A 57671-nucleotide genomic window follows, 5' to 3' on the forward strand; every position below is an offset into this window, starting at 1 on the left:
CTACGGCATCCGCAACAGCAAGCTGGCCAAGTCCTCCTGATCCGCCTACGGGCCGGCCCTGCGCCGGCCCGTCCGTTTTCCCCGCGCGCCCGTTGCGGCGCGCTTCGACAAGACCACCACACATGTTCAAGCAACTGTGGGCCACCAAGCACCCGCATGCCGCCCATGAAGACGCCAACGGCCTGAGCCTGCGCCGCCACCTCGGCCCGTGGGGCCTGACCGCCCTCGGCATCGGCGCGGTGATCGGCGGCGGCATTTTCGTCATCACCGGCCAGGCCGCCGCCAACCACGCCGGCCCGGCCATCATGCTGTCCTTCGTACTGGCGGCGATCTGCTGCGCCTTCTGCGCGCTGGCCTATGCCGAATTCGCCTCGATGGTGCCCGTCTCCGGCAGCGCCTACACCTATACCTACGCCACCTTCGGCGAACTCTCTGCCTGGTTCATCGGCTGGATGCTGGTGCTCGAATACGGCGTCTCCGCCTCGGCGGTCGCGGTCAGCTGGACCGGCTACTTCCTCAGCCTGCTCAGCCAGTTCGACATCCATCTACCGGCGGCGCTGGTCAGCGCGCCACTCGACGCGCAGCTGCGCCCGACCGGCGCGATCGCCAACCTGCCCGCCGCCGCACTGGTGCTGCTGCTGACCTGGCTGTGCTACGTCGGCATCAGCAAGTCCTCGGCGATGAACATGGCGATGGTCGTGCTCAAGACCGGCCTGATCGTGCTGGTCATCGTGGTGGGCTGGAAGTACGTGGACACCAGCAACTGGACCCCGTTCATTCCGGCCAATGAAGGCCCGGGCAAGTACGGCATGGAAGGCGTGCTGCGTGGCGCGGCGATGGTGTTCTTCGCCTACATCGGTTTCGAGGCGGTGTCGGTGGCGGCGCAGGAGTCGAAGAACCCTCAGCGCGACATGCCGTTCGGCATGATGCTGTCGCTGGTGATCTGCACCGTGCTGTACATCGCGATGGCCGCAGTGATGACCGGCCTGGTGCCGTTCCAGCTGCTGGGCACCGACGAGCCGGTGGTGACCGCGGTGGCCGCGCATCCGCAGCTGGGCTGGTTGCGCTGGGTGGTCGAGGTAGGCGCCCTGGTGGGCCTGTCCTCGGTGGTGCTGGTGATGATCATCGGCCAGCCGCGCATCTTCATGATCATGGGCCGCGACGGCCTGCTGCCGCCGGTGTTCACCAAGATCCACCCGAAGTACCGCACCCCGCACATCAACACCGTGATCACCGGCATCGGCATCGCCCTGCTGGCGGCGCTGTTCCCGCTGGACATCCTCGGTGAACTGACCTCGATGGGCACGCTGATCGCGTTCGCGGCAGTCTGCGCGGGCGTGCTGATCCTGCGCCGCACCCAACCGGACCTGCCACGTCCGTTCCGCATGCCGATGGCGTGGCTGATCTGCAGCCTGGGCGTGCTGAGTTGTCTTGCCCTGCTGTCGGCGATGACGATGCACAACTGGATGCTGATGGGCGTGTGGACGTTTGTCGGCTTCGTGATCTACTTCTGCTACGGCTTCAGGCACAGCCGCCTGCGCGGGAAGTAAGGTTTTCTGCATTGCAGGGCCTGCGGCCCTGCACCCGCTGGGGCAACAGCAACAGCAACAGCGGGTCTGAAGGTTTGGCGGGGAGGGGTGAGATTGCGGGGGACGCTGCAAGTACGTCCCTGTATGCTCGATCGCCGCATCCATGCGGCTCACGCCCCCGCAATCTCACCCCTCCCCGCCCCCGACAGCGTCCTGGCGCGTCCAGTAGATCCACGCCATGCGTGGATGAAGCGTTCCGGGAAATGAATGTTCGGGGACGAATCTGCTGTAGAGCGGAGCCATGCTCCGCTCCGAGCAAGCGGAGCGAAGCGACCCGCTTCTGCCTTTCCTTCTTCAATCCGTGGCTGGCCGCACGGAATCTGTCCGTGGCCGGTCGGGTGGGCTGTGCAGGGGTGTCCGCGGCATGGATGCCGCGGCCAAGCCCCCAGGGATGGGTTCACGGCGTCCCCTGCACAGCCCACCCGACCGGCCAATCCATGGAATCTGCTTCTGACGCCAGCCACGAGGGGCTCAGCCGTTGGCCGAATCCAGTAAAATCGCCCCCATGAACGCCCCCACCTTCCCCTACGACACCGCGCGCCTGAGCGAACTGGCCCAGCTGCTGATCGACAACGTCCGCGAACTGGCCCACGCCGGCTGGACCCCGGCCACCAGCAGCAACTTCTCCCACCGCCTGGACGACCGCCACGCCGCGATCACCGTCTCCGGCAAGGACAAGGGTCGCCTGATCGAGGACGACATCATGGTGGTGGACTTCGACGGCCAGGCCGTCGGCCGTCCGCTGCGCCCGTCTGCCGAGACGCTGCTGCACACCCAGTTGTATCGTCGCTTTCCCGAGATCGGCTGCGTACTGCACACCCACTCGCCGGTGCAGACCATCGCCTCGCGCCTGTACGCGCCGCAGGGCCACATCCGGGTCGAAGGCTACGAGCTGCTGAAGGCCTTCGCCGGCAACAGCACCCATGAGATGGCCATCGATATTCCGGTGTTCGCCAACACCCAGGACATGAACGTGCTTTCGAAGCAGGTCGATGACCTGCTCGACCGGCAGAACCTGTGGGGGTACCTGATCGACGGCCACGGCCTGTATGCCTGGGGCCGCGACATGGCCGAAGCGCGCCGGCACATGGAAGCCTTCGAGTTCCTGCTGCATTGCGAGCTGGAGCTGCGCAAGCTGCGCGGCTGAACCCGCGCGCAGGTGCAGATGCCGATCCGGAATCTGCACCTCGTGCCCACCCTGCTACCCTGTCTTCCCCCCGAGACGTTCAAGCTGCCGCCATGAGCCGACTGCGCATCTACGACGACACCCGCCCCGAATCGCCGCTGCTGGACACCCAGGACGGCGCGGTCATCGCTGCCGAACTGCAGAAGATCGGCGTCACCTTCGAACGCTGGCAGGCCACCGCGCCGGTCGCGCCGGGCGCCAGCCAGGATGAGGTGTTCGCCGCTTACCGCGCCGACATCGATCGACTGGTCGCCGAGCGTGGCTTCAAGAGCGTGGACGTGGCCTCGATCGCCCCGGACAACCCGAACCGCGCCGAGCTGCGCAAGAAGTTCCTCGACGAACACTTCCACAAGGAAGACGAGGTGCGCTTCTTCGTCGCAGGCTCCGGCCTGTTCACCCTGCACGTGGGCGACAAGGTCTACGAGATCGAGTGCGTGAAGGACGACCTGATCGCCGTACCCGATGGCACCACCCACTGGTTCGACATGGGCGATGAGCCCAGCTTCGTGGCGATCCGCTTCTTCACCGAGCCGGATGGCTGGGTCGGTCACTTCACCGGCACCGACATCGCGCAGAAATTCCCCCGTTACATTCCGACCCAGGCGTCCTGATCCATGCAGCCCCGCGTCATCCTGACCGATATCGAAGGCACCACCAGCAGCATCTCGTTCGTCAAGAACGTGCTGTTCCCCTATGCCCGCAAGGCCTTGCCCGCGTTCGTCGCCGAACACGGCCAGCAGCCGGAGGTGCGCCGCTGGCTGGATGCGGTGGCTACCGAGATCGGCGGCGCCTGCCAGGACAGCCTGGTGGCCGAGACGCTGCAGGGCTGGATCGACCAGGACCGCAAGCACACCGCACTGAAGGCGCTGCAGGGCCTGATCTGGGACGAAGGCTACCGTCGCGGCGACTACACCGCGCACTTCTACCCGGAAGTGGCGCCGGTGCTGAAGGGCTGGCACGCCTCCGGCCTGCCGCTGTACGTGTATTCCTCCGGCTCGGTGCCGGCGCAGAAGCTGTTCTTCGGCTTCAGCGATGCCGGTGACCTCAGTCCGCTGGTGTCGGGCTGGTTCGACACCGAAATCGGCGGCAAGCGTGAGGCCGACAGCTACCGCCGCATCGTGCAGGCCATTGGCGTGCCGGCCGGCGAGATCCTGTTCCTGTCAGATGTGGTCGAGGAACTGGACGCCGCCCGAGACGCCGGCCTGCAGACCCGCCTGATCGATCGCCTGGATGACTACCCGCTGCCGCGCACCGGCCAGGCCGCCAACGGCCACGAGCGCGTCGAGAATTTCCAGCAGATACTGCTATAAGCAGGAAGGTGTCCGGACCAACGGTCCGCACCTACCCGACTCCGCTTCTGGTAGATGCCAACCTTCGTTGGCATGCTCCTGGTGTGCCAACCAAGGTTGGCACCTACCAAAGCGGAATACCCCTCAACGGTCGTTGAGGGTCTTCACCTTCAGCGCTTCGCGCAGGGCAGCCAGGTCCACCGGGCCGCGAACCGCAATGTCGCGGGTTTCGCCGGGCAGCAGGTCGAGCAGGTTGTCTTCCACCTGCACGTCCAATGCACCAAAGTCGATCCACGCCGAACGCACGTAGGCCGCGCTTTCCAATCGCAGACGATAGTGGTCGCCTTCAATGGACAGGCTGGCCTTGAGCTTCTGCCGCGGCAGGATCTGATCCTTGGCTTCGACGAATCCGACCACCTGGCGGGCACTCACCGCCCCGTTCTGCAGCAGCTCGAACACCGCCACGGTGCGCTTGGGGTCGGTACCGGCCAACAATTCGGCATCGCGGAAATCACCGATCGAGGTGACACCGGCAGCGGCCAGCGTCACCGCTTCCTCGCGACGGCGCAGCACCTTGCCGTCCACGTCCATCACCCGCAGCCGCCAGCGCGCATCCAGCGCGGCCCCGTCATTGAGCAGGCGCACCCGCGTACTGCCCTCATCACGCAATGCCGCCAGCGTGACCGGCGCGAAGAAGCGCCGCGCGGCGAAGTGCAGCGCCTTCCAGCGACCGAAGTAGTCCACGCTGGACCATGAAGCACCTGGCCAGACGTCGTTGAGCTGCCAGTACAGCGAGCCCATCGTGTACGGCCGCGAGGCGCGATGGTGCAGCGCCGCCAGTGCGATGCCATCGGCCTGCATCACCTGGCTCAGGTAGACGAAGTCCTCGAAGTCTTTCGGCGTGCCATAGCCCAATTCAATATAGTGCAGCAAGCGGCTGTTGCCCTCGCCCGCCATGAACTTCTGGTGCGCGCGGATCACCGGGCTGTCGATGCGCTGCTCGGCGCGGGTGGCGATCTGGTCCACCGTCGCCACCGACGGCCATGCCTGCAGTCCATATTCGGACATGAAGCGCGGGGTCTCACGCAGGTAGGCCTGCACCGGCAGTGCCGGATTGCCCCAGACCTGCCAGTAGTGCTTGTCGCCGCGGGTGGAATCGTTCGCCTTTTCATCCAGATCGTTGCTGGGCGAGCTGGACCAATACGGCACGCCCAGCCCTTCCTCACCCACTACCTGGCGCAGATCATTGCCGAACAGGTCGACATAGCCCTGCCAGACCTTCGCCGCAAATGCCGGGTCGGCCGCCTTCAGGTCGCGGCCGTGGCCCCAGTCCTTCCAGGCGGTTTCTTCCTCGTTGTTGCCACACCACAGCACGATGCTGGGGTGATGGCGCAGCCGGCGCACGTTGTCGCGCGCCTCGGCCACCACGCTGGCACGGAAGGCCGGATCGTAGCCCGGCTGCATGCCGCCGCCGAACATGAAGTCCTGCCAGACCAGCAGGCCCAGCTCATCGGCGATGTCGAAGAATGCATCTTCCTCGTAGTAGCCGCCGCCCCAGTTGCGCAGCATGTTCATGTTGGCGTCGCGCGCGGCGGTCAGCACCTGGCGCAGTCGTGCGGCATCGACACGTGCGGGGAAGGCATCGAACGGAATCACGTTGGCGCCCTTGGCGAAGATGGGCGCGCCATTGATGACGAAAGCGAAGCCCTGCCCGCCCTTGCCGTCTTCCTCGCGGCGCAGTTCAACCGTGCGCAGGCCGATGCGCTGCTCGCGCGCCAGTGTTGCATCGGCGCCACCGTCCAGGCGAGCCTGCACCGTATAGCGGTCCTGCGCACCATGGCCCACCGGCCACCAGCGTCGCGGCGTGGCCAGCTCAACCGGCAGCTCAACCGTGTTCTGGCCGGGCTTCAGCAGCACCGTGCGTTGCACCTGGGCCACGCTGCGTCCCTGCGGATCGCGCACATCGACATTGACCACCGCAGAACCGGCAGCGCTGCCCTGCTCCACCTGCAGCAGCACCGCCAGCTTCGCCTGCTCCGCGCTCAATGCATCGGTACGCACCGCCAGATCGGTCAGGCGGTGCGCGTCCCAGGCCTGCAGTTCGACCCCGCGCCAGACGCCGGCGGTGACATAGCGCGGGCCCCAGTCCCAGCCGAAGTGATAGGCCGGCTTGCGCGCGAAGTTGCCGACCATCGCGTCTTTGGGCTCATCACCATAGGGTGAAGGATAGTTACCAGCAATCTTGTGCGGCATCGCCCGCACACCCGGCAGCAGGGTGCGGATCGGTGAACGGAATACGATCTGCAGTTCATTGTCCTTGGCGCGCAGGCGTCCCTCCACGCGCGCTCGCCAGGTACGGTGCGCATTGTCCGCGCGCAGCAGCGGCTTGCCGTTGAGCCTGACTTCGGCATAGGTGTCCAGCCCATCGAAGCGCAGCTCGGCATTGGGCTTGGCCAGCGTCGCCGCGTCCACGTCGAAGCGGGCGCGGTATTCCCAATCGGCCAGGCCGATCCATTGCAGCTCGGCCTCGGGTGCACCGACGTACGGATCGCGGATCAGCCCATGCGCCAGCAGGTCGGTGTGCACGCTGCCCGGCACCTTCGCGGCCCGCCATTGCTGCAGGCCCGGGTGGGCTGCACCCTGGGCGTCGCCGGGCAGCATGCGGAATTCCCACTGCGCCTGCAGCGGGGCTGCAGCCAACGGGAAGGAAATGGCTGCAATCAGCAGCAGGAGCAGACGGACAACGAGGGAAATGCGATGCACGTGATGCTCCTGTTTTCCGCCGGGCGCGGCCCGGCGCTACCGATTCCGATTCATCATGCGTACGGCGCTACGCGCCTCAACGCACGACGTTCAACACTTCGTAGCACGCACCCATGGTGTGGTAATCCACCTTGCCGGCCGGACTCTTCTCGTCGCTGTACTTGCGGTTGTCGGCATCGAGGATGCGGAACCAGGCGCCGTACTGGTGATCGACGAAGTGCTCCCAGGAGTACGCCCAGATGCGCTCGTACCACTGCCAGTAGCGATCATCACCGGTACGCTTGGCCATCAGCGCGGCGGTCGCCAGCGTCTCGGCCTGCACCCAGAAGTACTTGTCGTCGTCGCAGACGAAGCTGTCGCCGCCGATCGGCGCGCCATCCATGCCGGGCTGGCGGCGCGATTCGGGAGCGAAGCCGTAGTACAGGCCGCCCCGGGCGTCGTCCCAGCTGCGTGCGACGGCGACGTCGAACAGGTGCTGCGCGGTCGGCACCAGCCAGTCGGCCTGCACGTGACGATCGAGGATCAGCAGCAGCTTGGCCCACTCGGTCTGATGGCCGGGCTGGAAGCCCCACGGGCGGAACAGGTGCTTGGGGTCGTCCAGGTTGTAGTCCCAGTCGATTTCCCAGTTCACATCGTAATGTTCCCAGACCAGGCCACCGGCCTTGGCGGCCTGGCGGCGGGTCATGTTGTCGGCCAGCTGCAGCGCGCGCTCGACATAGCGCTGCTCGCCACTGGCCTCGAACGCCGCCAGCATCGCCTCGCACATGTGCATGTTGGCATTCTGGCCGCGGTAGCCGGTGAAGTTCCACTGGCCGTCAGCCTCGTCCTTGTACAGGCCGTGCTGCGGCTCCCAGAAGCGCGCTTCCAGCAGCTGCCAGGTCTCGTCCATCCACTCGCGGGCCTGCTCGACACCGGCCTTCAGTGCGCAGCTGTAGGCCAGCAGCACGAAGGCCACGCCGTAGCAGTGGTTCATGTCGTCCTCGACCTTGCCGTCGCGCAGGGTCCAGGCATAGCCGCCGGTGGCCGGGTTGCGGTGCACCTCGCGCAGGTAGCGCACGCCATGCTCGACGGCCTCCCTGTACTCGGCATTGCCGAACTCACGGTAGGCCATCGCGTAGTTGAAGACGAAACGGGTGCTGCTCACCAGGTGGCGGTGGCTGGCATCGTAGATGCTGCCGTCATCGCGGAAGTAGTGGAAGAAGCCACCGTTCGGATCGATGCAGCGCGGATGGTAGAACGCCATCGTGTCGGCGATATGCGCGCGCAGGAACGCGGGTGAACGGAAATCGGGCGGGATGCTCATGCAGTAATGTCCTGTGCCTGCAGCAGCTGCTGCACTTCATCGAGCGAGGGCATCGCGGCGAACGCGCCCTTGCGGGTAACCGCCAGCGCACCCACGGCGGCGCCGAAGCGCAGCGTGGCGGCGATCGCGTCCGGGTCCTGGCAGAACGCGGCGAAACCCGCGCCCGCCCCACCGCGCTGCAGCAGGCCGACCAGCACGCCGCCGACGAAGGCATCACCGGCCGCCGTGGTGTCGACCGTAGCTACGCGGAAGCTGGTGACCATGCCGTGGTTGTCACGGGTGTACCAGTGCAGAGTGGCCGCACCATCGGTGACGATCACCCAGCGCGCCTGCGCGGCCAGCAGGCGACGCAGCACCAGCGCCTCGCCGTCATCGCCGAGCGGTGCTGCCAGGTAGTCCAGTTCCTCGCGCGACAGCTTGACCAGGTCGGCACGTTCCAGCGCCTGCCACAGGCGTGGCGTCGGATCCTCGTTCGCCGGCCACAGGGCCGGACGCAGGTTGAGGTCCAGGCTGACCACCGCACCGGCGGCGCGGGCGCGGTCCATCCCGGCGAAGGTCGCTTCGGCGATGGCCGGCTCGGTCAGGCTGTTGGAGCACACGTGGAAGCACTGTGTGCCGTCGAAGCACGCGGCCTGGAAGTCGCTGTCACGGAACAGCAGGTCGGCCGCCGGCGGGCGGTAGAAGCTGAAGCTGCGCTCGCCGCTGGCATCCAGCGCGACGAAGGCCAGCGCGGTCTTGGCCGCGTCGGTGCGCACGATGTAATCCGTGCCCACGCCGTGCTCGACCAGGCTGTCGGCGAGGAAGTCGCCGAACATGTCACGGCCCAGCATGCCGACGAACTGGGTCTTCGCGCCCAGCCGCGCAGCCGCTACCGCGACGTTGGCCGGCGCACCGCCGGCGTACTGCAGGAACGCGCGCGGCGTGTCGGCCGAGGCCGGCGGCTGCGCTAGTAGATCGATCAAAATTTCGCCGAAGCAGACAATGGCACCCATTCCGGACTCAGCCTCCCTGCGTTGCGGAAGCCGGCGTACGCGCGCCGACCAGTCCGTAGAAAATGATGTAGCCGTAGCACAGCAGCGGCAGGATGAAGCTGGCCTGCACGCCGATGTGGTCGGCCAGCACGCCCTGCAGGTACGGCACCACGGCGCCGCCGACGATGGCCATGATCAGCAGGCTGGAACCCTTGTTGGTCAGCGGGCCCAGGCGCTCGATGCTCAGCGCGAAGATGGTCGGGAACATGATCGAGTTGAACAGGCCGATCGCCACCACCGAGTACAGCGCAACGCTGCCGGAGGTCAGCATGGTCGTGGCCAGCAGCGCCACGTTGACCAGCGCGAAGATCGCCAGCAGGCGGCTCGGCGAGAAGCGCGCCAGCAGCGCCGAGCCCGCAAAGCGGCCGATCATCGCCATCGTCCAGTAGGCCGACACGTAGTGGGTGGCTTCCTGCTCGCTGAAGCCGCCGATGCTCGGCATCGACAAGTAGTTGACCAGGAAGCTGCCGATCGACACTTCGGCGCCGACGTAGAAGAAGATGCCCAGCACACCCAGCAACAGGTGGCGCTTGCGCAGCGCATCCAGATAGCTGTGGTGGTGGCCCTGGTCGGCCTGCTCGGTGGCGTCGCTCAGCGCCGGCAGGCGGAACAGGAACACGAACAACGCCAGCAGCACCAGCGCCACTGCCAGACCCACGTACGGGCCCTGCACAGCCTGCGCCTCGGCGGCGCGGTAGGCCAGCTGCTCGGCGGCCGGCAGCGCGCTCAGTTCATCGGCGCTCTTGACTGTGTTGGACAGGATCAGCATGCCGCCGAAGATCGGCGCAATGGCCGTGCCCAGCGAGTTCAGCGCCTGCGCCAGGGTCAGGCGGCTGGAGCTGGTCTGCTCCGGGCCCAACAGTGCGACGTAGGGATTGGCAGCGACCTGCAGCACGGTAATGCCGGTGGCCAGCACGAACAGCGCGCCCAGGAAGGCGCCGTACACGCGCAGCTCGGCCGCTGGCCAGAAGCCCAGCGCGCCGATACCAGCAATCACCAGGCCGGCCACGATGCCCTTCTTGTAGCCCAGCGCCGCCACCAGGCGACCTGCCGGCAGCGACATCAGGAAATAGGTGCCGAAGAAGGTGAACTGCACCAGCATCGCCTTGGCATAGTTCAGCTCGAACACCGCCTTCAGGTGCGGGATCAGGATGTCATTGAGGCAGGTCAGGAAGCCCCACATGAAGAAGATCGTGGTGACCACGGCCAGCGCCTTGCCGTTGGTGACGGCGGGTGCGTTGCCCGAAGAACCCGATGGACGGGGCGTTGCGGAGATCGGCATGCGGTACGCGCCTCGATGCGCGGAAGGTCGTTGTTGCGTGGAAGGGGTGTATGGAAGGAATCAGTTCGGTCGTGCGGCACTGCTTTCGCGGATGCGCAGCTGCACCGGCGCGACCGTGCGCCGTGGCGGCGCGTCCGGTTCGTCCAGTCGTTGCAGCAGCAGCGCGGCAGCCTGCCGGCCCCGCTCGCGCGGGTCAGCGGTGAGCGTGGTCAACGGCGGCACCGCCACCGACGCTTCGGAAATATCATCGAAACCGGTAACGGCAAAGTCACCGCCCGGACGGATGCCACGCGAATTCAAGCCCAGCATCAAGCCCAGCGCGACGGTGTCGTTGTAGCAGACCGCTGCACTCGGCCGATGGCCGTCGGCAAACAGCTCATCGGTGCGCGCCGCAGCTTCCAGGCGGTTCGGCGCCGACTCGATCATCCAACCCGGCGGCAACGACAGCCCAGCCTCGGCCAGCGCCTGCTGGAAACCGGCGCGGCGCTGATGGCACGAACTGGATGCCGCGTGGCCACCGAAGAAGGCGATCTGGCGATGGCCGCGCTCGATCAAGTGGCGCGTGGCCAGGTAGGCGCCGTGCTGGTTGTCCAGGGTCAGGAAGTCCCAGTCGGCCCCCTCCAGTTCGCGGTTGAACAGCAGCACGTTGGCATTGGCACCCAGCGCCTGGCGCAGCAGCGCGGTGTCACTGCCTTCGGCCGGCGACAGGATCAGGCCGGCCGGGGTGTGTTCCATCAGTGTCGAAAGCACCGCCTGCTGGCGCTCCGGCGATTCACCCGTGCTGCCCAGCAGGGTCACGTAGCCGCGCCCGCCCAGCGCCTCGTCCACGCCCGAAGCGAATTCGGCGAAGAACGGGTTGGACAGATCGTTGATCACCAGCGCGATGCTCGACGAGGTCCGCCGGCGCAGGTTGGCAGCGGCGCGGTTGTAGACATAGCGCTGGCGGCGCAGTTCGGCCTCGACCTTGGCGCGGGTATCAACGTTGACCAGCGGGCTGCCGCGCAGCACCAGCGACACGGTTGCCCGTGACACGCCGATGGCACGCGCGATGTCGGTCACCGTCACCGCCTTGCCGGCGCGCTTGCTGGGACTGCTGCCGTTGTCGTTCATCGTCTTCCCGGACTCCGCTGGATGCTCAAGCCTAATGGATCAGGGCCCTGTCGTGCCGTGCCGTTCGCTGGGTGACCGCGAACGGCACAGTCCGTCTCAGCGCAGCTGGCTGCCCGGTGCCGCGCACCAGGATACCGGCAGGTCCTTCACCGCCGTGCCCCAGCCCTGCTCCGGCGCCTTCGCATCGAGCGCGAACTGCAGGCGCGGGCCCTGCCGCAGGCGGTTCCAGTCCAGCCACACTGGTGCATGCGCCTGGCCATCGACCTGCACGCCCTGCACGTACTGCAGGCGGCGGCCATCGGCGCCCGGCGCATCGATGCGCAGGGTGCGGCCATTGCCCATGTCCACCTCCACCTTGCTGAAGCGCGGCGTGTGCAGCAGGAACTGGCCACTGCCCGGCACCGCCGGGTACACGCCGATGGCACTGAACAGGTACCAGGCCGACATCGTGCCGAGGTCATCGTTGCCGGTCACGCCATTCGGTGCATTGGTGAACAGCTGCTGGGCAGCGCGCACCACGGCGGCGGTCTTCCACGGCTGGCCGATCAGCGTGTATAGCCAAGGCGAGTGGAGGTCGGGCTCGTTGTTCGGGTTGTAGCGGAACTGGTTGTAATAGCTGTACGGCCCGACCACCCACTCCTTGCGCGCGGCATTGAGCGGATCGGCCTGCAGCGCGTCCATCGCGAAGAATGCATCGAGGCGGCGGCCGGCCTGTTCGCGGCCGTCCATCGCTTCGACCAGGCCCGGCACGTCCTGCTGCGCCAGCCACTGGTACTGCCATGCCGTGCCTTCATGGAAACCGTGGTGCGAGCGCGGGCTGTAGTGGCCATCGGCCGGCGTATACCACTGGCCATCTTCGGTACGCGGGCGCGGGAAACCGGTGAAGCCGGTCTCGGCGTCACGCACCTGCGGATCCCACACCTTGCGCCAGTTGCGGCCGCGCTCACGCAACGTCGCCGCGTCCTGCGCATGGCCAAGCCCATCGGCCATCTGCGAAAGCGCGCAGTCGGCCAGCGCATATTCCAACGTGGCCGAGCCGCCGTGGTGCGGATCGACGTCCATGCCCTTGGACGGGAACGCGCGGTCGTAGACCACGTAGCCCTTGTCCAGGTAGGTCGGGTTGCCGGAGCGACCGGCCATGCGCGAGTTCAGCGGCGGCGTACCGAACGCATTGCGACGCAGCGCATCCCACGCCTGCGATTCACGGCCCTTGAGCGCACCGAAGCGCCAAAGATCGACCATGAACGGCGTGACCGGATCGCCGGTCATGATGTTGGTCTCGAAGTTGGCATAGCCCCAGCGCGGCAGCCAGCCACCCTGCTCGTCGATCGCCAGCAGGGTGCGGCCGATGTCCCGCGCCACGTCCGGGCGGGTCAGCGCCAGCCACTGGTTCTGCGCGCGGTAGGTATCCCACAGCGAGAAGTACTCGTAGTAGGTCCAGCCATCGGCACGGTGGATGCCATCGTCATAGCCGCGATAGCGGCCGTCGGCATCATTGCCGGTCATCGGCTGCAGCAGCGCGTGGTAGGCCGCGCTGTAGAACACGGTGCGGTCATCGGCCGTACCGCCCTGCACACGTACCCGCCCCAGCTGCTCACGCCACGACTGCTGGGACAGCGCGCGCATGCGGTCGAAGCCGAGCAGCGCCCCACCCTGCATGCCCTCCGCGCGCAGGTTGGTGCGCGCGCCTTCGGCATCCACGTGCGAGATCGCGCTGACCGCTGTCACCGACTGGCCCTTGCCGAGATCGAAGCTGAGCCAGGCACCGTTCGGCTTCTGCTCGCCTTCCATGCTGTGGCGCGCGCCGGGCAGGCCACCGCCCTCGCCCCAGGTGCCATGCGCCTTGAACGGACGGTCGAACTCGATGCGGAACCAGGTGGTGTACTGGTGCCCGCCACAGAAGCTCTTGGTGACCAGCTTGCCTTCGACCACGCGGTCGCCGACCACGTCGACCACGCTGCCGATCACCGAATGGCGCTCGTTGGCCTGGCCGACGTTGACCAGCACGTGGCCATCGCCACTGCGCTGGCTGAAGGTGTAGCGCTCGGCTGCAGCACGCGTACGTGCAGTCGCCTCCGCATCAATGCCGCCGTAGCTGGTCAGCCGCACCTTGTAATAGCCCGCTTGGCCGATCTCGCCGTCATGGGTGTACGACGCGGCGTAGGCTTTATGGTCAAACTTCTTCGCATTGCCAGTATCGAAATCGCCGCCCGGACCGATCGAGCCCGTGACCGGCAGAACCGACACCTGGCCGCCCTGCTCCCAGCAGCCGGCGCCGGAGATGAAGGAGTGGCCGAAACCGCGGATCTTCTCGTCGTCGTAGCGCCAGCCCGAATAGTGGCTGCCGATCGGGCTGACCTGGATCAGGCCGAACGGCGCCGATGCGCCCGGGAACGTGTTGCCATCGTCCTTGCTGCCGATGAAGGTGTTGACCTCGCGCTCCAGCGCAGCCGGCGCCGCCTGCAGCAGCATCGGCGCCGCCGACAGTGCGAGCAGGCAGGCCAGGCGCACCAGCGGGCGCGTGGACAATGGGACGGCGGGAGCGGACGGCACTGGACGCATGTCGGGTTCCTGTAGTCGATGACGCGGAGGCAGACGGCCGGGGCCGTCCGACACCGTTCCGCTGAGCCCTGCCCTGACCTGCAGAGAGCTCCCCCTGGAATGACGCCCGACCCACCAGACCGTGAATTTAGATCGATTCAAGTAGAGCATGCAGGTTCAGCCGAATGCATTCTGCGGCGCAGCATGAGAGAGGGTGTTCGGCAGGGCTGCGCCCTGCACCTGCCGAAGCCGAAGCAACAGCAAAAGCCGGCTGTCCGTGGGATGGCGGGGTGGGTCCGGTTGCAGGGGGCGCCGTAAATACGTCCATGTAGGCTCGGTCGCCGCATCCATGCGGCTCACGCCCCCGCAACCGGACCCACCCCGCCTTCGACAGATCTCCGCGATCTGCGGTAGATCCACGCCATGCGTCGATCAATCTCTGACAGATAACGAAATCAATCGGGGTCAGATCCGTTTTCCAAAGGAAAACGGATCTGACCCCACGACCCCATGTCGTTCCAGGATCAATCCAACCGTCACCGGGAAACTGTCCAAGGCGGGCGGGGGGGGGGGGGGGGGGGGGGGGGGGGGGGGGGGGGCCGCCCCCCCCCCCCCCCCCCCCCCCCACCACCCCACCTTCGACAGATTTCCGGTGACGGCAAGAAACATCCGGGGTCGGATCCGTTTCCTCTGGGAAACGGATCCGACCCCTTCTTTGTTCATGGATACCCGTGAAATGCATCCACGCATGGCGTGGATCTACCTGGTGGCAGGCAAAAAGAAAGCCGAGCGTGGGCTCGGCTCTACACGGGGAGCGCGGGTTCACGGCACTTGCCGTGAACCCGCAACATGTCCGTCAGGTCAGAACTCAGGCACCGGCCATCCACTTCAGGATCAGGCCGGTTACATAGGCCAGCCCCGTGCCTGTGGCATAGCCGACCGTACCCAGCAGCACGCCTACCGGCGCCAGTGTCGGATGGAAGGCCGCTGCGACCACCGGGGCAGATGCCGCCGCACCGATGTTGCCCTGCGAACCAATCGCGAAGAAGAACAGCGGTGCGCGCAGCAGCTTGGCCACTACCCACAGCACCAGCACATGGGTCGCCATCCAGATTGCACCAAGCAGGAACAGCCACGGCCGATCCAGCAGCGACAACAGGTTCATCTGCATGCCGATGCAGGCGATCAGGAAGTACAGGAACACCGTGCCCAGCCGCGATGCACCGGCGGCTTCCAGGCGGCGCGCGCGGGTGAAGCTGAGCGTCAGGCCCATCGCGGTGGACAGCAGGATCACCCACACGAACTGGCTGTCCAGGCTGAACTGGCTGGCCCAGCTGACGTTGGACTTGAACCAGCCCGACAGCGGCGCGGCGATCGCATGCGCAAGGCCGACGCCACCCAAAGCCACACCCACAATCACCATCAGGTCGGTCATGCTGGGAATGCGTGCGTTCTGCGCCTCGTAGGCACTGATGCGTGCCTTCATTTCGTCGATGGCACGGGTGTCGGCACCGTTGCGGGTGTCGATCTGCTGCGCGCGGTTGGCCATGAACAGCAGGATTGCCATCCACAGGCTGGCGCAGGCCACATCGACTACGGCGAACTGGCCGAAGGTGGTGGCATCGGTACCGAACACTTCGCGCATGGCGACCATGTTGGCACCGCCACCGATCCAGCTGCCGGCCAGTGCGGCCATGCCGGCCCAGGTATCACCGGCCACCGTTTCCGGATGGATCAGCTTCATCACCTGGAACGAGACGATGGCACCGAGCATGATGCCGGCGGTGCCGGCACAGAACACCAGCAGCAGCTTCGGACCCAGCTTGATGACGCCCTTCAGGTCGATCGACAACGTCAGCAGGACCAGCGCGGCAGGCAACAGCGCATCACGCGCGACCGGGTTGTACAACGAAGTGTTGTGGCCATCGATGACACCGGCGGTGTTGTAGATGGCCGGAATGAAGTAACACAAGAGCAGTGCCGGCACCCAGGCGAAGATCTTCTTCAGCAAGGGCGTCGGACCACTGGCAGCCCAGAAGATCAGGGCGAGGGTGGCGGCAATCAGGCCCAGGCCAACGATGTCGTTGCTGATCAGGGCAGTAGCGGGTTCGGTCGGCATGGGATCCTCTGTCGATCGAAAGAGCGGGAAAAAAAAGCGCCGCATGAAGCGGCGCAGGATGAGATTAACATTGTCTTCACGCCGGGTCATGCTGCAGTGCCGACCACGACCACATCCCCTCAGGGAGCCCACTCATGCAGCTTGGCGCCTTTTCGGTCAGCCTCTCGGTGAAGGATCTCGCGGTTTCCCGCACCTTCTACGAGGCCCTCGGCTTTTCAGTCACCGGCGGTGACCCGGCGCAGAACTGGCTGGTGATGCGCAGCAACGGCACGGTGATCGGGCTGTTCCAGGGCATGTTCGAAGGCAATCTGCTGACCTTCAACCCCGGCTGGGACCAGCACAAGCAGGAACTGCCCCGCTTCCAGGACGTGCGTGAGCTGCAGGCCGCACTGGATGCCCAGGGCATCGAACTGGCGGTCCGCACCGATCCTGATGGCCAGGGTACGGGCTATCTGCAGCTGGCCGATCCCGACGGCAACGTGATCCTGATCGACCAGCACGTGGCGCGGCCGGCGGGCGGTGACGCGGACAACATGCCAACCTAGATTGGCATCTACCGGGACACGGCCAGCCATTGCCTGGGTAGGCGTCGACCTTGGTCGACGGACAGCATGCCAACCCAGGTTGGCATCTACCAGGGCATCTGGATCAGGATGGGCGGGAGGCGCTGAAGTCCAGGCTCGCCCGCGTGCCACGCGGTTCGCAGGGTTGCAGTTGCAGGGTCCAGCCCAGGTGCTCGCACAGCCGCGCGATCAGGTCCAGGCCGATGCCGCCGCGGTCGGTTCGCTCGCCCCGCGCCATCCGCGCATGGATCGCCGCGATCTCCTCGGGGCTCATGCCATGACCGGGGTCCTGCAGGGTCAGCACCGCCGACGCACTCAGCCGCAGTTCGATATGCCCACGCCCACTGTTCTCGATGGCATTGCGCAGCAGGTTGCCGATCGCCGCCTGCACCACCGCCAGCGGCGCAACAATGTCCACCGGCGCCGCCTGGATACCGATGCTCAGGTCCTTGTCGCCCAGCAGGTGTCGATGATCGTCGACGATCTCCGGCAGCAACTGGTCCAGCGCGATGCGCTCGGCACGCGAGGCCAGGCGATCGGGATCACGGGCCAGTACCAGCAGCAGCTCGATCAGCTGCTCCACGCCCTGTGCGGTGCGCAGCACGCGCTGGATCTGCTGGCGCGCACGCTCGGGCAGGCCCGGCTGCTCCAGCGCCAGCTCGGCGGCACCGGTCATCACCGCGATCGGCGTGCGCAGCTCATGGCTGGCCGTGCTGATGAACACCCGCTCGCGTTCGACGAACTGCTCGTTGCGATCCAGGTAGTCGTTCAGTGCATCGGCAATCGTGTGCAGCTCGGAGCTGCCGCGCGGATCAACATCGATGCGCTGGCCCTGCGCCCCCGGCCGCAACGTGGCAATGTGCTGGGCCAGCAGGCTCAGCGGGCGCACCATCCGTTCCATGCCGAACGAGGCCATCAGTACGGTAACGAAGATCATGATCACGCCCGCCAGCATCACCCAGCGGGTCGCGAACTGCTCCAGGTCGTGGAAGTCGGAGATGTCCAGCGCCAGCGCCACCCGTCCCATCGACTGGGTCTCGCGCACCATCACCGCCATCTCGCGGCCCTTCACCATCACCCCGTCATGCAGTCCGGGATGCAGGGTGCGCAGGCTGTCGGGCAGGTTGATCGCATCGAAGCGGTAGAGACTGAGCGTGTCCGAATCCTGCCAGCGGTAATGCGGCTCGTGTTCAACATGCTCGACGATGCTGTCCAGTTCGGAATTGAGCAGCGCGCGCCACGCCGCGTGCTCGGCATGCTCATGCACGTAGTTGCCAACGCTGAACACCGCCAGTGACAGCAGGGCCAGGTACCCCAGCAACCACCACAGCACGCGCCGGTACAGCGGGCCGGGCTTACGCACCTTCATCAGGATCCTTGCCAGCGTCGCTGCCGGCGGTCACAGCCAACCGATAACCGACCCGCGGCAGGGTATGGATCAGCTTTTCGCCAAATGGCCCATCGACGCTGCGGCGCAGTTCGTAGACGTGTGAACGCAGCAGGTCGCCATCCGGCGGCTCGTCACCCCACAGGGCAAATTCCAGCTGCTGGCGGGTGACCGCACCGGGACTGGCCCGCATCAGCACCTCCAGCAGTTTGCGGCAGGCCGGGTACAGGTGCAGCACCTGGCCCTCACGCTGGGCTTCCAGGGTCGCAAGGTCCAGCACGAGGTCGCCGACCTGCAGCCGCTTGCGCGGGTTGCGCCCCTGTGCGCGCAGCAGCAGGGCCTCCAGCCGTACCTCCAGCTCAGGCAGCGCGAATGGCTTGGTCAGGTAGTCATCGGCACCGGCACGGAAGCCGGCGATCTTGTCCGGCAGTTCGTCGCGCGCGGTCAGCATGATCACCGGCACCTCCGAAGCATGCTCGGCGCGCAGCCGGCGCAGCACCTCGGGGCCCTCCATGCGCGGCAGCATCCAGTCCAGGATCACCGCATCGTAGGGGTGGCTGCCGGCCAGGTGCAGGCCGGTGATGCCATCCGGGGCCACGTCGAGCACGTGCCCGCGCGACTCGAAATAGTCGAACAGGTTGGCCACCAGCTGGCGGTTGTCCTCGATCACCAACAGACGCATGCACGAAACATCCACGGAAGTTCGTAGCATGGTAGCGCTGCTCATGTCGGAATGCGGTCGCCCTGCCCCGTTCTGACGCTTTTTCCACCTTTGTCACCTCAAAGTGGCTGTTTTGCTCCCGGAGCCTGCCGTGCCCGTAGCCTTTCCCCGCCAATGGCGCCTGCCCCTGTTGTGGCTGCTGATCATCGCTGCGCTGGCAGCGGGTATCGGTCTTCGGCAGCCACAGCCACCGGACGAGCCGCGCTTCGTGCTGGCGGCCAGGACCATGGTCGAGAGCGGGCAATGGCTGTTGCCGCACCGTGGCGTCGAGCTGTATGCGGAAAAGCCGCCGGTATTCATGTGGCTGCAGGCGGTCGCCTATGAAATTGTCGGCAGCTGGCAGTGGTCGTTCCTGTTGCCGTCATTGCTGGGTGCCCTGCTCAGCCTGTGGCTGGTGTCGGATCTGGCACGGCGGCTGTGGACACCGCGGCATTCCGTCTATGCCCTGGCCGCGCTTTTCTGCACCCTGCAGTTCGGGTTGATGGCCAAGCGTGCGCAGATCGACATGGCGCTGGTCGGTATGACCACCGTGGCCCTGTGGGGGCTGATGCGCCATCTGTGCGAACGTCGCAACCTGCCTGCACTGTGGTTGGCGGGGTTTGCCGCCGGGCTGGGTACCGTGACCAAGGGCGTGGGCTTCCTGCCGCTGCTGATGGTGCTGCCCTGGTTCGGCTGGTGGCTGTACCAGCGCCGTCGCGGGTACACCGTGGACGGCCCGCATCCTGCCACGCTGCTGTGGCTGATTCCCGCGTTCCTGCTGGGCGTGGGAGTGTGGCTGGCGCCGCTCGGCTGGGCCCTGCTGCATTCACCCAGCGCCGAACTGCAGGCCTACGCACATGAACTGTTGTTCAAGCAGACCGGCACCCGCTACGCCAATGCGTGGCACCACCGGCAGCCGGTCTGGTACTACCTGCAGGTGATTCTGACGCTGTGGCTGCCCGGCAGCCTGCTGCTGCCGATGTTGTTCAAGCCCTGGTGGCGCCGCCTGCGTCGTGGCGACCGTCGGCAGTGGCTGTTGCTGGGCTGGGCCGTACTGGTGCTGGTGTTCTTCAGCGCCAGCCCGGGCAAGCGCGAGGTGTACCTGTTGCCGATGCTGCCGGCGCTGGCCCTGGCCGTAGCGCCGCTGCTGCCGGGCCTGCTGCGCCGCCTGTGCGTACGCCGCTACCTGTTCGGCTACAGCATGGTGCTGATGCTGGCCACCGGCGTGCTCGGCGTGATGTTGATGACCGAACATCCCTGGGCGGTGGCTCAGCTGGAACGCCGTGCAATGCCGGACACCCTGCTGCCAGTGCTCGGTGATGGCCTGCTGACCTTCGCCATCGCCCTGGCCACGCTGATCGTGTGGTTGCGGGTACGTCGTGCTGCAACGCTGGTACTGCTCACCCACGGCATGCTGTGGATGCTCTACGGCCTGGTGCTGATTCCGGCGCTGGATCCGTATGCCTCGGCTTCGGCGCTGATGCGCAGGGTCGGCGCGCGGATCGGCCCGGACGCCGAACTGGCCCTGGTCGCCTGGCGCGAACAGAACCTGTTGCAGGCCGACCGCCCAGTGCGCGAGTTCGGCTTCAAGCGGCCGTGGGCCGAACAGTGGCATGACGCCGGCCCATGGCTGGCCGAGGCACCGGGCAAGCGCTGGCTGCTGGTGCTGGACGATGCAATGAGCCCCTGCGTGGACCCGGCCAAGGTGATTGATATTGGTGTTGCCAATCGCAATCGTTGGCAATTGCTTCCAGGAACGGCATGGGATCCCGAGTGCCATGCCGAACGGACCGGGTCGACCGCCGAAGAAGACTGAACGTTGATATGTGCCGGGCAAACATTAACCCGGCACGAACGAGCGTCCGACCCTTCTCCGACATCCAGATGACGAGCATGACCGCGGATTCCCGAACCGCCCTTTCCCAGCATGCCCGTCCGTCCCATTGATTCGGTAGCACCGCTTGCGACATCGCCACTGGCGTCAAAATTTGCCGTAACTCACCTCTGGCTGCCTGTCGCAATCGGTCTGCCCGTGTTTGCGCTGCTGATGGGTTTCGGCGGCGACCAGTGGGTGGCCGATCATCTGTTCCGCCTCGAAGGCGGCCATTGGGCGCTGCAGGACGCCTTTGTCACCCGCACACTGGTGCACAAAGCCGGCAAATGGCTGAGCACGGCAGCTGCCCTTGTGGCGATTCTGCTGTGCTTCCACCACTGGCGTAAGGGTCGCGATCGCACCCTGCGGTGGGCGCTGCTTTATGTCGTAATTGCCATGGCGCTGGGCACGGGTGTGATCTCCCTGCTGAAGTCGCTGGTGCCGATGGAATGCCCCTGGGACCTGCTGCGCTACGGCGGCCACCAGCCTTTCATCGGGCTGTTCACCGTGCGCCCAAGCGGCATGTCGCCCCAGGCCTGCTTCCCCGCTGGCCACGCCAGCGCCGGCTACACCTGGCTGTGCCTGTACTTCTTCGCGCTGTTGTGGCGTCCTGCCTGGCGCTGGGCCGGGTTGTGGATCGGCCTCGGTGCTGGTCTGGTGTTCGGCATCGGCCAGCAACTGCGCGGCGCCCACTTCCTTTCCCATGACATTGCCACTGCAATGATCTGCTGGCTGCTTTCGCTGGGCCTGTACCTGATCGTCAAGCGCGTCCTGATCCGCCGTCAGCTGGACCGTCCCAACCGCCAGGAGGCGAACGCATGAGTGCATCGGTCCAACGCCCCGCCCGCCTCCCTGCGTTGGCGGGTCTTCTTCGCTGGCGTCCCCAGCTGTCCACCGAAGCATTGATCACGCTGACCAGCCTGTTCTTCGCAGTAGCCGGCAACGGCCTGTTCTGGCACAGCGCGATGGCCAGCCATCCGGGCAGCCTGCGTTACGCGCTTTCGTTGCTGCTGTTGCTGCTGGGCGCGCACGGCCTGCTGCTGGGCATCCTGGTCTGGCGCTGGAACGCCAAGGTGGTGATCAGCGTGCTGCTGTTGGTGACCGCGTTCGCTGCGCATTACATGAGCCGCTACCACATCTATCTGGATGCGGACATGCTGCGCAATGTGCTGGCGACCGATCCCAAGGAAAGCCGCGAGCTGATGACGGTGTCGCTGCTGTGGCCGGTATTGCTGCTGGCAGTGCTGCCGATGGTGGTGCTGTGGCGCGTGCAGCTGCGCCGCCGCAGCTGGGGCCGCAGCCTGTTGTGGCGCATCGGCTTCCTGGTGGTGGCGGCGGTGACCGCACTCGGCGGTGCGCTGATTTCGTTCCAGGATGTTTCGGCACTGATGCGCAACCAGCGCGAAGTGCGTTACCTGGCCACCCCGGCCAACGTACTGCTCGGCCTGCCGCGTGCACTGCGCGGCGACAACCCGGTGCAGCGCGCACCGAAGCTTCCGATCGGCACCGACGCCAAGGCCACCCCACGCGCAGCAGCCAGCAAGCCGCGCCTGCTGGTGATCGTCATGGGCGAGACCGTGCGTGCGCAGAACTGGGGCCTCAACGGCGGGCGCAACACCACCCCGGAACTGGCACAGGCCAGCGTGGTCAATTTCCCCGACATGCATTCGTGCGGCACCAGCACCGAAGTCTCACTGCCGTGTCTGTTCTCGCCGTGGGGCCGCCACGACTACGACGAGAAGAAGATCCGCGCACACCAGTCGCTGCTGCACGTATTGAACCGCGCCGGCATCGCCCCGTTGTGGCGTGACAACCAGTCCGGCTGCAAGGGCGTGTGCGAGGGCCTGGACTTCCAGTCGCTGTCCGACGCGACCACACCGGGCCTGTGTGCCGATGGCCGCTGCATGGACGAGATCCTGTTGCAGGATCTGGCCGCCCAGGTACGTGCGAAACCGGGCGACCGGGTGGTGGTGCTGCATCAGCTGGGCAACCATGGCCCGGCCTACTTCGAGCGCTACCCACCGGCGTTCCGACGCTTCACCCCGACCTGCGACACCCGTGACATCGGCCGCTGCTCACGCGAAGAAATCACCAACAGCTACGACAACGCCGTGTTGTACACCGATCACTTCCTGACCAGGACCATCGGCACGTTGCAGGGCATGCAGGACTACGACTCGGCGATGATCTACCTGTCCGACCATGGCGAGTCGTTGGGCGAGAAGGGCCTGTTCCTGCACGGCGTGCCTTACGCGATCGCCCCGGCCGAACAGACCCGGGTGCCGATGACGATGTGGTTCTCGCAGGGCTTCGCCAGCAGCCGCGGATTGAACCTGCAGTGCCTGCGCGCACGTTCGGCAGCGTATACCGACCACGACAACCTGTTCCCGTCGGTGCTGGGTCTGATGCAGGTGAAGACATCGCTGTACGAGCGCGACCGTGACGTGTTCGCCAACTGCGAAGGTTGAGGGTTGTTCGGCAGGGCTTGCAGCCCTGCACCTGCAGAGGCAACGTCAACCGCAACGGCCGAAGCAACAGCAGAAGCGGGTTTCCCGAGGGGTGGCGGGGTGGGTCCGGTTGCGGGGGGCGCCGTAAATACATCCATGTAGGCCCGGTCGCCGCATCCATGCGGCTCACGCCCCCGCAACCGGCCCCACCCCGCCTTCGACAGTTTGCCGCGATCTGATGGAACGACCGTGGGGTCGGATCCGTTTTCCTGAGGAAAACGGATCCGACCCCATTTTGATTTTCGATACCTGACAGATGTGTCGACCAAGGTCGACACCCACCAACGGCCGCCGCGATCTGTCAGAGGTGGGGCGGTGTGGGCTTGCAGGACCGTTGGCGCCATGGATGGCGCCATCGAGCCCCCATGGATGGGTTTACGGCGTGTCCTGCAAGCCCACGCCGCCCCGCCATCCCACGGATAGCCCGCTTCTGCTGTTGCTTCGGCCGTTGCCGTTACTTCTGCGGGTGCAGGGCGCAGCCCTGCCGAACCCTACCGACTTCCGCCACTTGCGGTGGCAACGCCTGCCCACTAGCCTTCGGCGGTCGTTCACCACCCAAGGACCGCCCGTGAAACACCGTCATCTCCTGCTGGCCTCGGCAATCGCCGCCGCCACGCTGGCCCTGGCCGCCTGCAAGAAGGAAGCTGCGCCAGGCACCGACACCGCCAGCAGCAGCGCCCCGGCCGGCGAAACCGCCGACCAGTTCGTGGCCCGCATCAATGCCGAATTCAAGGCCGCCTACCCGGAGATGACCTCGGCGCAGTGGCTGTCCTCCACCTACATCAACAGTGATTCGGAACGCATCGCGGCCAAGGCCAACGAACGCTCACTGACCCAGCTCAACAGCTGGATCGAACAGGCCGCCAAGTTCGATGGCAAGCCGATGAGCGAGGACAGCAAGCGCGCGATCCACCTGCTGAAGCTGATGTCCTCGATGCCGGCACCCCGTGACCCGGCCAAGCTGGCAGAACTGACCCAGATCGCCACCCGCATGGAAGGCAGCTACGGTGCCGGCAAGTACTGCACCGACGCCAACGATCCCAACTCCTGCCGCCAGCTGGGCGAACTGGAGCAGGTGCTGGCGCGCAGCCGCGACTATGACCAGCAGCTCGATGCCTGGCAGGGCTGGCACAGCACCACCAAGAGCATGCGCGGCGACTACCAGAAGTTTGTCGGCCTGGTGAACGAAGGTGCCAAGGGCATGGGCTTCACCGATGCCGGGCAGATGTGGCGCAGCGGCTACGACATGCCGCCGGAGCAGATCGGCCCGGAAACCGACCGCCTGTGGGAGCAGGTCAAGCCGATGTACGAGCAGCTGCATTGCTATGCACGCGGCAAGCTGGACAAGACCTACGGCAAGGACAAGGCCGAAGTGGGCAACGGCCTGATCGCGGCGCATCTGCTGGGCAACATGTGGCAGCAGGACTGGTCGAACCTGTGGGACCAGCTGGAACCGTACCCGGGTGCCGGCAGCCTGGACATCACCGCTGCGCTTGAAAAGCAGTACCAGACCAACCTTAGCGCGGCGCTGGCCAAGGCCGGCAAGGATGCCAACGTAGCGGCGCAGTACAAGGCGCAGCGCGAGGCCGAACTGCGCACCGCCAAGCAGATGACCGAGCGCGCGCAGGACTTCTACGTGTCGCTGGGCATGCCGTCGCTGCCGCAGTCCTACTGGGAAAAAACCCAGTTCATCAAGCCCGATGACCGCGATGTGGTCTGCCACGCCAGCGCCTGGGACATGAACATGGAAGGCGACGTGCGCACCAAGATGTGCATCAAGCCGAACGAAGAGAACTTCACCACCATCTACCACGAGCTGGGCCACATCTATTACGACCTGGCCTACAACCCGCTGCCGCCGCTGTTCCAGGGCGGTGCCAACGATGGCTTCCATGAAGCAATCGGCGACACCATCGTGCTGGCGATGACGCCCAAGTACCTCAGCTCGATCGGCCTGGTCGATGCGCCGACCGAAAGCCGCGAGGCGGTCATCAACAACCAGATGCGCATGGCGCTGTCGGGTGTGTCGTTCCTGCCGTTCGGACTGATGATCGACCGCTGGCGCTGGGGCGTGTTCGATGGCTCCATCACCGCCGACAACTACAACAAGGCGTGGTGGGACCTGAAGGCCAAGTACCAGGGCGTGGCCCCGGCCAGCACCCGCGGCGAAGAGTTCTTCGATCCGGGCGCGAAGTACCACGTACCGGGCAACACTCCGTACACCCGCTACTTCCTGGCGCGCATCCTGCAGTTCCAGTTCTACAAGGGCCTGTGCGATGCCTCCGGCTACAAGGGCCCGCTGCATGAGTGCACCTTCTACGGCAACAAGGAAGCCGGCCAGAAGTACTGGGCGATGCTGAGCAAGGGTGCCAGCCAGCCGTGGCAGGCCACGCTGAAGGAACTGACCGGCACCGACAAGCTCGATGCCGGCCCGATGATCGAGTACTTCAGCCCGGTCAACGAATGGCTGAAGCAGCAGAACGAAGGCCAGATGTGCGGCTGGCAGGCCAACGCGGCCCCGGCGGCGAAATGAAAAAAGGGGCGGATCCGCGAGGATCCGCCCCTTTCTGGTAGTGCCGGCCGCTGTCCGGCAACTACGCGATGAAGACCCAACGGGCAGCCGGCCAGCGGCCGGCTCTACCGAAATGCCTGTCAGCTGTTCTTCTTCGCGGCCATCGCTGCGGCCAGTTCGGCCTTGAATTCCTCGAAGGTCTGGCCCTTTTCCTTCGCTTCGGCCTGCGCAGCATCACGCAGTGCATCCGAGTACACCAGGCGCACCGGCGTGCCGTTGCGTTCGTGCAGTTCGCCAGCCTGCATGATCAAGGCCAGCACCTGGGCAGCACTCTCGCTCTGGCCGGCGATGCGGCCATCCATGCCCAGCACCCATTCGCCATCGCGCCGGACGATACCGGCCAGCAGCGTGCGCTGCGGGTCGCGCAGTTCGGCATGCGGCTCCACCGGCGAGGCCTGCGCGGCTGCCTTGTTGGCGGCCTGCTTTTCCTGGCGACGGCGCTGGTCGCGGCGGATCTTGGAGCTGGTGGACATGATGCGGTACCGCTGCGAGGGGGGCGCAAGGATAACGCACCCCGCCCGCAGCACCGCTTCACGCCACCGCTCAGTCCAGCACTTTGCCGTGCCGCCAGTAGCCCATGAAGGTGATGGCGCGGCGGTCCAGCCCGCAGTCACGCACCAGATGGCGGCGGATCGCCATGACCGCACCCGCCTCGCCGGCCACCCAGGCATACAGCGGTCCGGCCACGCTGGCATCGGCCTGCTCCCACAGGATCTGCGCGTCGACATCGATCTCTTCCAGCGCATCGCCGGCAGCCACGCTCGAGGTCGCCGCCAGCCGTTCCTGGACCGCCTGCAGCAGCGGCTGGCCATAGGCGGCCTGCCCACGCGGCAACCACACCAGCTCGGCGGTGCCCGGCGCTTTCAACGGCACCGCGTCGCCGGCCTGGGCCACTTCCAGCAATGCCAGCGTGCGCGGCGGATCAGGCATGGCCGCCAGTTCCTCCAGGATGCCCGCCACCGCAGGCAACGCCGTCTCATCGGCCACCAGCAGTACCTGGCCGACACCGGCCGGCGGCTTCCATTCCCAACCTTCGCTGCTGTCGGCACAGTCGGCATCGGGGGCCAGCAGCACGACACGGTCACCCGGCCGCGCATGCATGGCCCAGCGCGAAGCGGGCCCGGTCACGCCGTGGATGACGAAATCAACGTCGACCTCGCCCTGCTCGGCACGCAGCTGGCGGATGGTGTAGGTGCGCATCGGCGGCCGCAGCTCATCAGGCAGGGCCCGGTAGCGCGGATACCAGTCCTCGCCGCTGGGCACCTGTGGCACCTCCTGGCCGGGCAAGGGGAAGAACACCTTGATCCGCTGGTCCGGGCCTTCGGTCTTCATCCGCGCCACGTCGGCACCGGTGAACACCATGCGGTCCAGGGAAGGGGAAAGAACGCGGCGCTCCTTCAGCGCCACCTCGAACAGGCGGTAGGTCTGCTGCGCAGCCATGGGGGTACCTCATGCGACGACATCGGATTGGCTGGCTGTCGTGCATCCACGCACCGGCTGGCTGGAATGCCCAGCCTAGTCCGGTTGTCCGCGGCTGCAAGGATGTGCCGGCATCCCCGCCAGCTCTACCCCTGCACGCTGCTCAATGACCCGTGCAGGCTGCCTGCGCCGCGCGCTCGCGCTGGTGTTCCCAGTACCAGAACACGAAGCCGGCGCCAAAGAACGCGGCCTGGCCCAGTGCCAGGTGCAGCGGGCTGGCGCTGAGCAGCGGCGACACCACGCCGGCCACCACGGTGCTGATCATCAGCTGCACGAAGGCCTGCAGCGAGGACGCCAGGCCACGCTGGTGCGGATACATGTCCAGCACCGCCAGCGCCAGGATCGGGAAGATCAGCGCCATGCCCATGCCGCCCAGGAAGATCGGCATCACCGCCCACGGCAGTGCGAACTGTGGTGCCAGGCCGACGTAGCCGATGTTCAGCAGCACCGACAGCGCACACAGGCCGAAACCGATGGAGACCTGTCGCGTAGGGCTGCTGTGCCCGGCCATGCGCCCGGACAGGAACGAGCCGGTGGTCATGCCGCCGATGGTGGGAATGAACAGCCAGGCGAAGCCGCCCTCGCCCAGGTGCAGGTGCTGCATCACGAACACCGGCGCCGAGGAGATGTACAGGAACACGCCACCGAAGCCGATGCTGCCGGCCAGCGCCAGGCGCAGGAAACGCGGATTGAAGCCGATGCGCACGTAGTCGCGCAGCAGCACGCGCGGTGACAACGGCACGCGCGCCTCGACCGGATGGGTTTCCGGCAGGTAGCGTGCGGTAGCCGCCAGCAGCACCAGCGCGAACACCACCAGGAACCAGAAGATCAACGGCCAGCCAGCGCCGCTGAGCAGGATCCAGCCACCGATGATCGGGGCGATTGCCGGAGCGATGCCGAACAGCATCGACACCTGGCTCATCAGCCGCTGTGCGTCATGGCCGTGGTACAGGTCGCGGATCACCGCTCGGCCGACGATCATGCCGACACCTGCCGACAGGCCCTGCAGTGCGCGGAACGCCAGCAGCGTGGTCAGGTCGGTAGACAATGCACAGCCCACCGAGGCGCCGACGAAGATCACCAGACCGCCGAGGATCACCCGCTTGCGGCCCCAGGCGTCGGACAGCGGTCCATGGGCCAGGCTCATCAGGCCGTAGAACAGCAGGTACACGCTGATGGTCTGCTGCACCGCCACTTCGTCCACCGCCAGGCGCTGGGCCAGCTGCGGGAACGCCGGGAAGATGGTGTCGATCGAGAACGGACCGAACATGGCCAGGCCAGCAAGCAGCAGGGCCATGCGGCGGGTGGAGGGAGCAACAGCGGCGGTCATGGAGAGGCGTCCGGCAGGGCCATGCGCGGCACGCACGGCGGGCGCCAGTCCCCTGAAACAGGGACAGCGCCAGATGAATTCGGGTATCCGCCCATCATAGGTGGGGATTGCGCCCCGCGCCATGCACGGATGCACAAAACGCACGGCCGGGCCATCGGCCATTCAGGCGCAGCGGCGCCTCCCGGGAGCGGCCGGCCGGCGCGCAACGGGCTATAATCGGCGGGCAACACGGTGGGAGAAGCGGAACACCGCTGCCGAAGGCGCAACGCCCGTAATCGCTCAGGCCCGATACCACCCGTAACAGAACTCTGGAGAGACCGGTTCAATCCGGCGCCGAAGGGGCAAGAAGCAGCGGTCCGCCGCGCTTTCAAACTCTCAGGCAAAAGGACAGAGGGGCGCCCCGCAGACCGCCGACCGGCGGCTTGTGCCCGTGCGTGTGCCCTTTCCTGACGGATCCTTCGCCATGTCCCAGAACACCCCTTCCCTGCGTGAGCTCGAGCATCATTCGGCCTTCGTCGAGCGCCACATCGGCCCCAACGATGCCGAGATCGCGCAGATGCTCGGCGTCATCGGCCACGCCTCGCTGGATGCGATGACCGATGCCATTGTGCCGGCCAAGATCAAGTCGCCGGCACCGCTGGCGCTGCCGGAGTCGATCACCGAAGTGCAGGCGCTGGCGAAGATCCGCGCGATCGCCGACAAGAACACCGTACTGCGCAGCTTCATCGGCCAGGGCTACTACGGCACCCACACGCCGAACGTGATCCTGCGCAACATCCTGGAAAACCCGGCCTGGTACACCGCCTACACCCCGTACCAGGCGGAAATCTCGCAGGGCCGCATGGAAGCGCTGATCAACTTCCAGACCCTGTGCGCCGACCTGACCGGCATGGAAATCGCCAACGCCTCGCTGCTGGACGAAGCGACCGCCGCCGCCGAAGCGATGACCCTGGCCAAGCGCTCGGCCAAGTCGAAGTCGGACACCTTCTTCGTGCACGACGCCGTACACCCGCAGACGCTGGAACTGCTGCGCACCCGCGCCGAACCGATGGGCATCGTGCTGCGCGTGGGCACGCCGGCCGAAGCGCTGGAAGCGGACGGCTTCGGCCTGCTGCTGCAGTACCCGGATACCTTCGGCCAGGTGGGCGATTACAAGGCGCTGGTCGATGCCGTGCACGCACGCGGCGGCCTGGTGGCGGTTGCCACCGACCTGCTGGCGCTGACCCTGCTGGCCGCCCCCGGCGAATGGGGCGCGGACATCGTCGTCGGCAACAGCCAGCGTTTCGGCGTGCCGTTCGGCTTCGGTGGCCCGCACGCTGCGTTCATGGCCTGCCGTGACGCCTACAAGCGTTCGATGCCGGGCCGCCTGATCGGCGTCTCGATCGACGCGCAGGGCAACCCGGCCTACCGCCTGACCCTGCAGACCCGCGAGCAGCACATCCGTCGCGAGAAGGCCACCTCCAACATCTGCACCGCGCAGGTGCTGCTGGCGGTGATGGCCTCGATGTATGCCGTCTACCACGGCCCGGAAGGCCTGACCCGCATCGCGCGCCGCACCCACCGCCTGGCTTCGATCCTGGCTGCGGCACTGCGCAAGGCCGGCGTGCAGGTCGGTGGTGACTTCTTCGACACCCTGCATGTCACCGGCGTGCACGCCGATGAGATCCACGCCAAGGCCCGTGCCGCCGGTTACAACCTGCGTGCGATCGACAGCGACTCGGTCGGCATCAGCCTGGACGAAACCACCACCCGCGCCGACATCGTGGCCGTGGCTGCCGTGTTCGGTGCCTCGCTGGACGTGGACGCACTGGATGCCAGCACCGCCGACGCACTGCCGGCCGGCCTGCTGCGCCAGTCTGAATTCCTGACCCACCCGGTGTTCAACACCCACCACAGCGAGCACGAGCTGCTGCGCTACCTGCGCTCGCTGGCCGACAAGGACCTGGCGATGGACCGCACGATGATCCCGCTGGGCTCGTGCACCATGAAGCTCAACGCCACCGCCGAGATGATTCCGGTGACCTGGCCGGAGTTCTCGCAGATCCATCCGCTGGTGCCGGCCGACCAGGCGCTGGGCTACAAGGAACTGATCGACTCGCTGGAAGCGATGCTGGTCGAATGCACCGGCTACGACGCAGTGAGCCTGCAGCCGAACTCCGGCGCGCAGGGCGAGTATGCCGGCCTGCTGGCGATCCGTGCCTACCACCGTTCGCGCGGCGAAGACCATCGTGACATCTGCCTTATCCCGGACTCGGCGCACGGCACCAACCCGGCCTCGGCGCAGATGTGCGGCATGAAGGTGGTGGTGACCAAGACCGACGCCAACGGCAACGTCGACGTCGAGGACATCCGCCTCAACGCCGAGAAGTACAGCGACCGCCTGGCCGCGATCATGATGACCTACCCGTCCACGCACGGCGTGTTCGAGGAAGAAGTGGTGGAGATCTGCGAGATCATCCACAAGCACGGCGGCCAGGTGTACACCGACGGTGCCAACATGAACGCTCTGGTCGGCGTGGCCAAGCCGGGCAAGTGGGGTTCGGACGTTTCCCACCTGAACCTGCACAAGACCTTCTGCATCCCGCACGGCGGCGGCGGCCCGGGCGTTGGCCCGTGCGCGGTCAAGGAGCACCTGGCGCCGTTCCTGCCGGGCAAGCTGGGGGACCACGGCCCGGTCGGCATGGTCAGCGCGGCCAGCTTCGGCAGCGCCTCGATCCTGCCGATCAGCTGGATGTACATCGCGATGATGGGTACCGAAGGCCTGCGCAAGGCCACCCAGGTCGCCCAGCTCAACGCCAACTACATCGCCAAGCGCCTGGCTCCGCACTTCAAGACCCTGTACACCGGCCGCAACGGCCTGGTGGCACACGAGTGCATCCTGGACGTGCGCCCGCTGGAGAAGACCAGCGGCATCGGTGCCGAAGACGTGGCCAAGCGCCTGATCGACTTCGGCTTCCATGCCCCGACGCTGAGCTTCCCGGTGGCCGGCACGCTGATGGTCGAGCCGACCGAGAGCGAATCGCTGCATGAGCTGGATCGCTTCATCGACGCGATGATCCAGATCCGCGAAGAGATCACCGCGATCGAAGACGGCCGCCTGGACCGCGAGGACAACCCGCTGAAGAACGCGCCGCATACCGCGACCGCGGTGACCGCCAGCGAGTGGACCCACGCCTACCCGCGTGAACTGGCTGCGTTCCCGCTGCCGAGCCTGAAGCTGCAGAAGTACTGGCCGCCGGTGGCTCGCGTCGACAACGTGTACGGCGACAAGAACGTGATGTGCGCCTGTATCCCGGTCGATGCCTACAAGGATGATGAAGTCGAGGCTTGATTCCTCGCTGCATCGGTAAAGAAAACGGCCCGCGCAAGCGGGCCGTTTTCATAAGGGCGTATGGACCAAGGCCCACACCCACAAACATCCGGTCACGGGTCCGGCATCTGCCCCAGGCTCAACTGCCACGACACGCCGAAGCGATCCTGCACCCAGCCATAGCGGTTGCTGAAGTCATAGTCGCCCACCGGCATCAGCCAGTGGCCACCCTCGCCCAGCACCCGCGCGGCACGCTCGAACTGTTCGGCGCCGGAGCACTCCACGAACAGCGAGATCGACGGCGAGAAGGTGAAATCGTGCACGTCCAGACTGTCAAAGCACAGGTAATGGGTGCCGCCGAGCAGGAAGATGGCCTGGCGCACCTGCCCCGGCACGCCCGCTCCCGGGCCTTCCGGGTGGCGCTGCAGGGCCAGCAGGCGGAAATCGGCGAAGGCTTCGGCGTACAGGGCCAGGGCGGCCTCAGCCTGGCCGGTGAACATCAGGAAGGGGCGACTGCGCAGCATGCGGTACTCCTGGTCGACGGGCCGCTGGCGGCCCACGCGATCAGGATGGCACGGCGGATGTGCAGCCCCCGTGGTAGTGCCGGCCGCTGGCCGGCAGCTTCAGTCACGCCTCGCGCATGCGCCGTGCGATGGCACTGCCGGCGGCGATCGTGGCGGTCAGCGCCACCATCGACAGGAACTGCAGCCGGGTATGCGACTCGCTCAGCAGCAGGCCGAAGATCAGTGCCAGGATGCCCAGCGCACAGACGGTCAGCCATGGGAAACCGGCCATGCGGAACGGCAGGCGGGTGCCGAGGCGGTCGGCGCGGCGGCGCAGCACCAACTGCGAGACCAGCGACAGCGTCCACACCAGCAGGCAGGTGGAACCGACGATGTTCAGCAGCACCGGCAGTACGCGGTCCGGGAACAGCAGCTCCATCACCGTGGCGGCAAAGCCGAACAGCACGCTGGCCAGCACGGCGATCACCGGCACCTGGCGCGGGTCGGTCCAGCCGAGCACGGCCGGCGCTTCACGACGCTGCGCCAGCGAATACATCATGCGCGAGGCGCCGTAGAGGTTGGCATTGAGCGCCGACAGCAGCGCGATCACGGCGATCAGGGTGATGGCCGTACCTGCGCCCGGGATGCGGGCGATATCCAGCACCGCAGCGAACGGCGACTTCAGCGCCTCGCTGGTCCACGGCACCACGGCGATGATCACGCTCAGGGAACCGATGTAGAACACCAGGATGCGCCAGGCCACGGTGCGGATGGCACGGGCGATGCTGCGCTCGGGATCTTCGGTTTCGGCTGCGGCGACCGCCACGATCTCGGTGCCGCCAAAGGCAAAAACGACAACCAGCAGTGCCGCGCCAATACCGGCCAGCCCCTTCGGCGCGAAGCCGCCATGCTCGGTGAAGTTGCTCAGGCCCGGCGAGGCCACCTGCGGCAGCCAGCCCATCAGCAGCGCCACGCCGATGGCGATGAAGGCCAGGATCGCCGCCACCTTGAGGATGGCGAACCAGAATTCGAACTCGCCGAAGTTCTTCACTCCGAGCAGGTTGATCGCGGTGAAGAACAGCATGAAGGCCAGTGCCGCCATCGGCACCGGTATCACCGGCCAGACCGAGGCCAGCAGCCCGGCTGCACCGACGGCCTCGGCGGCGATCACGATCACCAGCTGCACCCACCACAGCCAGCCCACGGTAGCGCCGGCGGTAGCGCCCATGGCGTCGGCCGCATATACCGAGAACGCACCACTGGTCGGTTTGGCCGCCGCCATTTCGCCCAGCGCGTTCATTACGATGATCACCAGCGCGCCAGCCACCAGATACGACACCAGCACCGCCGGACCGGCCGCCTGCACACCCACGCCCGAGCCGAGGAACAGGCCGGCGCCGATGGCGCTGCCCAGGCCCATCATGATCAGCTGGCGGGGCTTGAGCGAGTGCCCGAGGCGGGACGGCGAAGCGGTCGGAATCGAGTTGGGCATCGGCAGGGCTGGCGGCGGCTACAGGGGCGACACCTTACCCTGTCCCATGCCCACGGGGATAGGCGCAGCGCAGCAGGCGGCTCAGGCCAGCGCTGGCTCGCCGACGTTCCCACCGATACGGGCGCGATAGGCGCGCGGCGAGAAACCGGTTTCAGCCTTGAACTTGCGGGTAAAGGCGCTCTGGTCGCTGAAACCGCAGGCCTGGCCGATGCAGGCGATGCTGTCGTCGCCGTGCAGCAGGTGCATGGCCATCTGGATCCGCAGCCGGGTCAGCACCTGCTGCGGGGTCATCTGGAACACCTTGCGGAAACTGCGTTCAAGCTTGGACAGCGAGAAGCCGGTGATGTCCAGCAGGGTCTGCATGCGTACGTTCTCGGCGTAGTGCGCATTGAGGTGGGCCAGGGCCAGTCGCAGCTGCTCGTACTGGGTGCCCAGGCTGTCCTTCTGGCCGAGGTCGCGGGAAATGCCGATCAGACCCTCGATGGCCCCATCAACCACCAGCGGGCGCTTGCAGGTCAGGCACCAGCCCGGTTCGCGGTTGGCGAACAGGTGCAGCTCCATAAGGTTCTCGATCACCTCGCCGGACAGCACACGGGCGTCCTGGTCGACGTAGTCCGCACTGAGGCCGGTCGGGTAGATCTCGGCCGCGGTACGGCCGATCACGTCCTTGCGCGCACGCAGGCCCAGCCGTCGCAGCATGGTCTGGTTGACGTAGGTGTAGCGGCCCTGGCGGTCCTTCATGAAGAACAGCACGTCCGGAATGGCGTCGAACAGGGCTTCGATGTCGGCGGGCTCGACTCGCATGCGGCAAGCATACCCGAGCCGCCGATTTCCCTGCGCGTTCACCCCCAGGGGACTGTGGATTAACGCCACCCGCGCCAGTGTCCGGAGTCTGCCCCTACCCGCTCCAGGAGAACCTCCATGGCCGCCAGCAAGCCGACCGGCAAGCGCGCTCCCGCCACTCCCTCCGCCGACCGTGACAGCCGCGGCCAGGGCGATGAACTGCATCAGCTGGCAGGAGGCGCCCATCCGGTACTGACCAGCAACCAGGGCATCCCGGTCGCCGACAACCAGAATTCCCTGCGCCAGGGGCCGCGTGGGCCGACCTTGCTGGAAGACTTCCTGCTGCGCGAGAAGATCACCCACTTCGACCACGAACGCATTCCCGAGCGCATCGTCCACGCGCGCGGTTCGGCTGCCCACGGCTTCTTCGAACTGACCCGGTCGCTGGGCAAGGTGACCCGGGCGAAGATCCTCACCGAAGTCGGGGTGAAGACGCCGGTGTTCACCCGCTTCTCCACGGTTGCCGGCGGCGCAGGCTCGGTCGACACCCCGCGCGACGTGCGCGGCTTCGCGGTGAAGTTCTACACCAGGGAAGGCAACTGGGACCTGGTCGGCAACAACATTCCGGTGTTCTTCATCCAGGATGCGATCAAGTTCCCCGACCTGATCCATGCGGTGAAGATGGAACCGGACCGCGCGTTCCCGCAGGCGGCCAGCGCGCACGATACGTTCTGGGATTTCGTCTCGCTGATGCCCGAGTCGATGCACATGATCATGTGGGCGATGAGTGACCGCACGATCCCGCGCTCGCTGCGCACCATCGAAGGCTTCGGCATCCACAGCTTCCGCCTGCTGGATGAGGAAGGAAATTCCACCTTCGTCAAGTTCCATTGGCGTCCGAAGCTGGGGCTGCAGTCCACGATCTGGGATGAGGCGCTGAAGCTGCAGGCCGCCGACAACGATTTCCACCGCCGCGACCTGTTCGAGGCGATCCAGCGCGGCGACTTCCCCGAGTGGGAGCTGGCCGTGCAGCTGTTCACCGAAAAACAGGCCGATGGCTTCCCGTTCGACCACCTGGACCCGACCAAGATCATCCCCGAGTCGCTGGTGCCGCTGCAGGTGATCGGACGCATGGTGCTGGACCGCTGGCCGGACAACTTCTTCGCCGAGACCGAGCAGGTTGCCTTCTGCCCGGCCAACGTGCCGCCGGGCATCGATTTCAGCAACGACCCGCTGCTGCAGGGGCGGCTGTTCTCCTATCTGGATACCCAGCTGATCCGCCTGGGCGGACCGAACTTCAACCAGATTCCGATCAACGCACCGAAGTGCCCGTTCGCCAACCACCAGCGCGATGGCCACATGCAGATGCAGGTGCCGAAGGGGCGCGTGGCCTACGACCCCAGCTCGCTGCAGGAAGACAGCCCTCGCGAGACGCCTGCCGGTTTCCGCAGCCACGCCAGCGCCGATGATGGGCGCAAGGGCCGCACCCGCGCGGAGAGCTTTGCCGACCACTACAGCCAGGCGCGGATGTTCTTCCGCAGCCTGGAAAAACCGGAACAGGCGCACCTGGCCTCGGCGCTGGTGTTCGAGCTGTCGAAGGTGGAAACCGAGAAGGTGCGCGTGCGCACCGTCAGCCATCTGCGCAACATCGACGAAGGCCTGGCCAAGCGCGTGGCCGACGGGCTGGCACTGGGCACCCTGCCCGCCCCGGCACCGACGGCAACCCCTGCACAGGACCTGCCCGCCGCACCCGAGGTGCGCGTGATCGGCCGCAACAAGCCCCTGCTGCAGGGGCGCTGCATCGGCATCCTGTTCGACGAGGGCTCCGATGCACGGGTGATCGCCACTCTGCGCAAGTCCGCCGAAAAGGCCGGCGCCAGCGTCAAGCTGGTCGCGCCGAAAATTGGCGGTGCCACGCTCAGCGACGGCAAAACGCAGGCCGCCGATGGACAGCTGGCCGGTACCCCGTCGGTGGTGTTCGACGCAGTGGCGGTCGTGCTGAGTGCCGACGCCGGCAAGGCCTTGGCCAAGGAAGCGGCAGCCATGGGCTTTGTCAGCGATGCCTGGGCGCACCTGAAAGCCATCGCCAGTGACGAAGGCGCACAGGCCCTGTTGAAGGCAGCGCGCGTCGGCAACGATGCCGGCACCCTGGAGGCCGAGGACAGCAAGGCCTTCCTCGCCGCTGCCGCCACCCGCCAGTGGGCACGCGAGCCGAAGCTGCGCCTGCTGGCCTGATCATCCAACAGGAGAATCCCCATGCCTCGTGGTGACAAATCCGCCTATACCGACAAGCAGAAGCGCCAGGCCGAGCATATCGAAGAGAGTGAGCGCGAACGCGGTGCCAGTGAAGGCACCGCCGAGCGAATCGCCTGGGCCACCGTGAACAAGCAGGATGGTGGTGGCAAGCGCAGCGGCAGCGCGCGCAAGGCGGCGGAAAAGGCGCCAGCGAAGAAGGCCGCTGTGAAGAAGACTACTACGAAGAAGTCGACTGCCAAGAAACCGGCTGAGAAAAAGTCGTCCGTGAAAAAGTCGCCTGCGAAGAAGTCTGCTGCGAAAAGGACGGTTGCAAAGAGGGCGCCTGCATCCAGCACGGCGAAGAAAGCCGTTCCCAAAAAGGCGCCCGTCAAGAAGGCTACCGCCGCAACCCGCAGCGCCGCCGCCAAGAAGGCGGCGGCTACCCGTACCCGAAAGACAGCGGCACGCAAGACCGCAGCGAAAAAGGCTGCCCGAACGCGGAGCAGAAATTGATCGTCCCCGAAAACGGGGAGCAGCCCGCGCCCGCATCACAGGCGCTGGATCTGTGGCGCAGCGCCTACTTTCGCTGGATCGGTCCCAAGCGACCCACGCACCCTACCTCAGCGGGACGGCCCCACCGTCACTGCGGCTGAGGGCACCGGCACGGCAGCCGCCTGCAGCGTGCGCAACGCCGCGATCGGAATGGTCTCGGCACGCCGCTGCTGCGGCCACCAGACGAACAGGAACGCGCTGCTGGAACCGAGCAGGCGCGCAGTGCCCGGCAACGGCGCGCGGTCGCCGTTCAACTGCAGGCGGATCACTTCGCCGCTGCCGGCGTTGTGGATCTGCTCCCCGCGCACCGTCACGTAGTTCGCCGCGCCCAGCGCCATGAAGGCGGCCACGGCCAGGGTCATCGCGATCAGCGGGCGCAGGCCTACGCCCTCTCCTATGGAGGAGTGAAGACCGAGCGGCAACGGCCGTACGGCATCGGTGATAGCGCGACTCACCTGCTCTGCCATCCAGAGACACTCGTAGCTCAGGCACACCGATGAAGGCAGTGCACGTCGCGCAGTTTGTCGTAAACGGCTATATCCCGTGCAGAGCAATCCGGAAGTCATCTGGCACTGCTGATCGCCGCCAGGGCATCCTCGCTGGGCTCCCTCAAGGACAGATCATCGACATCCACCACCCTGTAGCTTCGCTCGGTGGTAGCGGCTACGCTGATTGACCCACTGACAGGGATAGTTGAGATGAAGAATGTGAACCGAGTTCTGGCGACCAGCGCGCTGATGCTCGTACTGGCGGCATGCAGCAGTTCCCAGACCGCCAACAAGGGCAATTTCGGCAAGGCTATTCAGAAATATCTTGATACCAAGAACGGGCTCTGCGCTGCTTTGCCCGCGCGGGAACTCCCCTTCAAACTGGCCAACGATGGCAGCTTGGGAGAGCGCGCGCGCCTGCAGGCCAACGCCTTGGTCGAGGCCGGGTTGCTGAGCCGCCAAGCATCTGAAATGAAGTCGATGTTTGGCACATCGACCGTACCGGCTGGCGAGTACGCGCTTACATCCAAAGGAAAGAAGTTCCTCGTAGAAGGCGGGGCAGAAACAATTGCAGGTCAAGCAGCGTTCTGCACCGGCAAGTTCAGGGTGACAGAGGTGGACACCTTTACCGAGCCCAGCGAGATGATGGGCGTGAAATTGTCTCAGGTGAACTTCCGCTACAAGGTCGAAGATGCGGACAGTTGGGCCAGATCGAAAGAGGTCCAGGCCAGCTACCGTAACCTCGCGGATCAAGCTAAGGACGAAATCGATGGCAAAGCGACGCTCGTGCTGACCAACGACGGCTGGATGCACGAGCGCTTGTTCAAGCGCTGAGGTCTTCTCGGTCGGCACGGCACTTTGCCGTGCCGACGCGGTGACGATCAGGCCGCGCGCGCCACCACGGCGCGGGCTGCACCGTCCTGCTCGATCTGGAACACCGACACCGACGTGGTCAGCGCATGCGCCTGCTCTTCCAGCGCGCGGCTGGCAGCGGTCGCCTCTTCCACCAGCGCAGCGTTCTGCTGGGTCACCTGGTCCATCTGCACCACCACCTGGTTGACCTGCTCGATGCCGGCCGCCTGTTCCTTGCTGGCGGCGGCGATGTCGCTCATCAGCTGGGTGGTACGCGAGCTCGCCTGGGCCACGCGGGCAATGGCGGCTTCCGATTCCACGGTCACGGCCAGACCACTCTGCACCTTGGCAGCGGCGTCCTCGATCAACTCCTTGATCTCCTTGGCAGCGACACCGGCACGCTGTGCCAGCGTACGCACTTCGCTGGCCACCACCGCAAAGCCGCGGCCCTGTTCGCCGGCACGCGCCGCTTCCACTGCAGCGTTCAGCGCCAGGATGTTGGTCTGGAAGGCGATGCCATCGATCACCGTGGAGATTTCCGAAATGCGCGCCGAAGACTGGTCGATCTCACCCATCACCGTGGCCATCTGCGCCATGGCCTGCTCGGTCTCGCGCACGGCAACGCCGGCCGCATGCGCTTCGCTGTCGGCCTGGCGTGCCAGCTCGGCGTTCTGGCGCACGGTGGAGGTCAGCTCTTCCATCGAGGCCGCAGCCTCTTCCAGATTCGCGGCCTGTTGTTCGGTACGGCGCGACAGATCGTTGTTGCCGGCCGCCAGTTCCTGTGCCGCGTTGTTGATGCTGTCGGCGGCCACCTGGATGCCACGCACGATTCCGGTCAGCTGCGTGGTGGTGGCATTGGCATCGTCACGCATGCGCGCGAACACGCCCTCGTACTCGCCCTCCATGCGCGCGGTGAGGTTGCCATGCGAGATGGCGCGCAGCACGTCGGAGACATCGGCGATGCTGGCCTGCGAACTGGCCATCATGCCGTTGAGGTGGTTCACCATCGCCTGGAACTGGTACTGGAATGCCGCGGCGTCGCCACGCACGCTGAAATCGCCAGCGCGCGCGGCACGGGCCAGTTCATCGATCTGCGCGTTGATCGCCATCAGGCTCTGCTTCACCGCCGCCAGGGTACGGGTCAGCGTGCCCTTCTCACCCGGGTACTCGGGCAGATCGCGGCTGAGGTCGCCGATGGCATAGCGCTGCATCACCTCGGCCATCAGCAGCTGCACCTGCACGTGCGATTCGACCAGGTGGTTGGTGGCCTGCACCATGCGGCCGAAGTCGCCGGGGAACGCACTGGCGTCCATCCGGTAACGGATCGCGCCGGCTTCATGCTGCTCGGCCATCTGCAGCTGCGCGCCGATGGCGGCCTGCACGCTCTGGCGCACGCTGGCCATAGCTTCACCCAGCTGGGTCAGTTCATCGCGGCCGCCAAGGCGGAACTCCTGGTCCAGCTGTCCCTTGGACAGACGTTCAGCCAGGTTCACCGCGCGGGCCAGCGGACCGGTCAAGCTGCGGCCGATCATCACCGAGGCACCGATGCCGACCAACAGCGCGACGCCGCCCAGCACCAGCAGCTGCAGCAGGCTGCGCTCGCCCAGGCGGATCGCCTCGGCGGCGGCATCACGGCTTTCCTTCTCTTCGAAGGCCACACCATCGGCCAGTGCCTTGTTCCAGCCATTGGCCGCTTCCTGGACCGGGCCCAGGGTCAGCGCCACGGCGCCGGGGAAATCCCCCTGTTCCATCAGTTCGCTGGTCTGCTTGTTGAGCGGACGGGCGATCGCGCGCTTGGCGGCGATGGCCTCGCCGATCACCTTGCCTTCGGCATCGCCGGGCAGGGCCTGGTAGGCCGTCCAACTGGTCTCGTAGCGCTTGACCAGATCGGCGATGCGCTGCTCGTCGTTGGCACGGTCTTCGCCCTGGCGGATCAGCATCTCGCGGCGCACGACCATCATCTGGTTGTTGGCATCAAGCATCTCCGACAGCAGCCGCACCTTGGCTACGCCGACCTCGACCACCTGCTCCATCGCGCGCTTCTGCACCATGGTGGCGGTGGCACCGGTAGCGACCACGGCTGCAACCAGCAGCAACAACAGGCCAAAGCCAAGCCCAAGACGCCAGGCGACCCTGACGTTCCTCAAGTAGTTCATGGGGTGAATCCAAAACGGGGGGGATGCGCCCATATCGGCCTGCCAAACGGGAATCTTGATCGCCTCCCACTCGACCGCGTCGGAAGCCGTTCACCTTGGTGAGACCCGGCCTCCCGCTTCTGCGGTGGGAGGATGGCCCGGCGGCGCGGCCCCACTGCTCATGCTGGCATCAGTTTTCTTTCACGGCGGCTGCGCAGCGTCTACGGGCAGGGTGGAGGCGTGATCTGCTTGGAGATGCCCATGCCCGTATGCCGCCCCGCCCTGCTCGCCCTGTCGCTGCTGATGTCGCCCGCCTTTGCGCAGACGCCCCCGCCCGCCGGCCTGCCAGCACCCATCGCCGAAAAGGCCGGCCCTGACACGGCGGCGCACTCGCGCCTGCACGCCCAGGTACTTCTGGACCGCGCCAATTTCTCTCCGGGCGAAATCGATGGCGAAGTGGGCAGCAATCAACGCCGCGCGGTGTCCGGCTTCCAGGCAGCGCACGGGCTGACGGTCAGCGGCGAACTGGACGACGCCACCTGGAAGGCCCTGCAGGCCGACTCGGTCGGCCCCCTTGCCAGCTACACGCTGACCGCAGAGGACGTGGCCGGTCCGTTCGTTGCGGTTCCCAAAAAGCCCGCCGACCAGGCCAAGCTGAAGGCACTCGGCTTCAGCAGCGTGGAGGAATCGCTGGGCGAACGCTTCCATGCCGCACCGGAGCTGCTGAAGGCGCTCAATCCCGGTGTGGATCTGAGCAAGGCCGGCAGCCGCATCCAGGTGCCCAATGTTGCGCCCGCTGCATTGCCCAAGGCCGCCAAACTGGTGGTCGACAAATCCGACTCCACCCTGCAGCTGCTGGACGCGCAGGGCAAGGTGATCGCGCAGGTACCGGTGTCGTCGGGCAGCGAGCACGACCCGCTGCCGATCGGTGAGTGGAAGATCCTCGGCGTCTACCCGGACCCGCCATTCCACTACAACCCGAAGCTGTTCTGGGATGCCAGGAAGGGCGATCGCAAGGCCACGATTCCGTCCGGGCCTAACAATCCGGTCGGCCGGGTCTGGATCGACCTGTCCAAACCCCATTACGGCCTGCACGGCACGCCGGTGCCCGGCCATGTCGGCAAGACCGAATCGCACGGCTGCGTGCGCATGACCAACTGGGATGCGCTGCGCGTGGCTGCAGCGGTGGATACCTCGGTACCGGTCGTCATGCAGGAGTGAGCCGATGCGACTAGCGCAATTGATCGTACTGGGGCTGGTGATGGGCGTGGCAGCCGGATGGTGGCTGCAGCGCGATGCCGCGCCGTCCGCTGATGCGGGTATACGCCCCCTTGCAGTGGCGCAGACCTCCGCTGCGGCCGACAGCGCCCGTGCTGTACCCGTGGAGCAGGCGACAACGGCAATCGCCGCGCCCGCCCCAGCAGCAACGGGCGACACACCCTCCGGTCTGCTGCTGCCGGTACAGGGCATTGCACCGTCGCAACTGCAGGACACCTTCACCGACGCACGCAGCGAAGGCCGCGTGCACGATGCGATCGACATCATGGCTACTGCCGGCACACCGGTGCTGGCGGTGGCCGATGGCCATGTCGAGAAGCTGTTCGACAGCGAACGCGGCGGCCTAACCGTCTACCAGTTCGAACCCAGCGGCCGCTGGTGCTACTACTACGCGCACCTGCAGCGCTACGCCGACGGCCTGGCCGAGAAGCAGACCATCAAGCGCGGTGAGGTGATCGGTTACGTCGGCAGCACCGGCAACGCCAACCCCGAAGCCCCGCACCTGCATTTCGAAGTGCACGTGCTGGGCCCGGAGAAGCAGTGGTGGAAGGGCGAGTCGATCAATCCCTATCCATTGCTGACAAAAGGGGACGGAGGGGATTAAGTCGCAACCCGCATGGTCTGGTCGTGGCGCCTAGGCAGCGCGTGGACGCTGCCTGCGCAGCGCGATGGTGAAGATCACCAGTGCGATGCCTGGAACCAGCAGCAACAACGCCGCCACCTTCCAGAAAAAGAACGGCCACAACCACACATAGTCCAGGTCGGTCAGCTTCAGCACGTCCATCGGCGGCAGCAGTTCCACCGAGGCCGCGCGACCGGCCAGCGCCGGGTCGACCTCCTGCACAGTCAGCCGCAGCCAGGAACGACCGCGCGGCAGCGCATCCCCTCGGCCATAACCGAAATACGAGGCGGCAAATCCACCAGGCTCAACCGATTCCAGCGCGCGGGTGATGTCGGAGCACGGCGCGCCCGAACGCGTGTCGGCGCGGAAGTCAGTCTGATCTGTCGGGGTTTCCGCGCGCAGGCGTACCTCAGGATCGATCACCGTGGCAGTACCGTCATCCGCATAACGCAGGCGCAGCCGAAGTTGGTCATCAATGAAACGGTAGACCGTGATCTCGGCCGTCGTACCCGGGTTCAGTACCAGAGGCAGCACCTGCGTGCGTGAGGCCATGTGATTGGCGATCGCGCCCAGCACCAGCACCACGCAGGCAAGCGCCCACAGGCTCCACAGCACCCACAGGGTGATTCGCGCTACTGTTTCGCCCTTCACGCTGACATCCTGGTCATCGCGTCGCTTCCCCGCTGGCCTTGGCGACACAGTAACGAAAAAGCCCCGCTTTCGCGGGGCTTTTTCTTCCAGCGGTGCCGGGCATGGCCCGGCGCTACCATTGCGGCAACGTTGCCGGGCAGAACCCGGCATCGCCGCATCACTCAGGCGAACGGATCCTGCAGGACCATGGTGTGGTCGCGGTCCGGGCCAGTGGAGACGATGCTGATCGGGCAGCCGGCCAGCTCTTCCAGCGAACGCAGGTAGGCGCGTGCGGCCGGCGGCAGGTCGTCCCAGTTGGTGATGCCGTGGGTGTTTTCGGTCCAGCCCGGGAACTCCAGGTACACCGGGGTGCACTCTTCCCAGCCCTGCGCGTCCAGCGGCGCGTACTCGGTACGCTTGCCGTTGTATTCGTAGGCGATGCAGACCTTCAGCTTTTCCATGCCGTCCAGCACGTCCAGCTTGGTGATGCACAGGCCGCTGATGCCATTGATGGCCACGGCGCGCTTCAGCGCGACGATGTCCATCCAGCCACAGCGACGCGGGCGGCCGGTCGAGGCACCGTATTCGGCGCCGCGGTCGCGGATGCCCTGGCCGATTTCATCGTCCAGCTCGGTCGGGAACGGGCCGCCGCCAACGCGGGTCGCGTAGGCCTTGGCGATGCCCAGCACGTAGTCGATCGCGTCAGCACCGACGCCGGCACCGGCCAGCGCACCACCGACGGTGGTGTTGGAGCTGGTGACGTATGGGTAGGTACCGTGGTCGATGTCCAGCAGGGCGCCCTGCGCACCTTCGAACAGCACGCGCTTACCCTGCTTGCGCAGATCGTGCAGGATGCCGGCCACGTCGGACTTCATCGGCTGCACGTACTCGCCGAAGGCCAGCGCCTCGTCGAAGGTCTTCTGGAAATCGACCGCGTCGGTGTTCAGGTACTTGGTCAGCACGAAGTTGTGGTAATCCAGCGCGGTGCGCAGGAGTTCTTCCAGCTGCTTCGGATAATGCAGGTCGGCGATGCGGATGCCGCGACGCGCCACCTTGTCTTCGTAGGCCGGGCCGATGCCACGACCGGTGGTGCCGATCGCCTTGCCGCCGGCAGCGCGTTCGCGCGCCTGGTCCAGGGCGATGTGGTACGGCATGATCAGCGGCGCGGCCGGGGAGATCTTCAGGCGCGAACGCACTTCCACGCCGGAGGTTTCCAGCTCGGCGATTTCCTTCTGCAGCGCGGCAGGCGAGATCACCACGCCGTTGCCGATCAGGCACAGCGCATCGTCACGCAGGATGCCCGACGGGATCAGGTGCAGGACGGTCTTCTTGCCGTTGATGACCAGGGTATGGCCGGCATTGTGGCCGCCCTGGAAGCGCACGACAGCGCCGATTTCCTCAGTGAGCAGATCGACGATCTTGCCCTTGCCTTCATCGCCCCACTGGGCACCCAACACTACGACAGACTGACCCATGACGGGCTCCTCGATTTTGTAGCGGCCATCGGGGCCGCGGACGGGTAAACCGTGGCGGGGCTGCCCAGCACCTGGATGGCGGCTCCAAACGGGGAGCAGCCGGCGATGGAAGGCCCAGACACAGAAAAAGCCGAACGGGGAGGCCCGTCCGGCTTTTGTGCATTATCCGGGTTTCCGGGGTCCGGTGCCACCTTTCCGACGGGCGGCTTCACCGCCCGGTCAGGCGCCTCATCCGGTCGTGCCGGCCGCTGGTCGGCAATGCCAACCAAGGTGGCATCTACCAGAGCCGGGCCACCCACGTAGACGCCGCCGGCCCCGGCGCGTTTAGTGCCGCGCCCACCACAGCAGGCTCAGGCCAGCCAGCAGCACCAGCCCGCCGAAGCTGCGCAGGGCCGGGCTGGGCAGGTCAAGCAGGCGCTCGGCCATGCGCTTCCAGGCGAACGGGGCGACGAACAGGAACAGGCCTTCCAGCACCGCCACCAGGCAGACGGCGGCGAACAGATCTTTCATGGGGGACTCCGGAAAAAGCACGGGGCCCGGCATCTGGCCGGGCCCCGTGGGGTACTGCCCTGCGACCTCAGCGGTCGTTCTTCAGGTACTGCAGGAACGGGTCGTTCTTGTCGAGCACGATCACGCCGTTGCCGTCGGTCATGGAGCCACGGTAGGCCTCCAGGCTGCGGTAGAACGCATAGAACGACGGATCGGCCGAGCCGGCCTTGCCGTAGATCCGGGCCGCATCGGCATCGCCTTCACCGCGCAGGCGCTGCGCATCACGCTCGGCTTCGGCGATCAGCACGGTGCTGTCACGGTCGGCCTGGGCGCGGATGGTCAGCGACTGCTCCTCGCCTTCGGCGCGCAGCTTGGCGGCCTCCTGCTTGCGCTGGGCGCGCATGCGCTCGTACACGTCGTTGATCACCTGGCTGTCGGTGGGCAGGTCCACCTGCTTGATGCGCAGGTCGATCATCTGCATGCCCAGCCCGGCCACGGCCTCGTTGATCCCCTTCAGCTGCTCGGCGATCAGCTCGCTGCGGTCGCCGGAGACCAGCTGCTGCAGGGTGCGCGAGTTGATCTGGTTGCGCAGCGAGTCGGTGATGATCGGTGCCAGGCGGGCGTTGGCGATACGCGGATCGCCGCCGGTGGCACGGAAGTAGTCACCCACGTTGGAGATGTAGCCGATGGCGAAGAAGTCGACGCTGACGTCCTTCTGCTCGGCAGTGAAGTAGCGCGCCGGAGCGGTGTCGAGCACCTGGAAGCGGCGGTCGAAGACCTTCACCGTTTCCACCACCGGCACCTTGAAGTGCAGGCCCGGCTTGATGTCCGAACGCACCACCTTGCCCAGGTTCAGGACCATGGCAGTCTGGTCCTCACGGACCACGTACACCGAGCCGAGCAGGCCCAGCACCACCGCCACGATCACGGCGATCCAGATAGGACTCTTCATCGGCTGCCCTCCTCACGGCCGCTCGGTCGCCCGGTCGGGCGGCCCACCGGCCGGCCCGGATCACGGGAAGCTTCCGCCGCTGCACCCGGCAGCGACGGCATCACCACGTCCGGGTTCGCTACTGCGGCCGGAGCCGACGTGCTGGGACGGGTATCGCCGGTCATCGGCACATAGATCAGCTGGCGACCATCGCCACCGATCACCTTGCGGTTCTCGCTCAGCACCTGCTGCACGGTCTCCAGCCACAGGCGCTTGCGGGTCACTTCCGGGGCGTCCTTGTACTGGGCCTGCAACAGACTGAAGCGCTGCGCGTCACCCTCGGCCTTGGACACCACGGCCTGCTTGTAGCCTTCTGCGGTGGTACGGGCACGCGAGGCCTGGCCTCGGGCTTCCGGCACGACCTTGGCGGCGTAGGCCTGCGCTTCGTTGATCAAGCGTTCCTTGACCTGCTGGGCACCGTTGACCTCGTCGAAGGCCGGCTTGACTTCCTCCGGCGGACGGGCGTCCTGCAGGGTCAGGCCGGTCACGGTCAGGCCGGTCTTGAACGCCTTCAGCAGCGCCTGCAGGCGCTCCTCGGCGGCCACGGCCAGCGGGCCACGGTTGTTCAGCACCGCGTTGAGGTCGGCGCGGCCGACTTCCTCACGGACCGCACTCTGCGCCGACTGCTCCAGCACCTGGTTGGCATCAACCGTGCCGAACAGGTACTGCTGCGGGTCGTCGATGCGGTACTGGACGTTCAGCGAGACGTTGACGATGTTCTCGTCGCGGGTCAGCACCGGTACCTGGATCGAGAAGGTCTTGATCTCGGTGGCGTTGACCTTGGTGACCGATTCGACCGGCCACGGCAGCTTGAAGTTCGGGCCGGGCTGCAGGATCCGCGAGAACTGGCCGAAGCGCAGCACCACGCCACGCTGCTGTTCGCCGATCAGCTGGAAGCTGGAGAACAGCACCAGCAGCACCACGGCCGCCGCGACCCAACGCAGGATGCCGCCGTCGAACAGGTCCTTCAGCGGCCCGGGCAGTCCGCCCCAGCCACCACCATTGCCACCACCGCGCGACCCGAACGGCCCGCGTCGATTGTTCTCGGGGCCTTGTCCGCCCTTGTTGCCGCCGGGTGTATTCCAGGCCATGCACGCTCCATCAAGATGTGGGCTGCGGCGCGGGCCCTTCCCGCAACGCCAGCCGTGAAACCATTACCGATCATACAAGATGGGGCGGACCGGCAGGATTGAAAGGGGCTCGACGGGGTAAGGTGGCGTTTTCCTCGAAGTCAGGCAGCGCCGATGGCCCCCACCACCCCGTTTACCGCCTTCCGCATCGAAAATGACGATGCCGGTTACCGCGCCGGCCTCGCCCAGCTCACTGTCGACGACCTCAACCCCGGCCAGGTGCTGATCCGCGCGCAGTGGTCTTCGGTCAACTACAAGGACGCGCTGGCGGGCACCGGCAAGGGTAGGATCCTGCGCCGCTTCCCGCTGGTCGGCGGGATCGATGTGGCCGGCACCGTGGTGGCATCCACCGACCCGGCCTGGCGTGAAGGCGATGCGGTACTGGCCACCGGCTGCGGCCTCAGCGAAACCCGCGACGGCGGCTACAGCCAGTATGTGCGGCTGGAATCGAGCGCGGTGATCGCGCTGCCGGCCGGGCTGAGTGCCCGCGAGGCAATGGTGCTGGGCACCGCCGGCTTCACGGCGGCGTTTGCCCTGCTGCGCCTGCAGGACAACCGGCAGACCCCGGAGCTCGGCCCGCTGGCGGTCACCGGTGCCAGCGGCGGTGTGGGCGCGCTGGCGCTGTCCATCTTCAGCCGCGCCGGCTACACGGTGCACGCGGTCAGCGGCAAGCCAGAGCAGTCGGACTTCCTGCGCGGCATCGGCGCCGCCGAAGTGCTGCCACGTGAGGCGTTGGCCGATACCGGCCCACTGCAGTCCGCCCGCTTCGGCGGGGGCCTCGACAATGCCGGAGGCGACATGCTGGCCAGCCTGCTGGCGCAGACCGTGCCCTATGGCAGCGTGGTGAGCGCCGGCCTCGCGGCAAGCCCGAAACTGGACATGACGGTGATGCCGTTCATCCTGCGCGGCGTGTCACTGCTGGGCGTGTCCTCGGCCAATGCACCGCGCGGGCTGCGCGAAGCGGTGTGGGCGCGACTGGGCAACGAGTGGAAGCCGCAGCACCTGGACCGCATCTGTACCGCCGAAGTCGGCCTGGACGGCCTGCCGGCGGTGTTCGAGCGGATGCTGGCCGGCGGTTCGCTGGGCCGCACCGTAGTGCGGATCGACTGAACGTTGCAGGCAGGCGACGGACGGCAGATGGGCCCCTCCCACCGGTAATGAGCCCGCACTACACTGCGGGCATTACATGGGGAACAACATGGCACGCATTCTGATCGTCGACGACTCACCGTCGCAGCTGTTGGGGATACAGCGCATCGTCGAGAAGCTCGGGCACCAGATCCTGACCGCCACCGATGGCGCGGCCGGCGTGGAAACCGCCAAGGCCGAGCTGCCTGACCTGGTCCTGATGGACGTGGTGATGCCCAACCTCAATGGCTTCCAGGCCACCCGCACGCTTGCGCGCGACGAGGCGACCCGGCACATCCCGGTGATCCTGGTGACCACCAAGGACCAGGACACCGACCGCATGTGGGGCATGCGCCAGGGTGCCAAGGCCTACATCACCAAGCCGTTCTCGGAAGACGAACTGTCCGAGGTGCTGGAGCGGGTGTTCGCCGGGCAGGGCTGAGGCTTCCTGGCGGTGCCAACCGTGCTTGGCCCACCGCTCTGGCAGGTGCCAACCTTGGTTGGCACGCTTTTGTAGTGCCGGCCGCTGGCCGGCAACCACGCATCACCATCCAGGCCAATGAAATTGCCGGCCAGCGGCCGGCACTACCGGAAGGCGTGGGGGCCAGGAACCGCCCCCGCCGTATCACTCAGATCGTCTCGCCGAAGGCCTTTGCCAGGTTCCGGTACGCCTTCTTCTGCGCCTCGTCGGTCGCGGCCGGGGCCACGATCTCGATTTCAACAATCTGGTCGCCATCCGGGCTGCCTGGCAGCCCGCGGCCGCGCAGGCGCAGCTTGCGGCCGGCATCGGAATCGGCCGGAATCTTCAATTCCACCGCTCCACCCAGGGTCGGCACGCTGATGCTGGTGCCCAGCGCGGCCTGCCACGGCGTGACCGGCAGCGTGTAGAGGATGTTGCGGCCATCGACCTCGAACTGCGGGTGGGCAGCGTATTCCACTTCCAGCAGCAGGTTACCGCCGTGGTTGCCCTGCCCCGCCAGGCGGATCACCTGGCCCGGGCGGATACCCTTGGGCACGCGTACATCCAGCTGCTTGCCGTTGACGGTGATGCGCAGGCTGTCGCCGTTGTAGGCCGCTTCCAGCGGCACCGACAGCTTGGCGCGGGTGTCGCGGTTCGGCGCGTGGCCCTGGCTGCTGAAGCCCGGGCCCGGACCTGCACCGCCACGCTGGCGCGCGAACAGGCTCTCGAAGAAGTCGCTGAAGCCGCCATTGGGGCCACCGCCGCCGAACACTTCCTCGAAGTTGAAGCCACCGGCACCGCCGTAGTTCGGCGGTACGTTGAATTCCTCGCCCGGGCGATAGCCCTGTGCGCGCAGCTGGTCGTAGGCCGCGCGCTTCTCCGGGTCACGCAGCGCCTCGTAGGCCTCGTTGACCGCCTTGAACTTGTCCTCGGCCCCGGCCTCCTTGCTGACGTCCGGGTGGTACTTGCGTGCCAGCCGGCGGTAGGCGGTCTTGATTTCCGCCTCGCCCGCGCTCGGTTCCACCCCCAGGGTGGCGTAGTAATCCTTGAATTCCATCCAGCTACCTCGATCTGCTTCGGCCGCGCCGGTGGCGCCGCCCCGGGTTCATTCTACGCGCCGGCGATGCTACGCCGCCCCTCGTGCGGCCCCGGTGAGGCCGACTGATCCTGCGCAATGCGGCTGCCATCCCCATGCCCCACGCTGTGGCTGGAAGCCCCTGCCACAAAGCCTGAAGATGGGGCCTGCACACCGGGTTTCCAATGTCTTGACGCGTCTGTCCCATCCGGCCAACTAGCCTGCCCCTGCAAGGAGTTCCCCATGACCATCCATGTCGGCGACCGCATTCCGGAAGTGACCCTCAAGCGTATCCGCGAGGGCATCGAAACACTCGATACGCATTCGCTGTTCGATGCGCGCAAGGTGGTGTTGTTCGCCGTGCCCGGCGCGTTCACCCCGACCTGCTCGGCACGCCATCTGCCCGGCTTCGTCGAGAAATTCGATGCATTCCGCAAGCGCGGCATCGACGTCTACTGCATGGCGGTCAACGATCCGTTCGTGATGAAGGCCTGGGCCGCCGACCAGAGCGTGCCAGACGGCCTGCTGATGCTGTCCGACGGCAACGCCGAACTGACCCGCGCGCTCGGCCTGGAACTCGATGCCAGCGCCTCGGGCATGGGCATCCGTTCGCGCCGCTTTGCCCTGTACGTGGTCGACGGCGTGGTCCGCGCAGCGTGGATCGAGCAGCCCGGCCAGTTCGAGGTGTCATCAGCCGATTACGTGCTGGAGCACCTGCCCACCTGATCTTCCACCGCAAGAGGAAACGGCCAGCCATGTCCACCAAGCCAGCCAAAGCTCCCAAGCCTGCCGCCAAGGTACCCGGCATCAGCGATCGCAAGACCCTGCGCGAGCGCGCCCGGCGCAACATCGAAGATGGGGCGATCACCGACAGCTATAGCGCCGATCGCAAGGCGGTGATCAAGCTGCTCAACGATGCACTGGCCACCGAGTACGTGTGCGTGCTGCGCTACTACCGGCACTACTTCATGGCCAAGGGCATGCTGGCCGACGCGATCAAAGCCGAGTTCCTGGAACATGCACAGCAGGAACAGGCGCATGCCGGCAAGTTGGCCGAGCGCATCGTCCAGCTTGGCGGCGAGCCGGACTTCAACCCCGATACGCTGACCGCGCGCTCGCATGCCGAGTACAAGGAAGGCAGTGACCTGCGCGACATGGTCCGCGAAAACCTGGTGGCCGAGCGCATCGCCATCGACAGCTACCGCGAGATGATCAACTTCATCGGCGACCGCGACACCACCACCAAGCGCATCCTTGAAGAGATCCTGGCGCAGGAAGAGGAGCACGCCGACGAGTTTGCCGACCTGCTGGATGGGTGGATCGGGGAATGATCCGGTAGATGCCCACCTTGGTGGGCGCTTCGCCGCGTGCCAACCAAGGTTGGCACCTACCAGAGCACGAAGGTGTCATTGGCGCTGGACCGAGCGCCAACCGAGGTCGGCACCTACCGCAGGACGTTGAACCGCACCTGCGTCCACGCGCCATCCGCCGCCAGCGCGGTCAGCGTATGTGTGCCCGGCTCGGCGAACTCGCGCTGCATCAACTGTGAGCCGTGGGTCTGCGCGATCCAGCGGCCATCCAGCAGCCAGTCCACCGTCTGCTCGCTGCCCAGCGCGCGCAGTTGCAGGCGCACGCCGTGTTCGGCATTGGGTGCGCGAGCCAGGGTGGCACCGTTGTTGAGACCGTCGATGTGCAGCGCCACGCTGGCATCGCGCCCGTCATCACGGCAATCCGGTGACAGCGCTGGCAACTGCGAGGCCTCGCGCGTGGCCTTGGGCAACCACGGCGACAGCAGCGCCGGCCAGCGCGCGATCTCCCGTGGCACTTCCTCATGTGGCACGCGGCAGTCCGCCGACACACGCAGGCCGGTGTGCGCGTCAGCGAGGTAACGCTGCCGGCCCGGCTGCCAACGTCGTGCTTCGCGCTCGGGGAAGGTTGGCGGTGCGGCACCATCCAGCAGGTAGGCCGGCATCCGCCGCTGGCACAACGCTGGAGGCAGGCCTTCGGCGCGTTCGCCGGTCGGCCAGCAGATCTCTTCCTCACTGACGCTGGACGGCATCGGTGCGGCCGCCGAGTCGCCACGCTGGCGCGGCAGGCTGTCGACCACTTCGAACATCAACGGCAACGCGGTGACCGCGCCGTACTGGCCGGGTAACGGTGTGCCGTCCGGCCGTCCCACCCACACGCCCACGGTGTAGTGGCGCGTGCTACCGATCGCCCACGCATCGCGATAGCCATAGCTGGTGCCGGTCTTCCAGGCTACGCGCGGGCGACCGCCAACATCGAAGGTGCCAGCGCTGTAGCCTGGGCGCGGGTTCGATTCCAGCATTTCGCGCACGATCCAGCTTGCGCCCGGCGAGGCCAGGCGCCGCTCGATCATCGGTTCGTCATCGGTGTAGCGCACACGTCCAGCAATGCCGTTGCGGTTGAGCGCGGCGAACGCGCCGACCAGATCTTCCAGCCGCGCACCGGTACCGCCCAGAATCAAAGACAGGTTGGGCGTGCTGCCCGGCGGGAAGCGCAGCTGGATGCCGGAGTGTGAAAGCCGCGCAGCAAAGCGCGCAGCCCCGACCCGCTGCAGCAGGTCCACCGAGGGCACGTTGAGCGACAGGCGCAATGCGCTGGACGCGCCGATCGGCCCATTGAAGGCCATGTCGAAATTGCCGGGTCGGTAGCTGCCGAAACTCTGTGGCGCATCAACCAGCAGGCTTTCCGAATGGATCAGGCCGTCATCCAGTGCCATCGCATACAGGAACGGCTTCAGCGTGGAGCCCGGCGAGCGCCAGGCCTGCACCATGTCCACGTGGCCGAGGCGCTGACGGTCTCCGAAGGACAACGTGCCGACATAGGCACGCGCCTGCAGGGTCTGGTTGTCGACCACCAGCAACGCGGCAGAGGTGCGCTCGGGCAGCGTCGAGAAATAGCTGGCCACGCGTTCTTCCAGCGTGCGCTGCAGGCCGATGTCGATGCTGCTCTGGATGCGTGCCTGTCCTGGATGCGCCGAATGCAGGCGCTGCGCAAGCAATGCGGCGTGCAGCGGCGGCCGCAGCGAGCGCGCCACCACGTTCTCGATACGCGCGTCTTCCACCTCTTCCGGCGTCCACGCCCCCAGTTCGGCCATGCGTGACAGCACCTTGTCCCGCGCTTTCTGCGCCGCTTCCGGATGACGGTCCGGACGCAGCCGGCTCGGCGCCTGTGGCAGCACTGCCAGCAGCGCGGCCTCGGCATGCGACAGCTGCGCCGCCGGCTTGCCCAGGTAGGCCCAGCTGGCCGCTTCCACCCCCTCGATGGTGCCGCCATATGGCGCCCGTTCCAGATACAGGGCCAGGATCTGCTGCTTGCTCAGGTGCGCCTCAAGCTGCACTGCGCGCAGCATCTGCTTGAGCTTGCCCCAGGGCGTACGCGTATGCGGGTCGAGGATGCGTGCGACCTGCATGGTCAGGGTCGAGCCACCGGACACGATGCGGCCACCGCGCAGCAGCTGGCCGCTGGCACGCAGGATCGCCAGCGGATTGATGCCCGGATGGCGCCAGAACCAGCGGTCTTCGTAGGTCAGCAGCGCCTGCAGGTACAACGGCGAGACGCTGTCGATCGATGCCGGATAGCGCCACACGCCCTCGGCGTCGGCGAACGCACGCAACGGTGTGCCGTCTGCAGCCACCACCAGGGTGCTGGTATCGCGCTGCTTCGGCAGCGGCGGCGGAAAAGCGAAATCCAGCACCAGCAGCAGCGCCAGCGTGGCGGCCGTGCCCCAGCGCAACCACGGCCACAGCGGCCGCAGCCGGCGGCGCAGGGCCGCCAGCCGGGTCTTCATTGCGTCTTTCATTGCAGGTTGCCAGCGGGACGGGCCGCGCCGTCGCGGCCCGTCCGCGTGGTCACGGCTGTACCACCGTGATCGTGGTCGGGTTGCTGCGGCCAACGCCGCGCAGCTGTGGCCGGTACATGTCCTCCACCAGCGGCGGCGGCACCGAGTAAGTACCCGGGGTCACCGCGCGCACCAGATAGAACACGTTGGCCTTGCTGCCACGCGAGAGCTTCAGCGCGGCCACATAGCGGTCGTCGCGGAACTCTTCGTGCTTGGTGTCGGCAGCTTCGCCGCGGTCGCTGATGGTGATGCCATCAACCACCACATCGGCCCACTGCTTGGCATCGCCCAGATTGAAGTTCTCGATCTCCAGGCCGGCCGGCAACAGGTCGGTCAGCAATGCATCGGGCATCGTGGTGTCGGCAGTAACGGTGACGCGCACGATCAGGGCTTCGCCCTCCTTCAGCGGACGCGGCGACCACGGCTTGCCATCGGTGCCGAAGTAGCTGCGCTCGATACCCAGCACGCGGTTGTCCGGTGCGGGCGCACTGCGCGGAATGCCGGCCACGTCGATGCTGGCGAACATCGGCGGCTGCCCCTGCGGGGTGAAGCGCACGCCACTGGCCAGTTCGCTGGCACTGAAGTTGCGGCCGAACAGCTTGCGCTCGCCGATGGTCTCGGTGTTGCCACCGATCACCAGTTCACCGGCCACCAGTGCCTTCTGGTTGGCGGCCAGGGCCTTGCCAAGACGGGCGATGGCCACCTGCTCCTGCGTACTCAGCCACATCCAGCCCGCATTACGGCGCGCATCCAGGCCACGGCCCAGATCAACCGCACGTGCATCCCAGGCCGGCTTGGCCAGCTTGTTTTCGTGGGTCAGCGCGATCATCAGCGCGTCATCACGGATCGCACTGCCGTAGTCGCCGAAGTACGACGGGCGTTCGCTGCTGGACTTGGCGAAGGCCGCGGCCAGTGCCGCCTGGCCACGCTTGGCATCGCCCTGCAGCGACAGCGCCACGCCCAGGTGGACCAGCGACAGGCCACCCACCGCCTTGCTGCGCTCGTTGTCGTACAGCGTGCGCAGCGTACCCAGCGGCGCACGGTTGACCCGGGCCAGCACGTAACCCGAGTACGCCTGATTGGCGAACTTCAGCTTCTCGCGATCCTCCTGGCCGTAGAACTGGTTGCCACCGGACAGCAGGTCCTCGCTGAGCCGGTTCAGTGCCTTCTGCAGCACGTTGTCGGGCACCGCGAAGCCGGCGTCCTTGGCGTCGAGCAGGAACTCGGTGATGTACGGGGTCAGCCACGGGTTCACATAGCCGTCGTCACCCCACATCGAGAAGTTGCCGTTGGCCACCTGCATCGACGCCAGGCGGCCGAACGCGCCTTCCATGCGCTCGCGGCGGGTCTTGGCATCCAGGCCGTCGGCACCGAGCATCGACGATGTCGCCTGGTCCAGGATCAGCGCCGCATAGCCCTTGCTGGTGGTCTGCTCGGCACAGCCGTACGGGTAGTTCAACGCGCCCTGCAGCGCACTGGCGAACGGGATCGGCGGCAGCGGGCTGACCAGCAGGCGGGCATTGACCGACTCGGACATCAAGCCATCGGTCAGGCTGTTGTCGAGGCTGACCGCCGCCAACGGATCCAGCGTGCGCACCTGCGAACGCAGCACCTGCGGCCACGCCGCACGCACCGGCAGCTCGTAGCGGCGGTCGGCCTTGAAGCCGTTGCCATCCACCCGCACCCGCACCTTGGCCACGCTGTGGCCTTCGCGTGCAGACAGCGGGAAGCTCAGCGTGGTCTTGGCATCTGCATTCAACTGCACGCTGCGGCTGCCCTCGCCCAGGTTCAGCGGGCCTTCGCTTTCCACCTTCACGTTGAACTGGCCCGGCTTGCCGGTGAAATTCTGCACGTCCAGGGTCACCGTACTGCGGTCGCCCGGGGCCAGCACGCGCGGCATGCTGGCTTCGGCCAGGATCGGCGCGCGCACCACGGTTTCCACGTCACGCTTGCCGTACTGGTCATCGCTGTAGACCAGCGCAGACACCCGCAGTGTGCCGTTGAAGTCTGGCACCTTCAGGCGTATGCGGGCGATGCCCTTTGCATCAAGCTGCACCGGGCCGGAGAACAGGTCCACGGTCTGCACGCGCGCGGTCGGGCGCTTGGCCTGCGGCAATGCCTGCAGCGCCATGTCGCCACCGAACTTCAGCTTGCCGGCACCGCCGTCGAAGCTCTCGATCACCCGGCTGTAGATGTCGTAGGCATCAATGCCAAGGCGACGCTGGGCGAAGAAGTGCGCACCGGCATCGGGCACCGGGAAGCGGGTGATGTTGAGGATGCCCACGTCCACCGCCGAGACGGTGACGTGCGCCATCTTGCCGGCCAGCTGCGGCGCGCTGACCGTCACCGGCAGGTCCTGCTCCGGCCGCATCTGCTTGGGCGCGGCCAGGCCGACGGCTACGGTGCGCCCCTTGCGATCCATCGGCACATGCACCACGCCCACGGCACGGGCCGGAGTGATCTTGCTCGGCGCGCTGCCGCCGCGGAACACCAGTGCGGTGATGTAGACGTCGTGGCGCTCCCAATCGGCGGTGACCGGAATCTTGAAGGTCGAACCCGGCTTGGCCTCGATGTCCTGCACGTACAGCATGCGGTCGGTCTCGACCATCAGGATGCCCTTGCCGGCATGCGGCGGGGTCACCGTCACTTCCAGGGTGTCACCAGCCTTGTAGCCGGTCTTGTCCAGGCCCAGCTTGACCTTGTCCGGGCGTGCATCCAGGCCACGGTTGTCATCGCCCCAGCTCCAGCCAGCACGGAACGGGTAGCGACTCGTCAGGCCGGTGGACGGATCGAACACGTCCACCCGGTATTCGCCCCACTCCACCGGGAAATCGAAGGCGACCGCGCTGCTGCCGGCATCGACGGTGCGGGTTTCCTTGTTCTCGAAGCGGCGGGTGAAATCGTAGTCCCAGCGGTTGTCGTTGAAGGTCCAGTGGTAGTCGCGCAGTTCGCGCACCAGGGTGATCTTCAGGCCCTTGGCCGGCTGCGGTGTGCCGGCAGCATCCACGCGCATCAGCTCGAAGCGTGCGTTGCCGTTGGAGTCAGCACCATCCTCGGGGTTGAACAGCGGGCGCACGCCGACCAGCGCGTTGGCCGGCCACATCACCCGCTTCAGGGTGCGGGTGACGGTACGGCCACCGGTTTCATACAGGCTGCCGGACAGCACCACGGCGATCGGCGCCTTGGCCTTGGCCGCCTCTTCCGGCAACGCCACATCCTCACGCAGCTGGCCGTTGCCCGGCAGCGTGGTGTCGATCACGTCCTTGGCTTCGCGCGGCAGCTGCAGGGTCGGGTCACCGAAGAAGTAGCCCGGCAGGCCCTCGACCGGCTGCTGCTCGGCGGCCACCGCCATGCGCGCGGTGAAACGGTTGCCGTCCGCCGGCGCACCGTACAGGTAGGCACCATTGGCCTGCAGGCGCAGGTCCTCGCCCGGCTTCAGCGTCTTCTGCGCGCTGTCCAGGTCCAGCTTCATGCGCTCGGGCAGGAACTCCTCGATACGCAGGGTCATGCCCTGGATCGCCTCCTTGCTGGCCGGATCGGTGCGGAACTCCACC

Annotated in this window: 44 protein-coding genes and 1 riboswitch (1 of these 45 running past the window's edge); of the genes, 19 read left to right on the plus strand and 25 right to left on the minus strand. The window is 66.5% G+C overall.

The annotated features are described in order from the left end of the window. The first annotated feature begins 122 nt into the window (after positions 1 to 122). From V9K93_RS19470 to mtnC, 4 genes are all read left to right on the plus strand, one after another. Complete coding sequence (locus tag V9K93_RS19470; RefSeq protein ID WP_032128776.1) at positions 123 to 1550, plus strand: amino acid permease; 1428 nt, start codon at positions 123 to 125, stop codon at positions 1548 to 1550. Between the two features lie 544 nt (positions 1551 to 2094). After that, positions 2095 to 2736 (plus strand): methylthioribulose 1-phosphate dehydratase, encoded by a 642-nt coding sequence (locus tag V9K93_RS19475; protein ID WP_136640002.1) that lies wholly within the window; start codon positions 2095 to 2097, stop codon positions 2734 to 2736. Positions 2737 to 2828: 92 nt separating this feature from the next. Next, positions 2829 to 3386, plus strand: a complete 558-nt coding sequence (locus V9K93_RS19480) for a 1,2-dihydroxy-3-keto-5-methylthiopentene dioxygenase (protein WP_049467060.1) — start codon at positions 2829 to 2831, stop codon at positions 3384 to 3386. A 3-nt stretch (positions 3387 to 3389) separates the two neighbouring features. After that, entirely contained in the window at positions 3390 to 4085 is a 696-nt protein-coding gene (mtnC, locus tag V9K93_RS19485; protein ID WP_337303070.1) for an acireductone synthase, read from the plus strand. A 123-nt stretch (positions 4086 to 4208) separates the two neighbouring features. Here the strand turns inward: mtnC and V9K93_RS19490 are convergent, their stop codons facing one another. The 7 genes from V9K93_RS19490 to V9K93_RS19520 form a co-directional block, all read right to left on the minus strand. Then, positions 4209 to 6827, minus strand: a complete 2619-nt coding sequence (locus tag V9K93_RS19490) for a beta-mannosidase (protein ID WP_337303071.1) — start codon at positions 6825 to 6827, stop codon at positions 4209 to 4211. A 76-nt stretch (positions 6828 to 6903) separates the two neighbouring features. Beyond that, positions 6904 to 8130 carry an AGE family epimerase/isomerase gene (locus V9K93_RS19495; protein WP_337303072.1) on the minus strand — a complete coding sequence of 409 codons (1227 nt, stop codon included), beginning with the start codon at positions 8128 to 8130 and terminating at the stop codon, positions 6904 to 6906. Next, positions 8127 to 9122, minus strand: coding sequence for a carbohydrate kinase family protein (locus V9K93_RS19500; RefSeq protein WP_337303073.1), 996 nt, complete (start codon positions 9120 to 9122; stop codon positions 8127 to 8129). Before V9K93_RS19500 ends, V9K93_RS19495 begins: the two co-directional genes overlap by 4 nt. Before the next feature lie 7 nt (positions 9123 to 9129). Further along, complete coding sequence (fucP, locus tag V9K93_RS19505) at positions 9130 to 10443, minus strand: L-fucose:H+ symporter permease (protein ID WP_100468323.1); 1314 nt, start codon at positions 10441 to 10443, stop codon at positions 9130 to 9132. A gap of 60 nt (positions 10444 to 10503) precedes the next feature. Further along, positions 10504 to 11553: a LacI family DNA-binding transcriptional regulator gene (locus tag V9K93_RS19510; RefSeq protein ID WP_014037023.1), complete on the minus strand. Its 1050-nt coding sequence runs from the start codon at positions 11551 to 11553 to the stop codon at positions 10504 to 10506. 96 nt (positions 11554 to 11649) lie between these two features. Then, positions 11650 to 14115, minus strand: coding sequence for a GH92 family glycosyl hydrolase (locus tag V9K93_RS19515; protein ID WP_337303074.1), 2466 nt, complete (start codon positions 14113 to 14115; stop codon positions 11650 to 11652). An 847-nt stretch (positions 14116 to 14962) separates the two neighbouring features. Further along, positions 14963 to 16213, minus strand: a complete 1251-nt coding sequence (locus tag V9K93_RS19520) for a DUF819 family protein (RefSeq protein ID WP_337303075.1) — start codon at positions 16211 to 16213, stop codon at positions 14963 to 14965. A 134-nt stretch (positions 16214 to 16347) separates the two neighbouring features. Between V9K93_RS19520 and V9K93_RS19525 the strand changes: the two genes are divergently transcribed. Further along, on the plus strand, positions 16348 to 16758 hold the full coding sequence (locus V9K93_RS19525; protein ID WP_295382274.1) for a VOC family protein: 411 nt from the start codon (positions 16348 to 16350) through the stop codon (positions 16756 to 16758). 103 nt (positions 16759 to 16861) lie between these two features. On the opposite strand, the gene V9K93_RS19530 is transcribed toward V9K93_RS19525, so the two are convergent. Together V9K93_RS19530 and V9K93_RS19535 are read right to left on the minus strand one after the other, a co-directional pair. After that, positions 16862 to 18145, minus strand: coding sequence for a sensor histidine kinase (locus tag V9K93_RS19530; RefSeq protein ID WP_136639991.1), 1284 nt, complete (start codon positions 18143 to 18145; stop codon positions 16862 to 16864). Beyond that, positions 18132 to 18845 (minus strand): response regulator transcription factor, encoded by a 714-nt coding sequence (locus V9K93_RS19535; protein ID WP_136639992.1) that lies wholly within the window; start codon positions 18843 to 18845, stop codon positions 18132 to 18134. The genes V9K93_RS19530 and V9K93_RS19535 overlap by 14 nt, the downstream gene beginning before the upstream one ends. A gap of 112 nt (positions 18846 to 18957) precedes the next feature. On the opposite strand from V9K93_RS19535, the gene V9K93_RS19540 reads away from it, so the two are divergent. The 4 genes from V9K93_RS19540 to V9K93_RS19555 all read left to right on the plus strand — a co-directional run bounded on the left by V9K93_RS19540 (position 18958) and on the right by V9K93_RS19555 (position 25776). Next, entirely contained in the window at positions 18958 to 20679 is a 1722-nt protein-coding gene (locus V9K93_RS19540; protein WP_489686276.1) for an ArnT family glycosyltransferase, read from the plus strand. A gap of 111 nt (positions 20680 to 20790) precedes the next feature. Next, on the plus strand, positions 20791 to 21558 hold the full coding sequence (locus V9K93_RS19545) for a phosphatase PAP2 family protein (protein WP_337303077.1): 768 nt from the start codon (positions 20791 to 20793) through the stop codon (positions 21556 to 21558). Next, positions 21555 to 23204, plus strand: coding sequence for a phosphoethanolamine transferase (locus V9K93_RS19550; protein WP_337303078.1), 1650 nt, complete (start codon positions 21555 to 21557; stop codon positions 23202 to 23204). The genes V9K93_RS19545 and V9K93_RS19550 overlap by 4 nt, the downstream gene beginning before the upstream one ends. Before the next feature lie 607 nt (positions 23205 to 23811). After that, positions 23812 to 25776: a M2 family metallopeptidase gene (locus V9K93_RS19555; protein ID WP_046985108.1), complete on the plus strand. Its 1965-nt coding sequence runs from the start codon at positions 23812 to 23814 to the stop codon at positions 25774 to 25776. Positions 25777 to 25895: 119 nt separating this feature from the next. Here V9K93_RS19555 and V9K93_RS19560 read toward each other — a convergent pair whose 3' ends face one another. From V9K93_RS19560 to V9K93_RS19570, 3 genes are all read right to left on the minus strand, one after another. Further along, positions 25896 to 26288 (minus strand): hypothetical protein, encoded by a 393-nt coding sequence (locus tag V9K93_RS19560; protein ID WP_046985107.1) that lies wholly within the window; start codon positions 26286 to 26288, stop codon positions 25896 to 25898. A gap of 70 nt (positions 26289 to 26358) precedes the next feature. Next, positions 26359 to 27255, minus strand: a complete 897-nt coding sequence (locus tag V9K93_RS19565; RefSeq protein ID WP_046985106.1) for a siderophore-interacting protein — start codon at positions 27253 to 27255, stop codon at positions 26359 to 26361. A gap of 142 nt (positions 27256 to 27397) precedes the next feature. Next, on the minus strand, positions 27398 to 28624 hold the full coding sequence (locus tag V9K93_RS19570) for a multidrug effflux MFS transporter (RefSeq protein WP_046985110.1): 1227 nt from the start codon (positions 28622 to 28624) through the stop codon (positions 27398 to 27400). 298 nt (positions 28625 to 28922) lie between these two features. Then, positions 28923 to 29025: riboswitch (glycine riboswitch) on the plus strand. Between the two features lie 62 nt (positions 29026 to 29087). Between V9K93_RS19570 and gcvP the strand changes: the two genes are divergently transcribed. After that, positions 29088 to 31955, plus strand: coding sequence for an aminomethyl-transferring glycine dehydrogenase (gcvP, locus tag V9K93_RS19575; protein ID WP_046985105.1), 2868 nt, complete (start codon positions 29088 to 29090; stop codon positions 31953 to 31955). A 92-nt stretch (positions 31956 to 32047) separates the two neighbouring features. Here gcvP and V9K93_RS19580 read toward each other — a convergent pair whose 3' ends face one another. The 3 genes from V9K93_RS19580 to V9K93_RS19590 form a co-directional block, all read right to left on the minus strand. Further along, positions 32048 to 32458, minus strand: a complete 411-nt coding sequence (locus tag V9K93_RS19580) for a VOC family protein (RefSeq protein ID WP_046985104.1) — start codon at positions 32456 to 32458, stop codon at positions 32048 to 32050. 103 nt (positions 32459 to 32561) lie between these two features. Next, on the minus strand, positions 32562 to 33929 hold the full coding sequence (locus V9K93_RS19585; RefSeq protein WP_253079731.1) for an amino acid permease: 1368 nt from the start codon (positions 33927 to 33929) through the stop codon (positions 32562 to 32564). 81 nt (positions 33930 to 34010) lie between these two features. Continuing rightward, on the minus strand, positions 34011 to 34733 hold the full coding sequence (locus tag V9K93_RS19590) for an AraC family transcriptional regulator (RefSeq protein ID WP_046985102.1): 723 nt from the start codon (positions 34731 to 34733) through the stop codon (positions 34011 to 34013). A 117-nt stretch (positions 34734 to 34850) separates the two neighbouring features. Between V9K93_RS19590 and V9K93_RS19595 the strand changes: the two genes are divergently transcribed. Then, positions 34851 to 36947, plus strand: a complete 2097-nt coding sequence (locus V9K93_RS19595; RefSeq protein WP_337303079.1) for a catalase — start codon at positions 34851 to 34853, stop codon at positions 36945 to 36947. 21 nt (positions 36948 to 36968) lie between these two features. Continuing rightward, positions 36969 to 37460 (plus strand): histone H1-like repetitive region-containing protein, encoded by a 492-nt coding sequence (locus V9K93_RS19600; RefSeq protein ID WP_337303080.1) that lies wholly within the window; start codon positions 36969 to 36971, stop codon positions 37458 to 37460. Positions 37461 to 37567: 107 nt separating this feature from the next. Here V9K93_RS19600 and V9K93_RS19605 read toward each other — a convergent pair whose 3' ends face one another. After that, complete coding sequence (locus V9K93_RS19605; RefSeq protein WP_337303081.1) at positions 37568 to 37954, minus strand: hypothetical protein; 387 nt, start codon at positions 37952 to 37954, stop codon at positions 37568 to 37570. Positions 37955 to 38197: 243 nt separating this feature from the next. On the opposite strand from V9K93_RS19605, the gene V9K93_RS19610 reads away from it, so the two are divergent. Further along, positions 38198 to 38821 carry a hypothetical protein gene (locus tag V9K93_RS19610; RefSeq protein ID WP_136639065.1) on the plus strand — a complete coding sequence of 208 codons (624 nt, stop codon included), beginning with the start codon at positions 38198 to 38200 and terminating at the stop codon, positions 38819 to 38821. Between the two features lie 47 nt (positions 38822 to 38868). On the opposite strand, the gene V9K93_RS19615 is transcribed toward V9K93_RS19610, so the two are convergent. Next, complete coding sequence (locus V9K93_RS19615; RefSeq protein WP_337303082.1) at positions 38869 to 40995, minus strand: methyl-accepting chemotaxis protein; 2127 nt, start codon at positions 40993 to 40995, stop codon at positions 38869 to 38871. A 234-nt stretch (positions 40996 to 41229) separates the two neighbouring features. Here V9K93_RS19615 and V9K93_RS19620 point away from each other — a divergent pair, with 234 nt between their 5' ends. Continuing rightward, positions 41230 to 42195: a L,D-transpeptidase family protein gene (locus tag V9K93_RS19620; protein WP_337303083.1), complete on the plus strand. Its 966-nt coding sequence runs from the start codon at positions 41230 to 41232 to the stop codon at positions 42193 to 42195. Positions 42196 to 42199: 4 nt separating this feature from the next. Beyond that, the gene (locus V9K93_RS19625) at positions 42200 to 42856 is read left to right on the plus strand and encodes a M23 family metallopeptidase (protein ID WP_337303084.1); all 657 of its coding nucleotides are present in this window, start codon (positions 42200 to 42202) and stop codon (positions 42854 to 42856) included. A 30-nt stretch (positions 42857 to 42886) separates the two neighbouring features. Here V9K93_RS19625 and V9K93_RS19630 read toward each other — a convergent pair whose 3' ends face one another. The 5 genes from V9K93_RS19630 to hflK form a co-directional block, all read right to left on the minus strand. Then, positions 42887 to 43525 (minus strand): hypothetical protein, encoded by a 639-nt coding sequence (locus V9K93_RS19630; protein ID WP_337303085.1) that lies wholly within the window; start codon positions 43523 to 43525, stop codon positions 42887 to 42889. A 161-nt stretch (positions 43526 to 43686) separates the two neighbouring features. Next, positions 43687 to 44979, minus strand: coding sequence for an adenylosuccinate synthase (locus tag V9K93_RS19635; protein WP_025877044.1), 1293 nt, complete (start codon positions 44977 to 44979; stop codon positions 43687 to 43689). A 324-nt stretch (positions 44980 to 45303) separates the two neighbouring features. Continuing rightward, on the minus strand, positions 45304 to 45489 hold the full coding sequence (locus V9K93_RS19640) for a DUF2065 domain-containing protein (RefSeq protein WP_005410640.1): 186 nt from the start codon (positions 45487 to 45489) through the stop codon (positions 45304 to 45306). A gap of 67 nt (positions 45490 to 45556) precedes the next feature. After that, positions 45557 to 46420 (minus strand): protease modulator HflC, encoded by an 864-nt coding sequence (hflC, locus tag V9K93_RS19645; protein ID WP_010482785.1) that lies wholly within the window; start codon positions 46418 to 46420, stop codon positions 45557 to 45559. Next, complete coding sequence (hflK, locus tag V9K93_RS19650) at positions 46417 to 47550, minus strand: FtsH protease activity modulator HflK (RefSeq protein WP_136639070.1); 1134 nt, start codon at positions 47548 to 47550, stop codon at positions 46417 to 46419. The genes hflC and hflK overlap by 4 nt, the downstream gene beginning before the upstream one ends. Before the next feature lie 153 nt (positions 47551 to 47703). On the opposite strand from hflK, the gene V9K93_RS19655 reads away from it, so the two are divergent. Next, positions 47704 to 48699: a YhdH/YhfP family quinone oxidoreductase gene (locus V9K93_RS19655; protein WP_337303086.1), complete on the plus strand. Its 996-nt coding sequence runs from the start codon at positions 47704 to 47706 to the stop codon at positions 48697 to 48699. Positions 48700 to 48787: 88 nt separating this feature from the next. Beyond that, the gene (pilH, locus tag V9K93_RS19660) at positions 48788 to 49159 is read left to right on the plus strand and encodes a twitching motility response regulator PilH (protein ID WP_005410644.1); all 372 of its coding nucleotides are present in this window, start codon (positions 48788 to 48790) and stop codon (positions 49157 to 49159) included. 187 nt (positions 49160 to 49346) lie between these two features. Here the strand turns inward: pilH and V9K93_RS19665 are convergent, their stop codons facing one another. Further along, entirely contained in the window at positions 49347 to 50234 is an 888-nt protein-coding gene (locus V9K93_RS19665; RefSeq protein ID WP_046985089.1) for a DnaJ C-terminal domain-containing protein, read from the minus strand. A gap of 261 nt (positions 50235 to 50495) precedes the next feature. Here V9K93_RS19665 and V9K93_RS19670 point away from each other — a divergent pair, with 261 nt between their 5' ends. Then, complete coding sequence (locus tag V9K93_RS19670) at positions 50496 to 50978, plus strand: peroxiredoxin (RefSeq protein ID WP_046985088.1); 483 nt, start codon at positions 50496 to 50498, stop codon at positions 50976 to 50978. Positions 50979 to 51007: 29 nt separating this feature from the next. Beyond that, positions 51008 to 51583 (plus strand): ferritin-like domain-containing protein, encoded by a 576-nt coding sequence (locus V9K93_RS19675; RefSeq protein ID WP_046985087.1) that lies wholly within the window; start codon positions 51008 to 51010, stop codon positions 51581 to 51583. A 113-nt stretch (positions 51584 to 51696) separates the two neighbouring features. Here V9K93_RS19675 and pbpC read toward each other — a convergent pair whose 3' ends face one another. Both pbpC and V9K93_RS19685 read right to left on the minus strand, forming a co-directional pair. Further along, positions 51697 to 54078, minus strand: coding sequence for a penicillin-binding protein 1C (gene pbpC, locus V9K93_RS19680; RefSeq protein WP_136639072.1), 2382 nt, complete (start codon positions 54076 to 54078; stop codon positions 51697 to 51699). A gap of 49 nt (positions 54079 to 54127) precedes the next feature. Further along, on the minus strand, positions 54128 to 57671 hold the 3' portion of the coding sequence (locus tag V9K93_RS19685) for an alpha-2-macroglobulin family protein (RefSeq protein ID WP_295380622.1). 1364 nt of this gene lie beyond the right edge of the window; 3544 of the gene's 4908 nt are visible here — the last part of the coding sequence; its start codon lies off the right edge, out of view; the stop codon is at positions 54128 to 54130.

This window comes from Stenotrophomonas sp. CCNWLW162 (genome assembly GCF_037203745.1).
Taxonomy (GTDB): Bacteria; Pseudomonadota; Gammaproteobacteria; order Xanthomonadales; family Xanthomonadaceae; genus Stenotrophomonas; species Stenotrophomonas maltophilia_AQ.

What these genes read in the sequence shown, in the direction of transcription:
- mtnC (WP_337303070.1), top strand. Translation starts at nt 3,390, where the DNA reads ATGCAGCCCCGCGTCATCCTGACCGATATCGAAGGCACCACCAGCAGC.
- V9K93_RS19590 (WP_046985102.1), bottom strand. Translation starts at nt 34,733, where the DNA reads ATGCGAGTCGAGCCCGCCGACATCGAAGCCCTGTTCGACGCCATTCCG.
- V9K93_RS19640 (WP_005410640.1), bottom strand. Translation starts at nt 45,489, where the DNA reads ATGAAAGATCTGTTCGCCGCCGTCTGCCTGGTGGCGGTGCTGGAAGGC.
- V9K93_RS19665 (WP_046985089.1), bottom strand. Translation starts at nt 50,234, where the DNA reads ATGGAATTCAAGGATTACTACGCCACCCTGGGGGTGGAACCGAGCGCG.
- V9K93_RS19475 (WP_136640002.1), top strand. Translation starts at nt 2,095, where the DNA reads ATGAACGCCCCCACCTTCCCCTACGACACCGCGCGCCTGAGCGAACTG.
- V9K93_RS19515 (WP_337303074.1), bottom strand. Translation starts at nt 14,115, where the DNA reads ATGCGTCCAGTGCCGTCCGCTCCCGCCGTCCCATTGTCCACGCGCCCG.
- V9K93_RS19655 (WP_337303086.1), top strand. Translation starts at nt 47,704, where the DNA reads ATGGCCCCCACCACCCCGTTTACCGCCTTCCGCATCGAAAATGACGAT.
- V9K93_RS19520 (WP_337303075.1), bottom strand. Translation starts at nt 16,213, where the DNA reads ATGCCGACCGAACCCGCTACTGCCCTGATCAGCAACGACATCGTTGGC.
- V9K93_RS19585 (WP_253079731.1), bottom strand. Translation starts at nt 33,929, where the DNA reads ATGCCCAACTCGATTCCGACCGCTTCGCCGTCCCGCCTCGGGCACTCG.
- V9K93_RS19530 (WP_136639991.1), bottom strand. Translation starts at nt 18,145, where the DNA reads ATGAAGGTGCGTAAGCCCGGCCCGCTGTACCGGCGCGTGCTGTGGTGG.
- V9K93_RS19545 (WP_337303077.1), top strand. Translation starts at nt 20,791, where the DNA reads ATGCCCGTCCGTCCCATTGATTCGGTAGCACCGCTTGCGACATCGCCA.
- V9K93_RS19620 (WP_337303083.1), top strand. Translation starts at nt 41,230, where the DNA reads ATGCCCATGCCCGTATGCCGCCCCGCCCTGCTCGCCCTGTCGCTGCTG.
- V9K93_RS19670 (WP_046985088.1), top strand. Translation starts at nt 50,496, where the DNA reads ATGACCATCCATGTCGGCGACCGCATTCCGGAAGTGACCCTCAAGCGT.
- V9K93_RS19580 (WP_046985104.1), bottom strand. Translation starts at nt 32,458, where the DNA reads ATGCTGCGCAGTCGCCCCTTCCTGATGTTCACCGGCCAGGCTGAGGCC.
- V9K93_RS19470 (WP_032128776.1), top strand. Translation starts at nt 123, where the DNA reads ATGTTCAAGCAACTGTGGGCCACCAAGCACCCGCATGCCGCCCATGAA.
- V9K93_RS19535 (WP_136639992.1), bottom strand. Translation starts at nt 18,845, where the DNA reads ATGCGTCTGTTGGTGATCGAGGACAACCGCCAGCTGGTGGCCAACCTG.
- fucP (WP_100468323.1), bottom strand. Translation starts at nt 10,443, where the DNA reads ATGCCGATCTCCGCAACGCCCCGTCCATCGGGTTCTTCGGGCAACGCA.
- pbpC (WP_136639072.1), bottom strand. Translation starts at nt 54,078, where the DNA reads ATGAAAGACGCAATGAAGACCCGGCTGGCGGCCCTGCGCCGCCGGCTG.
- V9K93_RS19560 (WP_046985107.1), bottom strand. Translation starts at nt 26,288, where the DNA reads ATGTCCACCAGCTCCAAGATCCGCCGCGACCAGCGCCGTCGCCAGGAA.
- hflK (WP_136639070.1), bottom strand. Translation starts at nt 47,550, where the DNA reads ATGGCCTGGAATACACCCGGCGGCAACAAGGGCGGACAAGGCCCCGAG.
- V9K93_RS19525 (WP_295382274.1), top strand. Translation starts at nt 16,348, where the DNA reads ATGCAGCTTGGCGCCTTTTCGGTCAGCCTCTCGGTGAAGGATCTCGCG.
- pilH (WP_005410644.1), top strand. Translation starts at nt 48,788, where the DNA reads ATGGCACGCATTCTGATCGTCGACGACTCACCGTCGCAGCTGTTGGGG.
- gcvP (WP_046985105.1), top strand. Translation starts at nt 29,088, where the DNA reads ATGTCCCAGAACACCCCTTCCCTGCGTGAGCTCGAGCATCATTCGGCC.
- V9K93_RS19625 (WP_337303084.1), top strand. Translation starts at nt 42,200, where the DNA reads ATGCGACTAGCGCAATTGATCGTACTGGGGCTGGTGATGGGCGTGGCA.
- V9K93_RS19600 (WP_337303080.1), top strand. Translation starts at nt 36,969, where the DNA reads ATGCCTCGTGGTGACAAATCCGCCTATACCGACAAGCAGAAGCGCCAG.
- V9K93_RS19570 (WP_046985110.1), bottom strand. Translation starts at nt 28,624, where the DNA reads ATGACCGCCGCTGTTGCTCCCTCCACCCGCCGCATGGCCCTGCTGCTT.
- V9K93_RS19675 (WP_046985087.1), top strand. Translation starts at nt 51,008, where the DNA reads ATGTCCACCAAGCCAGCCAAAGCTCCCAAGCCTGCCGCCAAGGTACCC.
- V9K93_RS19610 (WP_136639065.1), top strand. Translation starts at nt 38,198, where the DNA reads ATGAAGAATGTGAACCGAGTTCTGGCGACCAGCGCGCTGATGCTCGTA.
- V9K93_RS19480 (WP_049467060.1), top strand. Translation starts at nt 2,829, where the DNA reads ATGAGCCGACTGCGCATCTACGACGACACCCGCCCCGAATCGCCGCTG.
- V9K93_RS19635 (WP_025877044.1), bottom strand. Translation starts at nt 44,979, where the DNA reads ATGGGTCAGTCTGTCGTAGTGTTGGGTGCCCAGTGGGGCGATGAAGGC.
- V9K93_RS19500 (WP_337303073.1), bottom strand. Translation starts at nt 9,122, where the DNA reads ATGGGTGCCATTGTCTGCTTCGGCGAAATTTTGATCGATCTACTAGCG.
- V9K93_RS19615 (WP_337303082.1), bottom strand. Translation starts at nt 40,995, where the DNA reads ATGAACTACTTGAGGAACGTCAGGGTCGCCTGGCGTCTTGGGCTTGGC.
- hflC (WP_010482785.1), bottom strand. Translation starts at nt 46,420, where the DNA reads ATGAAGAGTCCTATCTGGATCGCCGTGATCGTGGCGGTGGTGCTGGGC.
- V9K93_RS19495 (WP_337303072.1), bottom strand. Translation starts at nt 8,130, where the DNA reads ATGAGCATCCCGCCCGATTTCCGTTCACCCGCGTTCCTGCGCGCGCAT.
- V9K93_RS19595 (WP_337303079.1), top strand. Translation starts at nt 34,851, where the DNA reads ATGGCCGCCAGCAAGCCGACCGGCAAGCGCGCTCCCGCCACTCCCTCC.
- V9K93_RS19565 (WP_046985106.1), bottom strand. Translation starts at nt 27,255, where the DNA reads ATGGCTGCGCAGCAGACCTACCGCCTGTTCGAGGTGGCGCTGAAGGAG.
- V9K93_RS19550 (WP_337303078.1), top strand. Translation starts at nt 21,555, where the DNA reads ATGAGTGCATCGGTCCAACGCCCCGCCCGCCTCCCTGCGTTGGCGGGT.
- V9K93_RS19510 (WP_014037023.1), bottom strand. Translation starts at nt 11,553, where the DNA reads ATGAACGACAACGGCAGCAGTCCCAGCAAGCGCGCCGGCAAGGCGGTG.